Consider the following 49,443-nt stretch of genomic DNA (forward strand, 5'->3'; position numbering starts at 1 on the left):
TTGAACGGAATGGCGTGCGTGCCGTTGGCAATCGAACCGACGCCCGACAGCACCGCGCGATCTGATATGGAGCCCGAACCAATTGCGACGCCGCCGACCACCGATGCGCTCGACAAAGCGCCGAGCGCCACCGCGTTGTCCGCACCAGCCGAAGCACCGTTGCCGCCCGCAAAGCTGCTCGCGCCGCTCGCCGTGGCCGCCACGCCCGCCGCCAGCGCGTTGAGGCCGGTCGCGCCGTCGTTGTTGTAGTTGCCGCCTTGCGTGCCGCCGTCGTTGACGCTGTAGTAGTGCTTGGCGTTGGCCGTCACGACGCTCGCCAGGTTATCCACCGCCTCATCGGTCGCGTAAAGCTGCGAGCCGTTCACGGCATCCGTGCTGCTCGAGCTGATGCGACCCGCTGCCACGTTCGTCACCGTGCGCTCGTGACCGACGCTACCGACACTGACCGTGCTCGTCGGCGAGGTCCCGGCATACGCGTAGGCCGTGCCGTTGATGGTGTCGCCCGCGGTTCCCACGGCGACGGCGGTCGTCGAGCCGCTGCCGAGCGCCACGTCGCCCGCGTTGCCCGCCGTCGCGCCCTGGCCGAGCGCGGTGCCGCCCGCGCCCGAAGCGACGGCTCCGACGCCCGCTGCGAGCGCGTTTGTGCCGGTCGCGCCGTCATTGTTGTAGTTGCCACCCTGCGTGCCGCCGTCGTTGACACTGAAGTAGTGCGTCTTGTCGGCGGCGACGGTGGTCGCGAGCGCGTCGATCGCCTGATTGCTCTGGTACAACTGCGAGCCGTTCACGGCGTCCGTGCTCGTCGCGTTCAGCTGGCCGGCCGCGACGTTCTGGATCTGCCGCTCGGCACCAACTGTGCCGACGCTCACGACGCTCGTCGGATTGGTGCCCGCGAAGCTGTAGACCGTGCCGTTGATCGTCGTGCTCGACGTCGGCGTTGCTGTGCCGGTCTGCGAGCCCGAGCCCAGTGCGACGCTGTTCGCAAACGACGCGCTCGCGCCGGCGCCCAACGCAAGCGCGTCGATTGCCGTGCCGTGCGCGCCTGAGCCGATGGCGATGGACCCGGCGTTGGCTGCGCTCGCATTCGCGCCTTGAGCGATGGACTGCGCGCCGCTCGCGACCGAGCCGCTGCCCACGGCAATCGCATCTGCCTGCGCCGAGTTCGCGGCCTGCCCGATGGCGACCCCGCCCGGCGCCGTCGAATCGACGATCGCGCCGTTGCCCATGCCCACGCCGTTGTCGCCGTTGACCACAGTGGTCGGTCCGACTGCAACCGACTCCGCGCCGACCGCCAGCGAATCCGCAGCCGTCGAGTTCGCGTGGAAGTACATCTGCCCGGTCACTGCAAACGAAGACAACGCGCCGGCCAGCTGGCGGATCGTGACGGCATCGTGCGCCTGCGTACCATCGGCGACATTGGTCAGCTGACGATACGTGTTGCCACTTGCGCTCCCGAACGACACCGCGCCGAGCAACGTCTGGTCCGCCGTGTTGAACGGAATGGCGTGCGTGCCGTTGGCAATCGAACCGACGCCCGACAGCACCGCGCGATCTGATATGGAGCCCGAACCAATTGCGACGCCGCCCACCACCGATGCGCTCGACAAAGCGCCGAGCGCAACCGCGTTGTCCGCGAGCGCCGAAGCACCGTTGCCGCCCGCAAAGCTGCTCGCGCCGCTCGCCGTGGCCGCGACGCCCGCCGCCAGCGCGTTCAGACCGGTCGCGCCGTTGTTGTTGTAGTTGCCGCCTTGCGTGCCGCCGTCATTGACGCTGTAGTAATGCGTCTTGTCGGCGGCGACGGAGGTCGCGAGACTGTCGACAGCCTGGTTCGTCTGATAGAGCTGCGAGCCGTTCACCGCGTCCGTGCTGCTGCCGCTGAGGCTGCCCGCCGCCACGTTCTGGATCTGGCGCTCCGCACCTGGCGCGCCTACGCTCACCACGCTCGTGGGATTGGTGCCGGCAAAGCTGTACACCGTCCCGTTGATCGTCGTGCTCGGGGTGGGCGTCGCGGTACCGGTCTGCGAGCCGGAACCCAGCGCGACATCGTTCGCATTGTTGGCGACCGCGTTCGGGCCAATCGCGACGCTGTCGGTCCCGAGCGCCTGGCTGTCCGTCGCCGTCGAGTTCGCGTGGAAGTACTTGATGCCCGGCGCGCTGCCGCCGCCGGTGATGGCGGTAATGAGATTCTGTACCGAGGTATAGGTGTTGCCGCCGTAGCTGAGGCTGGTGGTGAGCGCTCCGGTCGTAGTGTTGTACGTGGTGCTTCCGCCGAGGCTCGACGCGACGCTGCTGCCGAGGTTCGTCACCTGGCCGCCGATCGTGTTGATAGCGGTATCGGCGGCGAAAAGCTGCGAGCCGTTCACAGCGTCCGTGCTGGAACCATTCACGCGTCCGGCCGCGACGTTGGACAACTGACGCGGCGCCGCCGAGGTGCCCACGCTGACGACGCCGCCGGGCGCACCACCCGCATAGATCACGCTCGTGCCGTTGAGGATGCCGCTCGGGGTGGGCACTGCCGCCGATGTCACAGTCGATCCCTGGCCCAGCGCCACATTGGAACCCGTGACGCCGCTCGTGATGCTCGCGCCCTGGCCGAGCACCGTGGAATTCGCCACGCCGTTGTCGGTGGACTGATTGCCGACCACGAGCGAGGCGGCCCCGCTCGCCGATGCGCCAAAGCCGCCGGCCGCCGCGTTCGCACCGGAAGACACCGGTTGCGTCGACGTGACAGAGGTATTGGACACGAACGGGCCTACGCTGCCGCTCGTCAAACTGTCGACAGCCTGGTTGGTCGCATAAAGTTCGCTGCCGTTCACCGCGTCGGTGCTGGTCGCGCTCACACGGCCCGCGGCGAGATTCGTCAGCGTGCGCTCATTGCCAACCGAGCCGATGCTCACCGTGCTGCTGGGCGTCGCGCCTTGCACTGCGTGCGTGACGCCGCCCACCGTGACGGTCGCTGTGTCGACGGCCGCGGCGGTGGTGCTGCCGGAGCCGAGCGCCACTGCGTTCGCGTTGGTCGCCGACGCGCCGGCGCCCAGCGCAATCGCGCCGCCGAGGTTCGCCACTGCCGTGTCGCCGAGCGCGAGCGCGCTCGCGCCGGTTGCGTTGCTCGCGTTGCCTAGCGCGACGGCGCCCTGGCCGCTCGCCGTGTTGCCGTTGCCTTGCGCGACCGCGCCATTGCCGGTTGCCGTGTTGTCCGCGCCTACTGCAATCGCGCCATTGCCCGTTGCGCTATTCGGATCGCCGATGGCGACGGCGCCGTTGCCGCTGACCGTCTGCGCCTGACCGAGCGCGACAGCGCCGGTGCCGCTCAGCACCTGGGAACTGTGGCCGCCGGCAATCGAGCCGGCGCCTGCCGCGGCGGCGACAGTGTTGGTGTCGCCGATGGCGACCGTCGACGCGGCTTGCGCATTGGATAAACGGCCAATCGCAACGGCTTGAGCAGCACTCGCTGTGGCACCGTTACCCATCGCCACAGCGGCCGTGCCCGCACTTTGAGCACCCGATCCTTCCGCAATGGCGGCCACGCCTGACGCAATAGCCTGATTACCGAAAGCCAGCGCAAAATTGCCGGACGCATTTGAGAAGGGGCCAATAGCAACGGCACTTGTTCCAGTTACATTTGCCTGAATGCCCATTCCGATACCGTAGAGACCGGAAGATTGCACGTCGGTGCCGATGGCAATAGCCGATTCTGCGGCAGCCCCCACACCGGTCGTACGCGCGCCGACGTAAATGGCGTTGAGGGCGGTTGAATAGGCCTGCCAGCCAATCGCCGTCGCGTGGGTTGTGGTCGCTTGGGTCGAAAGTCCTACCGCGGTCGCACCATTGCCGTTGGCCTTGGTGCTGCCACCTAATGCAGTCGAACCGATGCCGGCCGTAGCGTTCTCACCGACGGCGGTCGCATTCCCTCCGTTTGCGTTTGCACTGACGCCAAGCGCTGTGGCGTTGCCGGCAGTTGCCAGCGCACCTGCGCCTAGTGCAGTGGCATTGCCGACCGTTGCCTGCGAACCTTCACCTATAGCGGTCGTGTAGCTGCTCGCTGCCTGGGAAGAGTCGCCAAGTGCGGTGGCGTGGTCTCCGGTTGCTTTCGCCAGGGGACCGACGGCCGTTGAGAGGTTGCCGCTGGAAACCGCGTCGACGCCAATACCAATTGCCGCCGACCCGCTCGCGGTGACGTCCGTACCGATGCCAATTGCCGACGCCGCCGTCGCTCCGGTACCGGCAGCTGTCCGCGCGCCCATGTAAATAGTGTTGGTGTTGGACGCAATCGCCTGGAAGCCGAACGACACGGCGTTGAGTCCCGTACTGCTCGCGCCATACCCGACCGCGGTGGCGCCGCCTCCCGACGCCGAGGACATAAAGCCCACGCAGGTCGTGCTGCCGCTATAAAAGTTATAGGGCGCCGCCGAGCAGCTTGCCTGCGCCTGCGCCTGCGCACCCCATCCGCCCACGCCAATTGCTAGCAGCACTGTCAGCACGCGTGGATTCGCACCGCGGGGCGTAATGGGACCGGATTCGCCCCATTCACCGTTGCGCCCATCGCATACGGAGGCAGCCGCCCCTGACTTCCCCTTCCCGCGCGAGCTGTCCAGCTCCGATGCCGCGACGAAGACGCCCAGCGCCCTGTTCCAGATGGTCCGATATGCCCTGTTCATGCCGTTGTCCCGATGAATAATTGAAATGTGAAATTCATAAGCACGAGCTTGCGCACGCCTCCTGTTGCTTAGGATGCCTATTTATATCGCTTAAAACGTCTCGTGTGGTCGAATTGCTTTAGCGTTGGTGTTTCAGGAAGTCGCTTATGGTTTTGATAACCAACGAATCATCAGTGCGACCGAAGAACACTTCTCGCACAATTAACTCGCATGCATAAAGGAAAAAGCAAGCCTCAACCGGATATCCGGCTTTCGGACAAAGTGACCGCTGAGACAATTGATGGATTGCCGCGTTACGAAGGCCCGAACCGACACGGCACAGCGACAGCAATGGGGCGGCGGACCGCCCATTGGCGGCCTTGATGTTGTGGTATCGCCGAGCGTACGCCCGGACTCTTTCGGACTCGGATACTCATGGTTGCCTGCCCCTGATGCCGCATCATTTCGTTTCGCCCGCGCTTAATGGCGAAATTGTCGTATGCCACGCGCGAGCGCTACTCATTCAAATAAATAAGCACTATGTAAGACGAGGGTCGACCTACTCGTGTTAGATGCGCTGCCTCGCATGAGGCATTGCGTAACAAAAAGAAAGTTGTGTGCTCAAGGGAACTTTCTCACAAGGCTTTTCATTTGTCCACGGAAAGCCTGCGACTATTTCCGGCTATTGCAGGATTTAACAATTGAGAGGGTCGCTGCAATTCCGCCGCGACTTGAGAATGACATCCAATTATGCATGGCGCAATGCTGATAAGCGCCCGGCGTTGCTTTGCACAAGGCCGAAGCCGATACCGCTGGTAAGGTCGCTCGGTCTGTGCGTTTCAGGTCTCGAATGGCCGCTTGTCGTCTAGACAATGAGCGCCCAAGAACGCCGATGTGCGCCGACAGCTTGCGTCGTTGCATATGGACAAAGACTTTGGCGCGACGTGCGCTGATGTCATGGAGACTAGCTCGACGCTTTGCAAGAAGCATCGATGAGAAGTTGATCGATCGCAGCAGATCTTATTGGTGCGCAGACGTTCCCTGGAATGTCCGCTGGATGCGCCGCCCTTGTTATCGGCATTAAAAACCAGGCCGATTGCTCGGATTGTCGACGATTCATGCACTCTTGTCGAACGGCCGCCCTTGGCCGAGGGTGTGTCAAAACGATGATTGACCCCAACCATAACAAGACATTCAGAGCAAAGACCCAAGTTCTCGTGGTGTGCCGTAATTCGGGCTTCGATGCGGGTGTGCGCCTCAATCGCCTGGTGTCAGAAGCGCATCCGTTCAATGCCCAATGCCCGGCACGTTCAGGCTCTTCCGGATCGTCATTGTCGCGCGAGTGATCGCTGGCTGTCGAAGCCGTGGACAGGTTCTCAGCCAGTATCCGCGCTTCGCACGCCACCATACGGCTCCGACCGTCCGCACTCTTGCCTCGGACCGTCGATGCGTCTGAACCATCTTGATCAGCCGAGATTGACGGGCAAATCGTCGTAGCGCCTGAGCTTGTAGAACAGTAGAGAAGCCAACCAGCTGACGACGAAAATGCCAATCACCGCGTAGCCGAGCAAGCCAAAATTGTCCGACGCGGCGCCGACGATGTCCCAGAAGCCACCCTTCAGATCCAGCTTGTCGGCGATCAGTGCCAGCGCTTCGATGCCGCCGATCAACACCGCCACGACCACCGACACGAACGTGATGGTGATGTTGTAGTAGAGCTTGCGAACCGGTTTCGTGAACGCCCAGCCATAGGCGCCGAGCATCAGTACGCCGTCGATAGTATCGATCAGGCACATGCCAGCGGTAAAAAGCGCCGGAAAAATCAGGATCGTCGCGAGCGACATCCCGTCGGCGGCCTGAGCCGCTGAAATACCGAACAACGCGACTTTCGTGGCGGTATCGAAGCCCAGCCCGAACAGGAAGCCGATCGGATACATATGCCAGCTACGCGAGACGAGCCGGAACAGCGGACGAAAGACTCGCGACAGAAAACCGCGCCTGTTGAGCAGCATGTCGAGATCTTCCTCGACCAGGCGCTCGCCGCGTTGGACACGACGGAAAGTCTTCACGACCGATACGAGAATCATCACGTTCACGATTGCCAGCACCAGCAGGAAGCCTGCTGAAACGGAGGTGCTGATTACGCTGCCGATCGCTTTCATGTCTTCGAAGCGTGCTTTCAGCGTAACCGCCGCGAAAGCAACGGCAATCGACAGCGCGATGACGATCGTCGAATGACCTAGCGAAAAGAAAAACCCCACGGCAACCGGCCGTTTTCCACCCTGCATCAGTTTGCGCGTCGTATTGTCGAGCGCAATGACCTGTTCACCGGGATGCCTGCGGGCGTCATCTACCGGGTCACTGGCAAAGGTGGGCTGGCGCGCAGCATTCTGATTCCTATTGAGTTGCATGTGCAACTACAGTCTCTGCGGCTTGACACGCCCACCCTCGTCATCGATCGCCTGGTGCACCGGGAAGTACGTTTCCAGATTGGCGGCGGACAAGCTACTTCGGAATCCTTTTCATCAGCCAGCAATCGGGCACTGGGTTTTTCTTACGGGTTCCACGGCCTGCGGCACCGCTACGCACAAGCTCGTCTCAAGACGCTCTTGAGCATGGACCTGGATCCATTGGACTGCCTGGAGATTTTGTCCCAGGAATTGGGCCACCTCCGCCCTGATATATCACTTGTCTATACAACACGGAGAAAGTCAGATGGCACGGAGAACTGATCGTCCGAAAGGGATGCGCGCGCGTCGCGATCGAAACGGGGTAGTCACCTATTATCTGCTGCGCAAGGACGGTTCAAAACTTGTCCTGGGCCAGAACTTTGAGCTTGCCTGCGCGCAATGGGTTCACGAGCAGCAATCGCGCGTCGCGCTCGCTTGTCCGGCGACTGCCCTCGAACTTCTGCACGGCATTGAACAGTGCTCATTGCCCTTGGCAAGCAGACAAGCCACCGCTCGCCGGCGCAGCGAAATGGATACACTCCGGGCTTTTTTCACCGAACACGGGGACCCCACGCTTGAGGAGATCACGGGCGAGGATGTGTTTCTGCGGTGGTACGGAGACGCGGTTCGTCCAGGCCAACCCGACTCTGCCATCCGGATGTTCAGGTTGGTGTGGAAATCTGCGTCGAAACTCTGGATCGTTAGCACCGGTTGCCCGTGGAATACCTTCGATTTGCGCAAAGCCCAACTGAAGATGGAAGCGGCGGACGTCGTCCGGCACTTCGCATCGACCCCACTGTCGGAATTTCTTGAAGCACTTTTGGGTAAGTCTACTGCGACAACCGGACACTGTGTAGTTGACGGGTACGACCACGCTGAGCGTATGCAAAATGAACTAAAGCATGCTGTGACGCGCGCCGTTCTTATGCTGCGCAAATGCGGACGCGCCGATCTCGTAGCGCCGGTATACCAGCTCAAGATTGGCGAGCTAATTGCGCTGAGTGACTCAGCAATTCTTCCTTTGGCGCGTCCTCCGGGCCTCATTCTACTCAACCATCAACGAAACGAGATTCTCGGCTCAATCAAGGCGAAGGCTAATGCTTCCGTGAGTGATTCTGACACGTCACGGCGACACGACCGAATCGAACCGGCAGAAGGTGTAACGCGCTCTGCGCCACCAAGTGGCTTCGTCGTGGAGGAGCGATGACTGAGCGATTCGTAACCAACGAGGAATTGAAACGACCGCGAGATTCGATGTTCCTGACGAGGGATGAACTGACCCATCTGACCGGACGGCGGCAGCGTGGAAGTCAAGCGCAAGTACTTCGCATGATGGGGATCGAGCACCGAGTCCGACCCGATGGCCATATCATCGTACTCCGCCGGCATGTCGAACAACTATTCGGCGCCGAAATGGGGAACCGAGGCGGCAGGGAACCCATGCCTAATTGGAGCGCTGCATAATGCCGAAGAAGCGAAACCCCGAAAACCGAGGCTTGCCGGAGCGCTGGCGACGAATTCACGGTGCCTATTATTACCGGGTGCCAAACGGGCTGGAAGGTGCATGGGACGGAAAAAAACAATTCCGTCTTGGCAACACCCTGCCGGACGCTTACAAAGTCTGGGCTGATCGACTCTCGACCCTCGACGATGCGAAGACTATTGGCGAACTGCTAGACCGTTATGCGCTCCAAGTGGTTCCGACGAAAGAGATCACGACGCAGGCGCACAACGCCGTGGCGATCAAGCGCCTGCGCGCCGTGCTCGGCGCGATGCCGTTGACTTCAATCAAGCGGCGCCACGTTTATCAATACGTCGATAAACGATCCGCAAAGACCGCGGCGAGGCGCGAGATCGAAGTTCTCTCACACGCATACACGAAGGCCGTCGAGTGGGGTTATCTCGACAGACACCCATTCAAGCGCGAGGTCCGGCTCGAAGGCCAGAAGCCGCGTACGCGTTACATCGAGGATTGGGAGATCGTCGAATGTCTGTCACTAGAGTCGCGCCGGAAGACCGGAAGCGTGCTCGCGATCCAGGCATACATGCGGATCAAGCTGCTGACTGGTCTGCGCCGCGGCGACCTGCTGCGACTGACGATGTCCGACCTGAAAGACGATGGCATTCATGTCACGCCCGGCAAGACCGAAAACACGACCGGCAAGCGGCTGATTTATGAATGGACGGACGAGTTGCGCGAAGCGATCACGCTCGCGAAATCGGTGCGGCCCGTGTTGATCGCACCCTGGCTATTCTGTAATCGACGCGGCGACTGCTACTTCAACGACGACGGACGCGCCGGCGGATGGGACACGATGTGGCGCAACTTCATGGTGCGCGTGCTCGAAGAAACGAAGGTCAAAGAGCACTTCAGCGAGCACGACCTCCGCGCGAAATGCGCCAGCGATGCCGAGACGCTCGAACACGCGCAAGCACTTCTCGCCCACGCGGACGGAAAGGTGACAGAAAGGATTTATCGACGGAAACCGGAGCGTGTGAAGCCGCTTCGTTGAAAAATCTATGGCACAGCCCCGACTCTATGGCACAGCGGAAATGCTTGATCGGCTGCAAAGCCTTATAGGGCGGGTGGCGGAGAGACGGGGATTCGAACCCCGGATAGGTTATTAACCTATACACGCTTTCCAGGCGTGCGACTTAAACCGCTCATCCATCTCTCCGGCGGGGAGCCGAATTATAGCAAACTTCGCGCGCTCCGCTACACCCCTTGCGCAAAGGCGTCTACGGATGCCGGATGTAGTCCACCAGCGCCCTCGTATAAGCATCCGGTTTGCGGTCGACGAGGCTCACGCCGATCGCCACCAGAAAGCCTGCGGGCACACCGAACACGCCCGAACTGATCGGCTCGATGCCGAACCATCGCGGCCCCGCGAAGCCCGTCATCTGCGTGAGGAAGGGATACGTCGAGACGATGTAGTAGATGCACACCAGCAGCCCCGCCAGCATGCCGGCCACCGCGCCAAGCCGCGTCGTGCGCTTCCAGAACACGCCCAGCACGAGCACCGGAAACAGGCTCGACGCCGCCAACGAAAACGCCGCGCCCACCAGAAACAGAATGTTGCCCGTATTCAGCGACGCCACATACGACGCAAACAGCGCCACCCCAAGCAGCAGAATCTTCGAAATGGTCACACGCCGCTGACTCGACGCGCCCGGGTCGACCATGTGGTAATACACGTCGTGCGATAGGGCATTTGCAATCGTGAGCAGCAAACCATCCGCAGTGGACAGCGCCGCGGCCAACGCGCCCGCCGCGATGAGACCCGACATCACATATGGCAGTCCCGCAATTTCCGGCGCGGCAAGCACCACCATGTCGGGCTGCATCTGAATCTCGCTCCATCGCACGATGCCGTCGCCGTTCGTGTCCGCGAGACTGATCAGGCTCGGCTCCACCTTGCGCCATTGCGTGAGCCATTGCGGCAAATCGGAAAAGTGATGACCGACGAGGTTCGTCAATATTTCGTACTTGATCAGCACCGCGAGCACCGGCACGGTCACGTAAAACAGCGCGACGAAAAACAGCGTCCAGCCGACGGAGCGTCGCGCCGAAGCAACCGACGTCGTCGTGTTATAGCGCGTCAGAATATGCGGCAAGCTCGCCGTGCCGAGCGACAGGCACAGCAGCAGCGACAGAAAATTGCGCTCATGCATGCGCCGGTCTTCATCGCTGGCTGCGGGAAACGGCTCGTGCATCGGCAGCGGCGCGGCGGCGCGCATCAGCATTTCGTCGCGCTGCTGGGTCCACACGATCTGCGCGGCGGCTGCATCGCGTGGAAACTGCTCGAGCGCTTTCTCGCGCTCCTTGATCTCGCGCAGAGGACCATTGCGGCGACGCAAACTGCTCACTTCCTGCGTGAGCCGCAACTTCTCCGCGACGAACGAATGCGGCAGCATGTCGAGCCGCTGTTGCATCAGCGCAGCACGGCGGCGGTAGTCGTCCCGCACGGTTTGCTCGAGCGGTTCATTGCGCACCTGCTTCTCGAGGCTTTCCATACGCTCCATCAAACGGCCGTAGCTCAATTGCGGCACCCAGCCGAGGCCGTCCTTATGCGCGATCATCGAAACAGGAATCAGGATCGCCGCGATCAGGATGATGTATTGCGCAACCTGGGTCCACGTCACCGCGCGCATGCCGCCGAGAAACGAACACACGAGAATGCCCGCGAGTCCGCAGAAAATGCCGACGGCGAAGTCGACGCCGATAAAGCGCGTCGCAATCAGGCCGACGCCCTGAATCTGCGCAACGAGATAAACGAACGAACAGAGAATCGCCGACAATGCTGCAAGCCCACGCACCGCATTGCTCGAAAAACGCGTGCCGAGGAAATCGGGAATCGTGTAGCGCGCGAGCTTACGCACGTACGGCGCAAGCAGAAACGCGACGAGACAATAGCCGCCGGTCCAGCCCATCAGATAGGCCAGCCCGTCGTAGCCGGTTGCGTAGATGGACCCGGCAAGGCCGATGAACGACGCCGCCGAGAGCCAGTCCGCCGCCGTCGCCATGCCGTTGAACGCGGACGGCACGCGCCGCCCCGCCACATAGTATTCGACGAGATCGGACGTGCGCGACAGTAAGCCGATCACCGCATACACGGCAATCGGCACGAACAGGAACACGTAGCCGATCCACATGCCCGGGCCGGTTGTGCGCTCGATGCGCCACATTACATAGATGAAGAGCAGAAAGCCGAGCGTGTAAAACGCGTATGAGCGGATGAGCCGATTCGTCAGCTTCATCGGCTCAGGTTCCGCGTACGCCGGCATCGGCGGCGGCAGTCGGGCTCGCAGTCGGGCCCTCAGTCACGCTTGCGGTGATAGCGGCATTGGCATCCGCAGCGGCATTGGCGTCGGCCTCCAACGCGCGTTGCAACTGGCGGTCGGCACGCTGCATCGACAGGATGTACACGACGATCAGCGCGAGATAGATCAGGATCGCGCCTTGTGCGCCGAAGTAGAACGGCAACCTGAAGCCGGCAAAACGCAGATGCGCCAGAGCGGGTGCCGCAAGCGGCAACAGGAACGATACAGCGAAGCCAACCGTCATCAACGCCGCGATCAACGCGAGGTTAAACCGCCAGTATTTCTGATGCGCGCGAGCCAGCGCCGCCGACACCGCCGGCGGTTCGGGCGCGGGATTCTGCGTAGCGTGAGAGGAGTGGTGAGGCGCGGCCATGCGCCTATGTATCAAAAAGGCACCGGGCAGGCAATCGGGATTGTCCGCGCGATGGCCGGTCCTCGCACCCGGACAGGAGTGCATCGTTCGATACGCTCCTGTCCTTTCACCTGCATCGCAGAGCCAGTAGAGCTAGTAGACTCAAGCGCACGCTCACAGCGACTCGCCGAGCTGATCGAGAATCGCCGGGTTCTCCAGCGTGGAAACGTCCTGCGTGATCGCCTCGCCCTTTGCAAGCGAACGCAGCAGACGGCGCATGATCTTGCCCGAACGCGTCTTCGGCAAATTCTCGCCGAAGCGGATGTCCTTCGGTTTTGCGATCGGGCCGATTTCCTTGCCGACCCAGTTGCGCAATTCGTTGGCGAGTTTGACTGCCTCCTCGCCTTCCGGACGCGCGCGCTTCAATACGACGAACGCGCATACCGCTTCGCCGGTCGTTGCATCCGGACGCCCCACCACCGCCGCTTCGGCGACGATCGGGTTCGACACCAGCGCCGACTCGATTTCCATCGTGCCGAGACGGTGGCCCGACACATTGAGCACGTCGTCAATGCGGCCCATGATCGTGAAGTAGCCGGTTTCCTTGTCGCGCACGGCGCCGTCGCCGGCGAGATACAGCCTGCCGCCGAGTTCCTCCGGGAAATAGCTCTTCCTGTAGCGATCGGGATCGCCCCACACGTTACGCAACATCGCCGGCCACGGCCGCTTCACGACCAGAATGCCGCCCTGCCCGTTCGGCACGTCCTGGCCGGTTTCGTCGACGACAGCCGCCATGATGCCCGGCAACGGCAGCGTGCACGAACCCGGTACTAAAGGCGTCGCGCCCGGCAACGGCGTGATCATGTGACCGCCGGTTTCAGTCTGCCACCACGTATCGACAATCGGGCAGCGTCCGCCGCCGACGTTCTCGTGATACCACACCCACGCTTCCGGATTAATCGGCTCGCCGACCGTGCCGATGATGCGCAGCGTCGACAGATCGTAGCTTTTCGGATGCACTTTCTGATCAGCTTCCGCGGCCTTGATCAGCGAGCGGATCGCGGTGGGCGCCGTATAGAAGAGCGTGACCTTGTGCTTCGCGATCATGTCCCAGAAGCGGCCCGCGTTCGGATAGGTCGGCACGCCTTCGAACACGACCTGGGTGCCGCCGAGCGTCAGCGGACCGTACGTGATGTAGCTATGACCCGTGACCCAGCCGATGTCGGCCGTACACCAGAACACGTCGGTGGGCTTCCAGTCGAAGGTCCACTTCATGGTCTGCGCGGCCCACAACAGATAGCCGCCAGTGCTGTGCTGCACGCCCTTGGGCTTGCCCGTCGAACCGGATGTATAGAGGATAAAGAGCGGATGCTCGGCGCCGACCCACTCCGGCTCGCATTGATCCGACTCGGCTTGCGTGATGTCGTGCATCCACAGATCGCGGCTTTCGTTCCACGCAATGTTGCCGCCGGTGCGCTTGTAGACGATCACGCTCTTCACTGCGTCGCAGCCGCCCATCGCGAGCGCTTCGTCGGCGATGTTCTTCAACGGCAGCGCCTTGCCGCCGCGCATCTGTTCGTCAGAAGTGATGAGCGCAACCGCGCCCACATCCACGAGGCGCTCGTTGAGCGACTTCGACGAGAAGCCGCCGAACACGACGGAGTGCGTCGCCCCGATCCGCGCGCAAGCCTGCATCGCGACGATGCCCTCGATGGACATCGGCATATAGATCACCACGCGATCGCCCTTCTTCACGCCGCGTTTTTTCAGCGCGTTCGCAAAGCGCGACACACGTTGCAGCAAATCCTGATAGGTGACGTTGGTGACGGTGCCGTCGTCGGCTTCGAAAACGATCGCGACGCGCTCGCCGTTACCCGCTTCCACGTGACGGTCGATGCTGTTGTACGACGCGTTCAACTGGCCGTCTTCGAACCACGTATAGAACGGCGCTTTCGATTCGTCGAGCACCTTCGTGAAGGGCTTGTTCCAGCTTAGCGTCTCGCGAGCGAGGCGCGCCCAGAAGGCTTCGTAATCTCTGTCCGCCTCGGCGGTCAGCGCATGGTAAGCGTCCATGCCGGAGATCGTGGCGCCGGCCGCTGCTTGCGCGGATGGCGGGAAAACACGGCGTTCCTGAAGAACCGATTCAATCGCAGACATCGACAACCCCTTGGTGAAGATGAAACGTAAAACCTGTGCCGGCGCACCGTCGGCGCGCCATGTGATGTTGACACCGCAATCGCAAAAGCCGATGGACGGCGCGCTGTCTCCTGCCCCGCACATCGACCGTTGAAGGTCGCCGTGCCGCGGACCGTTCTGCCTGCGTGCATTCATGCGGCAACGCAACATGAACACATGAGAGGCAACGTCCGCTCTCATGTTCAACCATAAGCGGTGCAACTTACCGGCCACTTACGCGAGCCGCATCGGCTTGCCCGCAAAAACCCTTAGGCGATTCGTACGACGCTTTCAATCACGCTACGCCTGCTGCACTCGCCATGCGCGCATCGACGGCTCGGCTCGTTCCGCTCGTTCGGTTCGTTCTTTACGCTGCGTTGCGGGCCCTAATACAATGCTAACTGAACTAGCCGCCCGGATTCCAGTTTGAATCGCTATGCCCTGCTTCTGATTACTTCGATGCTGCTCGTCGGCAGCAATGTCGGTATCGGTAAATCGATTGTCGAGTTCGTCCCCGTCCCTCTCTTCGCGCTGCTGCGTTTCGTGATCGCAATGGCGGTGCTATGGCCGCTTCTGCGTGTAGCGAAACTGCGTCGCGTGAAGCGCGACGAATGGGTCAATCTGTTTTTGCAGGCGCTTTTCGGCACCTTCGGGTTTACGCTGCTGATGCTAAACGGCGTACAGCGCACGAGTGCGGTGGCCGCGGGGGTCATTACGAGCACGATTCCCGCGGTCGTCGCTCTGCTTTCGTGGCTGATTCTGAACGAGCGGGCGAACGGGCGCGCGCTGGCGTCGATTGCATTGGCAATTGCGGGCGTCGTCGTCATCAATCTCGCGCATGTCGATTCCAGCGCGCGTGGCGAGACTTCGCTCGCCGGCAATCTGATGGTGCTCGGCGCCGCGTGTTGCGAGTCGCTCTATGTCATTCTCTCGCGGCGCCTCACGCAAACGCTTGCACCCATCGACATCTGCGCTTACACGCATCTGTTCGGCCTGTTGTTGATGCTGCCGTTGGGCGCGACCGCGCTCGTCGATTTCGACTATCGCGCGGTGCCGTTCAGCGTGTGGACACTGCTGCTGTGGTACGGGCTGTCCGCGAGCATCTTCTCCTTCTGGCTCTGGATGAAGGGCATTCGCCATGTGCCGGGCAGTCTCGCCGGCGTGTTCAGCGCCGTGCTGCCGGTTGCGGCGGCCCTCTACGGCATCGCGTTTCTGGACGAGCGTCCGACGCTTGCACACGGCGTCGCGCTTGCTTGCGTGATTGCGGGCATTGGACTCGCGAGTCTGAGAGTCAAGCGAGTACCGCCGGTCGCATCGTGAGCCCATATGTTTATAAGCGGGCGGCTGTATCGACGCCGTCATGAGCAGGATCTCACTCACCGATTGACTTGCGCGGGCCGTCGCCATCGGTTCCATTGCGCAGGGCGTCAGCCATCGGCTGCGCTTGCGCGCGTTCTCATGCGCCGATGCTCGCGCCATCCGCCTTGACGCCTGGATGCCTGGACGCCGGGCCACTGCCCGCCGCGCCGCAGCAAATCCGCCTGACGCTGTACAATAGCGCGCGCTGATGCGAGCGCCGCAAGCCCGCTGGCAAGCCAACAGGTGGGCCGGCTTTGTGCCTGCGCCGCGCGGTCTGCGCCTCGCTTTGCGTGCCCGATCCCGCGCGTGATTGCACAGGGGCGGCGCATTTGGTCCACGTTTCATCACCTGCGTTCGATCCGACTCTTGCCTATGTCCGCTCCGCGACCCGACTCCGCGCGTCAACGCCGCCCCATGCGCCCGCTGCCCGTGATCATCTTCATGAGCCGCTGGCTGCAGGTGCCGCTCTATCTGGGGCTGATCGTCGCCCAGGCCGTCTACGTGGTGCTGTTCCTGAAGGAAGTCTGGCATCTGGTCACGGCTTCCATGACGCTCGACGAAACCAACATCATGCTGGTCGTGCTCGGGCTCATCGACGTGGTGATGATCTCGAACCTGCTGATCATGGTGATCATCGGCGGGTATGAAACATTCGTGTCGCGTCTCGGTGTGGAAGGCCATCCGGACGAACCGGAATGGCTCGATCATGTGAACGCCGGTGTGCTGAAGGTGAAGCTCTCGATGGCGCTCATCAGCATCTCGTCGATCCATCTGCTGAAGACGTTCATCAGCCCTGAGCAGAACACGACGCACACGATCATGTGGCAGGTCATCATCCACGTCGCGTTCCTCCTCTCGGCACTGATCATGGCCTTCGTCGACCGGCTGACCACGCACACGCATCCAACCCATTTTCAGGAACCCGCGGATTTGCGGCCGCTGGGTTCCAACGGTTCCACTCCCCTGAAAGCGCACGACTGACCGCACAGCCTGCGAACAGAAAAAAGCGCTGCCGTCCCCACCGAGCTTAGCCATGACCGTCATCAAACAGGAAGATCTGATTCAGAGCATTGCTGATTCGCTGCAATACATCAGCTATTACCATCCGCTCGATTACATCCAGGCCTTGGGCCGCGCGTACGAACTCGAACAGAGCCCGGCCGCGAAAGATGCGATTGCGCAGATCCTCACCAACAGCCGCATGTGCGCGGAAGGCAAGCGTCCGATCTGTCAGGATACGGGCATCGTCACGGTGTTCGTGAAGGTCGGCATGGACGTGCGTTGGGCAAGTGAAAACGGCAGCGCGACGATGAGCGTCACCGACATGATCAACGAAGGCGTGCGCCGCGGTTATCTGAACCCGGACAACGTGCTGCGCGCGTCGATCGTGAGCCCGCCGGAAGGCGCGCGCAAGAATACGAAAGACAACACGCCGGCCGTGATCCACTACGAGATCGTGCCGGGCGATAAGGTCGACGTGCAGGTCGCAGCCAAGGGCGGCGGCTCCGAAAACAAGTCGAAGTTCGCGATGCTGAATCCGTCGGACTCCATCGTCGACTGGATTCTGAAGACCGTACCGACAATGGGCGCGGGCTGGTGCCCGCCGGGCATGCTCGGTATCGGCATCGGCGGCACGGCTGAGAAAGCGATGCTGATGGCGAAGGAATCGCTGATGGACCCCATCGACGTTCAGGATGTGATCGCACGCGGCCCGAAGGACTGGATCGAAGAACTGCGCGTGGAACTGCACGAGAAGGTCAACGCGCTGGGCATCGGCGCGCAGGGTCTTGGCGGCCTCGCCACCGTGCTCGACGTGAAGATCATGGCCGCGCCCACGCACGCTGCGTCGAAGCCGGTCGCGATCATCCCGAACTGCGCGGCCACGCGTCACGCGCATTTCACGCTGGACGGCTCGGGCGTTGCAAAGCTCGAAGCGCCGTCGCTCGACGCATGGCCGAAGGTGCAATGGGAGCCGAACACGGAAACCAGCCAGCGCGTCGATCTGAATACGCTGACGCCGGAACAGGTCGCTTCGTGGAAGCCGGGCCAGACGCTCCTGCTGTCGGGCAAGATGTTGACGGGCCGCGACGCCGCGCACAAGCGCATCGCCGATATGCTGGCCAAGGGCGAGAAGCTGCCGGTCGACTTCACGAACCGCGTGATCTATTACGTGGGCCCGGTCGATCCGGTGCGCGACGAAGCGGTCGGTCCCGCAGGCCCGACCACCGCAACGCGCATGGACAAGTTCACCGAGACCATGCTGTCGCAAACCGGTCTGATTTCGATGATCGGCAAGGCCGAGCGCGGGCCGGTCGCAATCGAGGCGATCAAGAAGCACAAGGCCGCGTATCTGATGGCCGTGGGCGGCGCGGCTTACCTCGTGTCCAAGGCGATCCGCAGCGCGAAGGTGCTCGCATTCGAAGACCTGGGCATGGAAGCGATCTACGAATTCGACGTGCAGGACATGCCGGTTACGGTCGCCGTCGATTCGAACGGCACCTCGGTGCACCAGACCGGTCCGAAGGAATGGCAAGCGAAGATCGGCAAGATTCCGGTCGCGACCGTCTGATTCGCTGCTGACGCGGATCGCGTGTCATCGCGTGTTATGAGAAGCCGGGACCACGGTCCCGGCTTTTTTCATGGATGGCACCTGTTACGCGCATAGGCGGGACCGACATCGAAAGATGTTCTGTTCTCTTGGCTTTTTCAGGTGTGACGTTTATTGTTGTTGGAAATTTGAAGTCCCCCCAAAAGGAAAGATCATGCAAGGCGACAAGAAAGTTATCGAGTATCTCAACGCGCAGTTGAAAAACGAACTCACCGCGATCAACCAGTATTTCCTGCACGCGCGGATGTATAAGCATTGGGGCCTCGAGAAACTCGGCAAGCATGAATACGACGAATCGATCGGCGAAATGAAGCATGCGGACTGGCTGATCGAACGGATCTTCATGCTCGACGGTCTGCCGAATCTGCAAGATCTGCACAAGCTGCTGATCGGCGAGGAAACGAAAGAAATTCTCGAATGCGATTTGAAGCTCGAGCAGATCTCGCAGAGCACCTGCAAGGAAGCCATCGCGTATTGCGAAACAGTTCGCGATTTCATCTCGCGTGAAATCTTCGTGAAGATTCTCGACGACACGGAAGAGCACATCGACTGGCTCGAAACGCAACTCGATCTGATCGACAAGGTCGGCATCCAGAACTACCAGCAAACCGCAATGGGTTCGGTGGAGTCCTAAGCGGCGCGCGTGGCAAGTCCCGGGCGCCGGCGCACGAACCGCTATACGAGATGATCGCGCGGCGCCAGCGATATACTTGCTCGCTTCCTTTTTTACAAATTCGCCTTTACGCCGCGCCGCGTGCCCTGATCGTCTATGTCCGCCGAATCGCCGTCCCTGAATGCATCAGTTGCCTCGTTGAGGGCGGATTCGCGCGCGCCCGTCGGCATTTTCGACTCGGGTCTCGGCGGCCTGTCGGTGTTGCGAGCGGTTCGCGCGCAATTGCCTGACGAGGCGTTGCTGTACGCCGCCGATTCGCTTTACGCGCCATACGGCGAGCGCGACGACGACTTTATCGCCGACCGCACGCTGGCTATCGGCGAATGGCTCGTCAAACAGGGCGCGAAAGCGCTGGTCGTCGCCTGCAACACGGCGACCGCGCAGTCCATCGCGCTGGTTCGCGAGAAACTGCCGATTCCGCTCGTCGGCGTCGAACCGGGCATCAAGCCCGCCGCGCTGCAATCGAAAACCCGTGTGGCCGGCGTGCTTGCCACGCAAGTCACGCTGCGTAGCGCGCGCTTTCAGGCGCTGCTCGAACGCTACGCCGCGGATTGCCGCTTTCTGTGCCAGCCCGGCCACGGGCTCGTCCAGGCTGTCGAGCGCTGCGACGTCGGCTCAGCGGAATTGCAAACGCTGCTGCGCGGCTACCTTCAGCCGATGCTCGACGCCGGCGCCGATACGCTGGTGCTCGGCTGCACTCACTATCCTTTCCTCGACGCTGCGATTCGCGACATCCTCGGCGACCGGCTCGCGCTCATCGACACCAGCGTAGCCATTGCGCGCCAGTTGGAGCGCGTGCTCGAACAACACGGCCTACGCGCGGCGCGGCCAACGGCGGACGCCGCGTTGCCGCGCTTCTATTCCACCGGCGACGGCACGCATCTGCGGCAACTTGTCGCCACGCTGCTGCACATTGACGCCGACGTCGAGCGCGTGCTGATTCCTTCGCGCCGTACGGCGCTGTCCTCGCAACCGGCCTGAAAGCTGCGCGGAACGCCAGTTCCGGGGAACTCCGCTCGCGTTTTTATGCACTTTCAATGCACTCTTGCGTACGGTCGAGCGGACGCTAGTACCGCCGGCTCCTGGTCGAAACCCTTCTAAGAGTCTGGTTTTGTTACAAAAAACCAATTGGGACGCTTGCCAAACGGCTCAAACAAAATGATAATAATTCGCATTAACGTTAGCTATGACGCCCGCCATGATTGTCTGTGTCTGCAAGTCTGTTTCCGACCGAAAGATCCGTGCTTCGATTGCGGAAGGCGTCGACTCGTTCGACGAGCTGCAGTTCGAGCTCGGCGTGGCTTCGTGCTGCGGCAAGTGCGCGGACTCGGTGCGCGACGTCATGATGCAAAGCGGTGTATGCGCGAGCCGTTGCGGCTTCGAGCATCAGCAGCAAGCGATGCCGGTGACGTTTTATGAACGCAAGGCGGCTTAAGAGAGATTCCGGCGCTGGCATATATCAGCACCTGCGCCCTATCGTTTGCCGTGGCTTTACCGTGTTTTCTGGTGCTGATTTCGCGCTGTTTAGTTAAACCCCTGCCGTCAGCAAGCCAGTATCCCTGCCAGCCAGCTACCCGCTCACCCGTCAATGGAACTCGAGATGGAATTGCTGATTGGTTTCGTGACCACATTGTGTATTTCGCTGCTGATCTTTCGAACATGACGATGTTTTGTCAGGCGTGCTGCATCGACAGCGCGCCGCCACGCTAACATGCAGGCTTCGCATACCGCTCCGGCCGGCGCCGCACCGGCTTCATACACCTCAATGAATCCCCGCGTCGTAACCGCGACCGCCCTGGTTGCGGCGGTTCACGTGGCGTTGCTTGCTGTGGTTCTCACATTGCGCCACGACCCCGTGCAGCCAGCGCTCGTGTCGCGCGTGATGACCGCGCAGTTGCTGCCGCCTGCGCCTGTTGCCGCGCCGGTCGCGATGCAATCGGTCGCCCCGCCGCCGCCCACGCCCACGCCGCCGGTTCACAGCAAGCCGAAATTGCAGCCGAAGCCGACGCCGAAGCCGACCCCGGCGCCGCTGCACGAGGCGCCGGCGCCGTCGCCGACCTCCCTGGCAGCCGCCGAACCGACGCCGGCCGCGCCGCCCACTCCGGCGGCACCGCCCGCGCCGGCCCCGGCCGCGCCCGCCATCGGGCGTCAGACGATGGATATCGCAGCGCCCAGGAACGTCTCGCACCTCGACTGCAACATCGCCAAGCCCGACTATCCGGCGCTGTCCAGACGCCGCGGTGAAACCGGCACCGCGTATGTAAAGTTCGTGGTTGGCCTGACCGGCAAGCTCGAGAACATCGAATTGAAGAAAAGCAGCGGCTTTAGCCGCCTCGACGACGCGGCGCTCGCTGCCGCGCATGCGAGCGCGTGCAAGCCCTATCTCGAAGACGGTCAGCCCGTTCGGGCCGCGTATACCCAGCCTTACAACTTCAATCTCGAAGATTGAAGCGGATTCTAAAAAAGGAATTGCAATGCAAAACTACGGATTGGCGCACGTGTGGGCGCAAGGGGATTTCGTCACGCGCGGTATCGCGCTCGCGTTGCTGGTGATGTCGGTGATGTCGTGGAGCGTGATCGTCATCAAAGGTTGGAACGTGATGCGATTGAACCGTCTCACGAAGAATGCCGAGCAGGCGTTCTGGCATTCCGACGATCTCGCCGACGGCGTGAAGAAGCTCGGCGCCGGATCGTCGACGCCGCACGACAACCCGTTCCTCGCGCTCGCGCTGTCGGGCCAGGAAGCGGCCGATCACCACCATCAGACGCAGCCTCACTTGCACGACCGCATGGACGTATCCGATTGGGTCACGCGCTGCCTGAAGGACACAATGGACGAAAGCGTCGCGCGTATGCAAAGCGGCCTCGCGATTCTCGCGTCGATCGGCAGCACGGCTCCGTTCGTCGGTCTTTTCGGCACCGTGTGGGGCATTTATCACGCGCTGCTGGCGATTGGCGCGAGCGGCCAGTCGTCGATCGACCAGGTGGCGGGTCCAGTCGGCGAAGCGCTGATCATGACCGCATTTGGTCTATTCGTGGCGATTCCGGCCGTGTTGGGCTACAACGCGCTGACGCGTGCGAACAAGGCCATCGTCGCGAAGCTGAGCCGTTTTGCGCACGGCTTGCACGCATTCTTCGTGACGGGCGCACGCCTGTCGTCGTCCAAACGCGGCGACGGCCTGCGTCTCGCCACTCGCGCCAACTGAAGCGCCCACTGAACGACGAGGCATACAGATGGCAATGAGCCCCTTTGCCGGCGACGATGACGACGGCCTGATGAACGAAATCAACATGACGCCGCTCGTCGACGTCATGTTGGTTCTCCTGATCGTTTTCATGGTGACGATTCCCGTGATCCGTCATGCGGTGAAAATCGATCTGCCGCATGCAAGCAGTCAGAAGGAAGATACGAAGCCCGCTCAAGTCACGGTCGCTGTGGACGCGAACGGCAACGTGCTGTGGAACGACAAGAAAGTGGACGAAGTCGAACTGAGCGCGAAAATTGCAGAGGCCGCGCAGGCGAATCCGCAACCCGAATTGCATCTCGATGCGGATCGTAAAGTGCCTTACGAAAAGGTCGCGCAGGTGATGTCGGCGGCGCAGGCTGGCGGCTTGACGAAAATCGGCTTCGTTACGCAGCCGAAAGCCAGGTGACGGTTCTGTGCCTGGCATGCGGTATCGCCGGAAGTGAAGAAAAGCGCCTAAAACAAGGGCTAAAAGTAAAAGGCCTTCATCGTCTGATGAAGGCCTTTTTTGTGCGCGCTCGGCGCCTTCGGGCGGCGGGATCACTTGCCATCGGTCGAAGACTGTTGACTCTGATCACCGCATGCGACAGCCGTGCTCGACACGGACAGCGCGGTCAGCCCTATCAGGCCGGCTATGATAGCGGCCATGAGTTTTCGCATAAGAGACTCCTTAGCGAAGGGATTTCAATATAGCCCCATGAGCTCGCCCATACAAGCAAACGGCCATTGAAAGTACTCATGACAGGCCGCGCTTCAATGCTAAAAGCGATGCCGCGAAGCGCGCGATCTGCTAGGACGCCGCAGCGACCGTCGCGCGCGCCGCGGTGGGCTGCTGGCGCGCCGGGGGTGCTTCGGGCGCCGGGCATTCACGCATGATGTGCTTACCTTCATCGGGATCGAGCATCTCGACGAGATAGTCGACGAAAGCACGTACGGCCGGCACCATTCCTTGTCGCGACACGAACACCGCATACAACTGCGGCATCGGAAAAGTCCAGCCCGGCATCACCGGCGACAATTGACCCGCGCGCAACGCGGCGCCATACATCATCTCTGGCAGCGCGGCAATACCCACACCGGCGAGCACCGCTTCGCGAATCGTCGACAGATCAGCGGTGACGAGGCGCGGCTCGTGTTCATGCGCGTGACGTGTGCCGTCCGGCGCGATCAGGTTGTAGACGTGCCGTCCGTCGCCCGTCGGCACGTCGAGCGTTTCGAAGCGCGACAGGTCGCCCGGCTCGAGCGGCGGCGCGTTCTGCTGCAACAGACTCGGCGCGCCAACCAGCATCTGCTGCGTGCGCCATAGCGGCCGCACCACGATGTTGGCGTTTTCCGGCGGATCCGAACGCACGCGCAACGCGACGTCGATCGAGTCTTCGAACAGATCCACCACGCGGTTGGTCACTCGCATCACCACGCGCACTTCCGGATAGCGATGCATGAACTCCGGCAGGATCGTCGAGAGGATGGTCTGCGAAACCGTGACGGGCACACTCACGCGCACCGTGCCGCGCGGCGACGAACGCAATTGCTGCACGACGTTGACGGCCGCCTGCGCCTCGCTCAACATCGCCTGACAATGCTGGTAGAAAAGTTGGCCGGCCTCGGTCAGCGCCAGCTTGCGTGTCGAGCGCTGCAATAGCCTCACGCCGAGCGACGCTTCCAGTTCCGTCAAGCGGCGCGACAGACGCGACTTGGAGATACCCAGCACCCGTTCGGCGGCGGAAAAACCGCCATGTTCGACGACCTGCGAGAAATACATCAGGTCATTCAGATTGTGTGAATCGATCTTCATCTCATCGTTCCAGTAATAGAACAATCCATTGCGTGTCGGCCGCTGGCACCCGGAAAAACGGTCCCTATAATATCTCCATGTTTCAAAAATAACGCTATTCCCCATTTTTCGAGGTGACATTTGATGACCGCGACACGCACGATCGAACGCACGTATCCCGCCGTTCGCACGATTGAAGGTGGCGGTTTCGTCGTCCACCGCCCGTTCCCCACTCGCCTGCTGATGGACTTCGATCCGTTCCTGTTGCTCGACGAAATGGGCCCGGTCGACTACGCGCCGGGCGAGGCCAAGGGCGCGCCCGACCACCCGCATCGCGGCTTCGAGACCGTCACGTATGTGCTCGAAGGCCAGTTCGGTCACAAGGATTCGGCGGGCCACTCCGGCACACTGCACGCCGGCGACGTGCAATGGATGACTGCGGGCGCGGGCGTCGTACATAGCGAGATGCCGGACCCGTCGTTCATACGGACGGGCGGACGCGTGCATGGCTTGCAACTGTGGGTGAATCTGCCGCGTCGCGACAAGATGATCGCGCCGCGTTATCAGGAGATGCCGTCGTCGGAGATTCCGGTGGCGACCTCGGCCGACGGCAAGGTTCGCGTGAAGGTGATCGCCGGTGAGGCGCTCGGCGTGAAAGCCGCCGTCGAAACGCGCACGCCCATTGTGTATCAGCACTTTTCGTTGCAGCCGGGCGCGACGATCCGCCAGCCGGTGCCCGCCGACTATCGCGTGTTCGCGTATGGACTGTCGGGCACAGGCTTTTACGGCGAAGGCGACGCACGCCAGCACATCGACGCGCGCAAGATGGTCGTGTTCAACGACGACGGCGACTCGGTCACGCTCACGGCTGGCGCCGAACCGCTCGAGGTGCTGCTGCTAGGCGGCGTGCCGTTAAAGGAACCGGTGGTGCGCTATGGCCCGTTCGTGATGAACACGGAAGAAGAAATCCGCCAGGCGGTCGTCGATTACCAGGCCGGACGCATGGGCACGATCACGCACTGAGCGAGCGCTAAGAGACCGCTGAACAAGCGTGTCGCGCGACAGACGTCGTTAGCCCGCTTGCGCCATCCGACGCCGCTGCCGACCCGCAAACGCGGCGCGCGTCTCGCGGCGCAAATGCCGCTGACTTCGTTCACAATAGCGATTCCTGCCGCGCCCTCGTCTTGACGCTATGAGCCGTTGCGCGCGGCGATTTCCGTCCCTGCTCAGGAGCGCGCATGGCAGAAACCACCGTTATCGCCCATATCGGTTCGACGAATTACCAGGTCCATTTCGACGACGGCAAGCACACATGGCTCGCTGACGAACCGGAATCGCTAGGCGGCGGCGATCGCGGCCCGGCTCCTGTCTCGTTGCTGCTGTCGAGCCTCGGCGCGTGCACGTCGGTTACGCTGAAAATGTACGCGCAGCGCAAAGATTGGCCGCTCGAAGAAGTGCATGTGACCCTTGGCATCGAAATCGGCGAAGAAGGCTCGACTATCGACCGCAAAATCACGCTGCACGGCGAATTGTCGGACGAGCAGCGGGAACGACTCTTGCAAATCGCCAATGCATGCCCAGTTCATAAAATCCTCACGCGCTCGATCACGATCCGCTCGGGTTTGACCGCCGCGTAGCGTGGCGAACGGTCCGGCAAGCGAGAGCACCTGACCCGGCCACGCCGTTGCAACGCTTTCATAGGATGCTGTCGTCTTGAATTTCGAACACCTTATCCAGATCAACGACCCGTTGAATCCGTTTGTCGACTCGATGACCCGCGAGCAGTTGTGGGAAGGGCTCGTGTTGCGCGCCGAACAGCCGCAACTGTTCGTGATGGGACTCGACAGTTGCACGATTCTTTCGCGCGAAGGCAATACGCTCGAGCGAGAACTGCACTACGGCCAGGCCACGGTCCGCGACCGCGTGACGCTCCACGAAAGCCAGAGCGTGCGCTACGACATCCTGCCGACGGCGGACTACGTAGGCGGCTCGCTGACGATGACCATCGAGCAGCCGGATGAATTGCAACTGTTCTTGCGCTTCGAATACGCGACTACGCTGCCGGTCTCCAACGACCAGGACGCGGTGCAGACGCAGGAGATCGTCAAGTCCGCTTATCGCGAGAACGACATCGATACCGTGCGGCTGATTCGTCAGTACGTGCAGGCGAAGCAGGAGCCGGGTTCGCTGCACTGAGCTTTTCTGGTCACAGCCCCTGCCGCCCGAAAGGACACAAATCGGGCGGTGCGGATCAGCTGCGCGCAACGCGGCTACGGCCCTACCTCACCGCATTGCCTCCTCGCCCGCGCCGCTCCCTCGTCTATCGAAAGCGCGATCCGATGAATTTCTACTTCTTGTAAATAGGAATGGTTATCATTTAGAATTCATCCATCGAATCAAGCAACAGCAAGGACGAATGACCGATACCACTCGCCCCTCCACGCTTAGCCTGCGCCGCCCGGCCGCCGCGTTGACCAGCCGCCCGAAACCAGCGGCGGCAACGGCAACGACCACCGCAAAGCCGGCTGTGCACCGTGCGAACGGCTCCGGCGAAACGGCCGAACGCGTGGTGCGCAGTGACGCCTTGCTGCAAGGACATAGTCACGTCAGCATCGTGCATAACGGCGAGACGTATCAATTGCGCGCCACGCGTTTGGGCAAGCTGATCCTGACCAAGTAACGACGAACGAGATTTCAGTACCGGGTATTGTGGGGACCACCTCCCAGAGAGGTGTTGGGCATTAGCCAGCCACGACGGCTTGCACGTGAGAACTAGACCCCTTCGTGCAGACACCAAGCCAGCCGTCGCAGCCAGCCAGGCCGCTTTTTTCGTTCCCCCGATGATGCGCACAGGCCATGCCGTGTACCGTCGTCATGCAAATGAAAAAGCCGTGGAGATGATGCCATCTCCACGGCTTCTGTTTTTGTGTCGGGCGGTTTGGGGCAAGAGAGTGCCCGCACATTCGCCGAACGCGCGTCTACTTCGACGCCCAACCCCAGAACATCAGCCACCATGCGCTATCGACCACGGCGAGCGCGGCGGCAAACCAGAGCATTGCGAGGCCGCGTTGAACGAAGCGCTCGCTGTAGCGCCGCGTGACGAGCCACGCGAGCCATGCGCTCCACAGATTGGCGATCGCCAGAATCGCGATGCGCAGATCCGAAGCCCACCACAGCGGCACGTGCTCGGCGCGCAACAGCGACAGCGTGGTGGCCGACAGGCCAAGGAACACGCCCGCACCGGCAATCGGAATCAGCGCTTGCGTCAGGTGATGCAGACGTACGGTGCTGAAGCGCCCGAGCATACGCGTCGCGCCTGCCATCAACACGAGTAGCGCGGTGCCGTAGACAAGCGCCGTCGCGAGGATATAGCCGATCACCATCGTGCCGTCGAGCCACGAGAACACGTCGTTCTGTTCAGGGTAATGTGTGAACAGGAACCAGGGCGCGTTGGTGTCGAGCGGCCAGGTGATGTCGTGATCGACGAGCCACGTGGCAAAGAACATCTTCAAGTCGATGAACCAGCGCGACGCTGTCCAGTGGAATGCGCCGATCGCGATGCCGAGCAGGCCGTACAGGATGAGCGCGGTGTCCCACACGTTCGCCTGCTTGTCGCCGAGTTGCACGACTTCCGACGACGGCGCGCGCCACGTCAACGCGATCGCGTCGCGGTGGCCGCTGCAACGGCCGCACATATGGCAGTCGGACGCGCCCTTCATGTTGCGCAACGGCACGAGCGGCGCGCAATTGATCGGAATCACGCGATGCCCATGCTCGCCGTTTTTGTACGAGCGGCGCCAAGCGTCTTCATCGACTTTGTAGTGGAACGGCGCGAGGCGCGCCAGAAGCGAAAAGACCCCGTTCACGGGACAGAGGTACTTGCACCAGACGCGCTTTTCTCGCCCGTACAGCAGACCGATGACAATGGCCGCCAACGTCGAGCCGCCGAGCACCAGCAGCACCGCTTTCGGATACTGATAGACGCTCACCATCTGACCGTAGATAGTCGTGATGCCGAACGCGACGAAGGGCCAACCGCCCCAGCGCATCCAGTGCGGAATCGCCTTGCCGCGGCCGTGCTTGCTCGCAAATTCCGCAAGCGCGCCTTCGGGACACAGTACGCCGCACCAGACGCGGCCGAGCATCACCATCGACAGCAGAACGAACGGCCACCAGATGCCCCAGAACACGAACTGCGCGGCAAGCGTCAGGTTGTTCCACAAATGCGCGCTATCGTCCGGCAGCGGCATCACCGCCGGAACGATGATCAGCAACGCATACACCGTCACCACGACCCATTGAATGCCGCGGATCACCGAACCGTGGCGCTGCATCCACTGCCCGGCCGCGGCGAGACGCCCCGGACGGGTCATCACCGTACTCATGCTGCGCGTCCTGCTGTTTGCTGTGCCGGCTTGCGGTTCGCGCGGCGCAGCAGCAGATAGACGACCGCCCAGTACACCGCGTACGCAATCAGGTTCATCAGCGCCGGGTGCGCGCGATACCCGGTGAGCGTCGCGACCAGCGAGCCGAAGGTGCTGGAATCGTCGAGGATGCCCGACGTATTCCACATCTGGTCGACGATGGTCGGCAGGAATTCTTTGTCGATCAGCTTATCGACGCCCGTCTGAAAGAGCCCCGCGCCGAGAAACAGCAGCATGATTTCGGTGACGCGGAAAAAGAGCCGCCACGAGAAGAACTTGCCGCCCAGTTGCAGCACGTAGAACGTCAGCAACGCGAGCGCGAGGCCGATTAGGACCGCGAGCATCTGACTGCTGTCCACGTGACCCGACTGGCCGAAGCCGAGGCCGTACAGGAAGATCACCGTCTCGCTGCCTTCGCGCGCGATCGCCAATGCAACCAGCACTGCCACGCCCCACCAGTTCGAATCGCGCTGACTCTTTTGCAGTGACCGCTCCATGTCGCGCTTGAGCGAGCGGCCGTGCTGCTTCATCCACAGCACCATCTGCACGATCAGCACGCAGGCGACCAGCACCATCGCGGTCTGAAAATAATCCTGTGCGTCGCCTGAGAGCACCTCGGTGAACCCGACCAGCGCGGCGCCGAGCGCCACCGCGGCTATCAGGCCCGCCACGACGCCGCCCCACAGATACGGCAAACCGCGGCGCGCATCGTCGTCGCCATTTTTCAGCCACGCGTACAGGATGCCGACGACCAGCAACGCCTCGACACTTTCCCGCCACACGATGAATAGAATCTGACCCATCAGGCACTCCCTTCGGCTCTGCAACTGCTCTTGCGAGCGCGAGCGGCCCGAGGCCTTCGCGCCCGCCTGAAAAACCACTGCTACTTCGCGACGATCACGCCCTGCGCCTGCTGGTGGAAATCGTCGAAAAACTTGTACTCGCCGGGCTCGAGCGGAGCAATCACGACGAACGAATCCGCGCCTGGGGCAAGGACTTTTTCCTTACGCAACTGGACGCTTTCGAACTCGGCCGCGCCCTTGCCGGTATTGCGCACCTCGATCTTGATACGCTGCCCCGCCGGCACTTCGATGCGCGCGGGAGTCAGCTTGCCGTCGTTCATTTCGAGCTTGAAGGTGGGCAGATCGGCTGCATGCGCCGCAGCCGCCAGCACAATCGACGACGCAAGGACCGCGATCTTTCGGTTGATTCTCATGGCGTTCCCAGAAAACGCGGCGCGAGGCATGGAGTCCGCGCGCCACCTGCTGCATTCACCCACTTGTCATACGTTGCCCGCATACTGCGATGCGACGACTGGAGGCGATCGTGGAGATCAGTACCCGCCCTTCTTGCCGATGCCGGCGAACGTGAAGTCGTATTCGAGCGTGATCGGCTTGAACCACGGACCGACGCCGGTTTCCTTGTCGACGTGACGGCCAAACGCCATGTGGCCGGTTTGCATCGGCGCTTCGACGATCAGCTTCAGGTGATACTTGCCGGGGCCTTGCAATTTGACGTTGTCGCCGTAGTGCGGGCCGTCGTTGGCGACCATCGCCATCATGTCGCCCTTTTGCGTCTCTTTCGAACCGGCTTTCGTCAGTTCGTAACGCACTTGCAGATACGGCATCCAGTCGCCTTCCGCAAAGCCGGTCGGGTTGTTCTTGACTGCGTGGATGTCCGCTTCGAGGTGGATGTCCGAATCCGACGCCTTACGCATCATCCCTTCCGGCTCCATCGTGATCGGTTGCAGATACACTGCGCCGATTTCCATGCCGCCTTGGATTTGCTGCTTGCCGATCGGGTATTCCGCGGCCGTTGCCGAAAGTGCTGCCACGGCAGCCGCCGCTGCGACGCCGCCGCGCACGAATGAAGAAATCCGCATTGAAACTCCTTGTTTTTATCTGACTCGATTCGATCCATTGGAACAGTGCATCGGGCGACACACCGAAGCAGATCGCATAGATGAACGTTAATGCGAACCATTCTCAATATTGGTCAAGTTTAACATCGTTCGTCTGTCGGAACAAATACGAACGCACGCAAAGCCTTATGGCAACAGGGTCTTAAGGGTGTCTTAAGGAATGAGGCGTGGGGATGAAACGCAGACAGGCAGCGTTTTGTCTGGAAAAACGAAGACGCGGCACATTGCCGCGCCTTACGTTGGAGCCGATTGGTTCACTGCATTTCCCGCCGTTTTACTCGACGCCCGATACGTGATCGCCGACGTTCGCCCCAAAGACGCGCTGCCGCAGCAGCGCCAGTTGGTCGCGCGTTTGCGCGGCCTTTTCGAATTCGAGGTTTTTCGCGTGCTCCATCATCTGCTTTTCAAGGCGCTTGAGTTCCTTGGCGAGTTGCTTCTCGGTCATGTCCTCGAATTTCGCGCGCGTTTGCTGTTCCTTCAGTTCGGCGCGGGCGTCGTCCACGTTGTAGACGCCGTCGATAATGTCGCGGATGCGCTTCACCACGCCGCGCGGCGTAATACCGCGTTCCAGGTTGAAGGCAATCTGCTTGGTACGCCGCCGGTCGGTTTCGTCAATCGCGCGGCGCATTGAATCCGTCACCTTGTCCGCATAGAGGATGGCCTTGCCGTTCACGTTACGCGCCGCCCGGCCGATGGTCTGAATCAGCGAGCGCTCGGCACGCAGAAAGCCTTCCTTGTCCGCATCGAGAATCGCGACCAGCGACACTTCCGGAATATCCAGACCTTCCCGCAGCAGGTTGATGCCGACGAGCACGTCGAACGTGCCGAGCCGCAAGTCGCGGATGATCTCGACACGCTCGACCGTATCGATGTCGCTATGCAGATAGCGCACCTTGACGCCGTGGTCGGCAAGAAACTCCGTCAACTGCTCGGCCATGCGCTTGGTCAGCACGGTCACCAGCACGCGATCGCCAGCCTTCACGCGCTCGTTGATCTCGGCGAGTACGTCGTCGACCTGGCTGCGCGCGGGGCGCACCTCGATTTCCGGGTCAACGAGCCCGGTCGGACGCACCAGTTGCTCCGCGACCTGCCCCGAGGTCTTCTTTTCGTAGTCCGCCGGCGTGGCCGACACGAACACGACCTGGCGCATCTTGCGCTCGAACTCGTTGAACTTCAGCGGCCGGTTGTCGAGCGCGGAAGGCAGACGGAAACCGTAGTCCACAAGGTTTTCCTTGCGCGCCCGGTCGCCGTTGTACATGCCGTTCAACTGGCCGATCAGCACGTGTGATTCGTCGAGCAGCATGATCGCGTCCGACGGCAAGTAATCGACCAGCGTGGGCGGCGGCTCGCCAGGCGCCGCGCCCGAAAAGTGCCGCGAGTAATTTTCAATGCCCTTGCAGAAACCGAGCTCCTGCAGCATTTCCAGATCGAAGCGCGTGCGCTGTTCGAGCCGTTGCGCTTCGACGAGCTTGCCTCCGCTATAGAAGAATTCCAGCCGTTCGCGCAGTTCGGCCTTGATGGTTTCGACCGCGCGCACGACGGTGTCGCGCGGCGTCACATAGTGCGACGACGGGTAGACAGTGAAACGCGGAATTTTCTGACGCACCCGCCCGGTGAGCGGATCGAAGAGTTGCAGCGTTTCCACTTCGTCGTCGAACAATTCGACGCGCACCGCCATTTCCGCATGCTCGGCCGGGAAAATGTCGATCGTGTCGCCTCGCACGCGGAACGAGCCGCGCTGGAAGTCCGCTTCGTTGCGGTTGTACTGCATTGCGATCAGCCGCGCGATGATGTCGCGCTGGCCGAGCTTGTCGCCCGTGCGCAGCGTGAGAATCATCTTGTGGTACTCGGATGGATTACCGATACCGTAAATCGCTGACACGGTCGCCACGATCACCACGTCGCGCCGCTCCATCAGGCTCTTGGTGGCTGACAGGCGCATTTGCTCGATGTGCTCGTTGATCGACGAGTCTTTCTCGATGAACAGGTCGCGCTGCGGCACATACGCTTCCGGCTGATAGTAGTCGTAGTACGAAACGAAGTACTCGACCGCGTTGCGCGGAAAGAATTCGCGGAATTCCGAGTAAAGCTGCGCGGCGAGCGTCTTGTTCGGCGCGAACACGATGGCCGGCCGGCCGAGTCGCGCGATCGTGTTGGCCATTGTGAAAGTCTTGCCCGACCCGGTCACGCCGAGCAGCGTCTGGAACGCGAGGCCGTCCTCGACGCCTTCGACAAGCGTCTCGATCGCCGTCGGCTGGTCGCCGGCGGGCGGATAGGGCTGGTAAAGCTGGAACGGCGAGCCTTCGAAGCGGACGAATCGGGATTCGTCGAGCGTGTCGTCGGCTTCGGTCAAATGTTGTTCGGGCATGGGGCGGCAATGGCCTTGGGCAAAAAACTATTCTAACGGGTTGCGTCAAAATGGACCGACGACGGACTGAGCGGATCTGCGTAGGCTGGCCGCGCTGCAGCAGGCTGTCGGCTTCCGGCATTTAGCGGCGCCTTGCCTATTTTTCAAGCAAATAAGCTCGCGAAATGGGCGTTGTCGTCCGAAAAACGTTCGCAGATTCGTTACAATGCCAAGTTGCGCTCGCTTGCCGCTGTTCGCGTTCTTCATCACCCGGCGTTTGCGTTTTGCATCAAACGCTGCCGGCGCGGTCGCGCATGCTCGTAGCCGCCCTCTTTTCACTACTGCTGCCCACCCACCATGTCTCTGTTCTCCGCCGTCGAACTTGCTCCCCGCGACCCGATTCTGGGCCTGAACGAAGCCTTCAACGCCGATACGCGTCCCACCAAGGTCAACCTCGGTGTTGGCGTGTATTTCAACGAAGAAGGCAAGATTCCGCTGCTACGCGCCGTGCGCGATGCGGAAAAGGCGCGTGTCGAGGCGGCGCTGCCGCGCGGCTATCTGCCGATCGAAGGCATCGCCGCGTACGATGCAGCCGTGCAAAAGCTGCTGCTCGGCAACGATTCGCCGCTGATCGCCGCGGGCCGCGTCGTGACGGCGCAAGCACTGGGCGGTACGGGCGCTCTGAAGATCGGCGCGGACTTCCTGAAGCGTCTGAACGCCAACTCCAAGGTCGCAATCAGCGATCCGAGCTGGGAAAACCACCGCGCGCTCTTCGAAGCCGCGGGCTTCGAAGTGGTGTCGTATCCGTATTACGACGCGCACACTCACGGCGTCAATTTCGACGGCATGTTGAGCGCGCTGAACAGCTACGCAGCAGGCACGGTTGTCGTGCTGCACGCATGCTGCCATAACCCGACCGGCGTCGATCTGACCGTCGATCAGTGGAAGCAGATCGTCGAGGTCGTCAAGGCGCGCGATCTGGTGCCGTTCCTCGACATCGCCTATCAGGGCTTTGGCGACAACATCGAAGCGGACGCTGCTGCCGTGCGCCTTTTCGCGGCCTCGGAACTGAACGTGTTCGTGTCGTCGTCGTTCTCGAAGTCGTTCTCGCTGTATGGCGAGCGTATCGGCGCGCTGTCGATCATCACTGGCAGCAAGGAAGAAGCCATTCGGGTGCTGTCGCAACTCAAGCGCGTCATTCGCACGAACTACTCGAATCCGCCGACGCATGGCGGTTCGGTGGTGGCCGCGGTGCTCGCGTCGCCGGAACTGCGCGCCACCTGGGAAACGGAACTGGCGCAAATGCGCGACCGTATCCGCGCAATGCGCAATGGCCTCGTCGAACGCCTGAAGGCAAGCGGCGTGGATCGCGACTTCAGCTTTGTGAATGCGCAGCGCGGCATGTTCTCTTACTCGGGCCTGACCGCGCCGCAAGTGGATCGTCTGCGCGAAGAGTTTGGCATCTATGCAGTCGGCACCGGTCGCATTTGCGTCGCTGCGTTGAATATGCGCAACCTCGACGTGGTGGCCAACGCGATCGCGCACGTGTTGAAGTAAAGCGTTGTGCAAGGCGCGCGGTGACGTGCGCTTTCGTTAAAGCTGAATGTGGAACGGCGCCTCATCAAAAAGGCGCCGTTTTTGTTTGGGGCGTTGGTTTTGTTTGGGACGTTGGTTTTCTTTGCGGCGCAGTTTTCGTTTGCCGACACCCCTTGGCAACTGATCGTTCAGCGCGAGTCGCGATGAATGTCATGGGTGACGAAACCCGCGTCGTTATCCGGCATGGCAAGCCAATCCGGCTGCGAAAGCGAATGGCGGATATCTTCGAGACCGCTTTGCCAGTGCTCGCGCATGGTCGAAAGGCCAAACTGGAAGTCCTTATAGTGCCCTTCGTATTCCTTGTGCCGGTAGATGAGATGGACGACGTTGTAGCGCTTCGAGCACGACAGATCTTCGGCGAGCTTGCACCACGGATCGTCGCGCTGGTCGGGAGACACCCGGTCCAACACCTCGCGCAGCACATGCCGGAAACGTTGCGAGCGTTGCAGCATGTCGGTCACGAGACGAGTGCGACTTGAATACTGAATGTCTTTCATGCGCCCCTGCACGTCGGTAATGCTGTCGGGCACCGGCCCAATCGCGCTCCACAGATCGACCTGAAACGCGAGCGTGTCGCGGCGCGGCGTGGTCTGCACCACCTCGTAAAGCGGCGTATTCGACATCAGACCGCCGTCCCAGTAATACTGGCCGTCGATTTCCACAGCTGCGAAGCCGGGAGGCAAAGCACCGGACGCCATGAAGTGCTCAGCCCTCAGCGTGATATGCGTGTTGTCGAAGTACGCGAAATTCCCCGTTCCGCAATTGACGGCGCCCACGGACACGCGCATCTCGCGCGAGTTGATGCGGTCGAAGTCGCACAGACTCTCCAATGTCGCTTTAAGCGGCGCGGTGTCGTAGTAGCTGGCCGCTTGGGGCGGCCCTGAGACTGTCGGCAAAGGCGGCGGAAAGCGCGGCACGAAGAAGCCCTTTTGCCCCTCGACGAGCGCACCGATTGCCTGCGTCGCCGTAAAAGCTTTCCGCACGGCGTCGCTCGAATTGAAGAACGCGTGTTCGATAAACGCCGGCAACGGCAGACCGAATGCCGGCTGACAGATGGTCTCCCAGAATTGCAGCAGCCGTTCGACGCGCTTTTCCGGCGGATTACCGGCAATGATCGCCGTGTTCAACGCGCCGATAGAAATGCCCGCTAGCCAGTCGGGTTCGATGCCGGCTTCATGAAGCCCCTGAAAAACGCCGGCCTGGTATGCGCCCAACGCGCCGCCGCCTTGCAACGTGAGCGCGATCGTTTCGTAGTCCGGCAATTGCACACGCCTGCCGCGAGCCATGGCCGACGCCGCGCCGGCGCCTGCACCTTCCTCGTCGCCAGCCGCACCGAGACGCGCCCGTTTGAGATTGCGTTGCGCCATGCGCACCTCCTTATTGCATGTACCAGCCGTGGCTCACGATGAAGGATTGCCCTGTGAGTGCCGCCGTTGGGAAGGTGGAGAGGAACAGGACGGTTTGGGCGACGTCTTCGACGGTGGTGAAAATGCCGTCGACAGTACCGCCGAGCATGACGCGCTTGACCACGTCTTCTTCGCTGATATTCAGTTCCTTGGCCTGCTCCGGAATCTGCTTGTCGACGAGCGGTGTACGCACGAAGCCCGGACACACGACATGCGAACGCACATTGTGCTTTGCGCCTTCCTTGGCGAGCACGCGAGCGAGCCCGAGCAGCGCATGCTTGGCCGTCACGTACGCGGACTTGAGCGGCGACGCCTCGTGCGAATGAACCGAGCCCATGTAGATGACGATGCCGCCGCGATCGTCTTTGTACATGTGCTTGAGCGCCGCCTTGGTGGTCAGGAACGCACCGTCCACGTGAATAGCCTGCATCTTCTTCCAGTCTGAAAACGAGTAGTTTTCAATCGGGTTGACGATCTGAATGCCGGCATTCGAAATGAGGATGTCCATCGAGCCGAGTTCCGCCGCTACTTTGTCGATGCCCTGGTTGACGGCGTCTTCGTTCGTGACGTCCATCGCGATGCCGATCGCCTTGCCGCCGCCCTTCGTGATCTCTTCAGCGACGGCGTTCGCCCCGTCCAGGTTCAGGTCGGCAATCGCGACAGCCGCGCCCGCGGCCGAAAGGGTCAACGCAATCTGCTTGCCGATGCCGCTCGCGGCGCCGGTGACCACCGCGACCTTGCCATTCAGATTTGTGTTCAGTGACGACATCCAGAACCTCCATGCAGTTGATAAGCAATGAGACCACGAGCCGCGCGCAGCGAGAAGTCAGCCGAACGGCATAGGCGCTCTCCTATACCTTTCGGCCGAATGTTGCACTGCGGCCAATGCTGCTATTGTGCATGAACCATGTGGAATCGATCGGTAAAAAGCACGCCCCGGCTTATCTATTTAAACTAGGCGTTTCGGCAGAATTCCGGTCGCTTCACTATCGAGGAGAATTGCATGAATTATCGGCGTCTAGGCCGCTCGGGCTTGCAGGTCAGCGAGTTGTCCATCGGCTCCTGGGTCACGTACGGCAATCAGGTCGATCATCGAGCGGCGCGTGAATCGCTTGCGGCCGCGCGCGATGCGGGCGTCAACTTCTTTGACAACGCCGAGGTGTACGCCGGCGGCAAGTCAGAAGAAATCATGGGTCAGGCGCTCAAGGAACTGGCGTGGCCACGCGTAAGCTACGTCGTGTCGACCAAGTTCTTCTGGGGCCTGGAAGAAGCGCCCAATCAGTACCACACGCTGAACCGCAAATATCTGCTGAACGCAATCGATTCATCGCTCAAACGTCTGCAACTCGACTATGTCGATCTGGTGTTCTGCCATCGTCCGGACCCGAACACGCCCGTCGAGGAAACCGTATGGGCAATGAGCGACATGATCACGCGCGGCAAGGCGCTGTACTGGGGCACGTCCGAATGGAGCGCCGACGAAATCCGCGCCGCTTACGAAGTTGCGGAGCGGCATCATCTGCATAAGCCGGTCATGGAACAGCCGCAGTACAACCTGTTTCACCGCAAGCGCGTGGAGCAGGAATACAAGCGTCTCTACGAGGATATCGGTCTTGGGCTGACCACCTGGAGCCCGCTCGCGTCCGGACTGCTCACTGGCAAGTATCGCGACGGCGTACCGGCGGACAGCCGCGCGCAGTTGCAGGGCTACGACTGGCTGCGCAAACAGGTTACCGACGCAGGCAAGAACAATGTAGTCGGCAAGCTCGGCGAAGTGGCCGACGAACTGGGCTGCACGGTCGGCCAGCTCGCGATTGCATGGATTCTCAAGAATCCGCATGTCAGCACGGTGATTACAGGCGCATCGCGCGTCGAGCAAATTGGCGAGAACATGAAATCCGCCGAAGTCGCCGAGCGGATTACGCCCGAGGTCAAGGAGCGGATCGAAGGCATTATCGGCGACGTGTACGACTAAACGCGGCTGCGTAGGACGTCTGTATGCGGCCACAGCAGAATCGTGGCCGCGCAGTGAGCCGCGCATTCCGACAACGCGCACGTAACGCCGCAGCGACTCACTGCGCGGCGCGGCGCGCGGCGTCGCGTACAATACGCGACCGCGCTGCACATCGGCGCTCAGTGCCGTCGTGCCGTGCAATGCATCCGCATCGCCGATTCCAGCGTGGAACGGCGCGCCCTCTTTCAGCGTTTCCTCATATGCTCAGCTACCGCCACGCCTTTCATGCAGGCAATCACGCCGACGTTCTCAAACACGCGGTCTTGTTGCAGCTATTGCGCTACCTCGGTCAGAAGGACAAAGCCTACTGGTATATCGACACGCATGCCGGCGCGGGCGTCTATTCGCTGAAGGAAGGCTATGCGGTCAAGACCGGCGAGTTTCAGACGGGCATTGCGAAACTGTGGGAGCGCAACGATCTGCCACCGCTCTTCTCCGACTATGTCGACGAGGTCGCCGCACTCAACTCGGACGGCCAGTTGCGCTTCTATCCCGGCTCGCCGTATATCGCCTGGCGGCAGATGCGCGAGCAGGACCGGATGCGTCTGTTCGAACTGCATACCACTGAAATCGACGTACTGCGCCACAATTTCCGCGATGCGGGCCGTCGCGCGATGCTGTACGCGGGCGACGGCTTCGACGGCATTCTCGCGTTGCTTCCGCCGGCGCCGCGCCGCGCGCTGGTGCTGCTCGATCCATCATATGAGGACAAGCGCGACTACACGCGCACGCTTCGTTGCGTCGAAGAAAGCCTGAAGCGCTTTCCGACCGGCACGTACGCGGTTTGGTATCCGCAGGTGAGGCGACCGGAATCGCAGCGCTTCCCGGAGCAGCTGAAAAAACTGCAGGAGCGCAACTGGCTGCACGTCAGCCTGACCGTGAGCAATCCGCCGACGGACGGATTTGGACTGTTCGGCAGCGGCATGTTTGTCCTGAATCCGCCGTACACGCTGCCGAAATTGCTCAAGGATCAGATGCCCTGGCTGGTGAAGGCGCTCGGCGAGGACAAGGCCGCGCAATTCAAGGTCGAATACCGCGGCGATTGATTCCCGGCGAGGAAACGCGCGCCGAACGTCCACCGTCACCGCGTGTTACTTCAGTTGCGCCGCGGCCTTGCGGGCGAAATCGTTGGTATAGGTCGCGTTCAGGTCGATCTTTTTCGGATCGAGCCGGCTGTCGAACGACGCCAGCGCGCGCAGCGAAGTCGCCGGACCGTCCGTGGGCATCAGGCCGTCGGGCGAATACGCGTCGCGCACGTTGTGGAACGCCTCTACATAGAGTGCGGAGTCGTTGAGCAGATATGCCGGCGGCACCATCTTCAGCAGATCGGCATCACTCGCGGTTTGCAGCCAATGATCGGCGCGCACAATGGCATTGGCGAGCGCCTGCGTGGTCTTTGGATATTTCTGGATGAAGCTCTCCGGTGCATACAGCGTTGCTGCGGGCATCGTTCCACCGAACACCTCCTGCGTGCCTTTCACAGTGCGCGTGTCCACGAGCACCTTGATTGCGCCGCTGCGCGTGAGCTTCGTCATCATGGGGTCGACGTTGGAAAGCGCGTCGATCTGACCGTTGCCGACCGCCGCAAGCACCGTTGCGCCGCTGCCCACACCGATCGCCGCAATGTCGCTTCGCTGCACGCCTGCCTTGCGTAAGGCGACCGTCAGCACGAGATCGGTCGATGATCCCGGCGCGCTCACGCCGACCTTCGCGCCTTTGAAGTCCGCGAGCGTCTTTATCTTGTCTGCCTTCGAGGTCAACACCGCGACCACGATCTGCGGCGCGCGGCCCATGAGCGCAAAGGCCCGGTAATGCTGTCCCTTCGCCTGCATGAAGAGCGTGTGCTCGAACGCACCGGCGCCGACATCCGCGCTGCCGCCCACCACCGCTTCCAGTGCTTTTGAGCCACCCGCGAAATCCTCGAGCGTGACATCGAGGCCCTCGTCCTTGAAATAGCCCAACTGCTGCGCCGTCAGCACGGGCAAATAGTAAAGACCGGGCAGACCGCCGACGGCCATCGTCAGCGTCGGCTTTTCAGGGGTGTCTTTGGCGAACGCCACGCCGTGCAATGCGGCAACGGCCAACAGCGCGGCGCAAACACCGGCAGCACGCCGCATCCAATGATTGGGCATTTGACGTCTCCTTTTGTGCGTTCTAGTTCGATTGGGTTGCCGAGCCGCCAGCTGCAGGCTGGCTTTGCGCGAGAGACCGCCTGAAGATTGTCGTCGCCCGGCTGGAGGCGCGCCATGCGCCCAAACCCGAATGACCGGACGCGCGCGGATTCACGGCTCGGCGTGCCAGCACACGTCGAGCAAAAGTTGCAGGCGGGATCTGCGCGAGTGCGCTATTGCGGATGCGGCGCCGGCCGGGGCCTAAGCCTGGGCTGCGGCTGCGGACTGACACCACCACCGCCGCCGACGGGCAACTGAATATACGGCGCGACGACGATCGGTACTGACGAGTTTGGCGCCAGTTCGGTCGGCGTCGCTATCGGTTGCGCTTCGACGATGGGCTGCCGTGACAGCGGTGCTGTTTGCAGGACGGTTCCGCTCTGCCCGTCGCTGATACCGCTCTGCGAGTCGAGAATCACCGGTTTGCGGCTATTGCTGGACGCGGCAGATGCGCTCGACGCGGCGCAAGCCGTGATCAATGAAACTGTAATGGCAGCCAGAGCGGGTTTGAAGGAGCGGATCGAAGACATAGGGCGGACCGGTTGAATCGGGAAGGATCGATTGCGCTGAAAACGCCTCACCTTACCGTGACGCGGGTTTCGCGGCTAGTCGATATTCGCCATCTTCAGTTTCTTGGCGCCCAGATGTGACAAAGCCCCGGAAAGACGGGGCTTACACTTACTTAACAGCTACTGCAAACTGCGCCGCACGGGCCGCGCTCATGCGCCGCCTGTGAAACTTACAGCGAATAGCCGTTGGTTTCGAGCGAGCGGATGCGCTGTTCGAGCTGGACGATGTCCGACGACGAGGCCAGATAGGCTTCACGGCGGTCGCGCTCGGCAGTTTCGAACCAGGCGCTCAGCTTTTCAAGGACGTATGCAAACATGATGTTCTCCAAGGATCAGATTGAATCCCCGGTGGATTGCGCATCAGGGATTTCCCGTAAAAGGGTTAACCCGGATTATAAGCCGATAGTGCAACCGCGCTAGTGAAATGCTCGCATGGAGTGCATTCCGATTTGGAATGAAGCACCGACATAGTGCATTGAGGTCATTGATTTTATTGCGCTCCGTGATTTGTTGAGGAGACACCGCAATCCCAATCCGCGTTCAGCGCACTTTTTAGGTGCATCTTCCCACCGGTTGCGACGCCGCCGCTGCCAGTCATACGTCCCTTCGTTGCGGCAATTACATTGCAGGCAGCGCTCTCTTCCCCAGCAGCCGCGTCGGCGAGTCGCTCGATGATCGGGCAATCCGGGCGGTCGTCACCGTGACAATGGTTAGCGAGGTGCGCCAACGTGTCGCGCATGTCGGTGAGTTCGGCGATGCGTCGGTTCAGATCGGCCACATGGTCCAGCGCGATGGCTTTCACTTCCGCACTGGCGCGCGAGCGGTCGTGCCACAGCGCCAGCAGCCGCCGAATGTCTTCGACCAGAAAACCGAGCCGGCGCGCCTGGCGAATGAATCTCAGAGAATGCACCTCTTGCGGACCGTAGACACGATAACCGGCGCTGGTTCGAGCCTTTGCTGCAAGCAAGCCGACGCTTTCGTAATAGCGAATCATTTTCGCCGTGACGCCCGACGCGCGGGCCGCTTCACCAATGTTCATCACCGTTCCCCACTGTTTGCGTCGATCGTACACCTTCCCACGGTGGGAAGGTCAGCCACTTAAGTCGGGTTGGGAAGGCATAATTCAACTATCGCAACCGTCGTTTCCCGAGGCAATTCCGATGAAAACTGATTTCCATGTTGAAGGCATGAGCTGCCAGCATTGCGTGGCGGCAGTCACCAACGCTATTCGCGAACACGACGAAGACGCGCAAGTGAAGGTGGATCTCGCGTCGGGCCATGTGGCGGTTGAATCGACGCAGTCTGTCGAGATGCTGACGGCCGCCATCGACGAGGCCGGCTATACGGTCAAAGGCGTCTCGTCCGACCCGGCCAGCGGCCCAACCGGCGGCGCTTTGCGCTAGGCGGGACGCAATCATGTTCAAAGTCGCCGTTATAGGGGCTTCGGGCCTGCTCGGTCGCGCTATCGTCGACGAACTCGCGGCTCAACCGGCGTGGCAAGTCGTCGGTACCGCGTTCAGCCGGCCTGGGCCGAACACCGTCGCGCTCGATGTCCGCGATCCTCGGGAAATCGAGCAGTTTGTCGAGCGCGAAGCGCCCGATGCGCTCGTGGTTGCCGCCGCCGAGCGCCGGCCGGACGTGTGCGAGCGTCAGCCCGAGCTTGCGCGGGCGCTCAACGTCGACGCCGTGCGCGCGATCGCCGCCGCCGCACACCGGCGCGGCGCATGGACGCTATCCATTTCCACCGATTACGTTTTCGACGGCACTCATCCGCCCTATCGGCCGGATTCCGCGCCGGCGCCGCTCAACGCATACGGGCGCAGCAAACTGGACGGCGAACACGCGTTGACCGGGACGACCGACCTCGGCTGCGTGCTGCGCTTGCCGCTGCTGTATGGGCCAATTGTCGATTCGGCGGAATCTGCCGTGACAAGTCTTGTTCCGGCGATTGCCGCATCGGCTTCGGCGCAAGGCAAAGCGGTCAACATGGATGCATGGGCCATTCGTTACCCGACCTTCACGCCGGACGTCGCGTACGTGATCCGGCAGATGCTGGCGCGTCATGCCGAAGGCGACGCGATCCGCGGCATCGTGCAATGGTCGGGCGACGAGCCAATGACCAAGTACGAGATTGCCCTGCGCTTGGCGCAAGCGCTGCAACTCGATGCGCGGTTGACGCCGCAGCACACGCCGACCGATGCGACGCCCCGCCCCCATAATTGCCATCTCGCGTCGGACCGGCTCGAACAGCTTGGCATCGGCCGCCGCACCCCGTTCGATACGGCGATACGCCAGGTATTGGCCGCTTTTCCGTGGCGCGGCGACACGCCGGCCTGACGAGCAGATAGCGGATAGCCCGGCTGAACGGCGGCAAGCCGGCATCAATGGAAATCACGGCTGGCGGTGGCCAGATCGCCGAGCCATTCACTTAGATCTTCCAGGCGATGGGCGACCAGATGGACGACCTCGCCTTTATGCTTCCGCCTTGCCTTGCCAGCCTGATTCGTGGGCGCCGTGTTATCGCCCTGATTGCCGCCGGTAGCGACGCCGTCGTCGCGCTGCAAGACCCCGTAGACCGCGAGCAGTGAAGAGCCCAGCAACGCCTTGCGCTGCTTTTCCACCAGCGACGGCCAGACGATCACATTGATCGAACCAGTTTCGTCTTCAATCGAAACGAAGATCGTGCCGTTCGCGGTGCCCGGCCGCTGCCGCACGGTGACGATGCCGCACGCCCGCGCGAGCGTGCCGTGCTGACATGCGGCGAGATCTGCCGCCGTGCGAAAACGCTGCTTCGCGAGACGCGCGCGCAACAGCGCAAGCGGATGACGATTGAGCGTGAGACCGAGGCTCGCATAATCGTCGACGATTTCGCGAGCCTCCGCTGCCTGCGGCAACATGAGCGGCGCTTCGGCAATCGGCGCATCGCGCAGCAGTTTCGGCACGACGTGTTGCGCGGTCACCGCCCACCATGCTTCGCGCCGATGGCCCGCGATACTCACGAGCGCATTCGCCGCGGCGAGTGCTTCGAGATCGCGCCGCGTGAGTGCGGCGCGGCGCGCAAGATCGTCGACATCGGTAAAGGGCGCCTCGCGGCGAGCCGCCATGATGCGCTCGGCAGCAACCTGCGCGAGTCCCTTGATCAGATGCATGCCGATGCGCACGGCGGGGCCGCGCGCGCCATACGTGCTGGCCGGTTGAAATACGCGCGCGGTCAATCGTTTTGCGGCGCGCCCGATCGTCCGGCTGACCGTCAGGCGGCGTAGCGAAAGTTCGCGTAATTGCTGCGCGGATAATACGGCTTGCTGACGATGCAAACAGGTTTCGCTCGATACGATCCGCTGTCCTTCATGATCGCGTTGTTCGAAGGTCGACTCCCAGTCGCTCAGCGTTACGTCGGGCGGCAACACCTTGACGCCGTGACGCTTCGCATCCTGCACGAGTTGCGACGGCGAATAGAAGCCCAACGGCTGGCTATTGAGCAAGCCGGCCAGAAAAGCCGCCGGCTCATAGCGCTTTAACCATGCGCTCAGATAGACGAGCAGTGCGAAGCTCGCTGCATGACTTTCCGGAAAACCATACTCGCCGAAACCTTCAATCTGCTGGCAGATACGGTCGATAAATTCCGGCTCGTAGCCGCGCGCCGACATACGGTCGCTCAAGTCCTTCTGATACTTCGCGAGGTTGCCGGTACGCCGCCAGGCCGCCATCGCGCGCCGCAACTGGTCGGCCTGCTCGCCGGTGTATTTCGCCGCGACCATCGCCAGATGCATGACCTGCTCCTGGAAAATCGGCACGCCAAGCGTGCGCTCCAGCACAGGCCGCAGTTCGTCCTTCGCGTAGTCGATTGGCTCGAGGCCCTGCTTGCGACGCAAATACGGATGCACCATGCCGCCCTGAATCGGCCCCGGCCGCACGATTGCGACTTCGATCACGAGATCGTAGTACTTGTTCGGCTTCAGGCGCGGCAGCATGCTTTGCTGCGCACGCGATTCGATCTGGAATACGCCGACCGTGTCCGCATGGCCGCACATTTCGTAGACGGCGCGGTCCTCGCGCGGAATGTCCTGCACACGGAACTGCGGAAAGCCGCGCCTTAGCGCGACGAATTCTAGCGCGCGCCGAATAGCTGACAACATGCCTAGCGCGAGCACGTCGACCTTCAGCAGCTTGAGCGCGTCGATATCGTCTTTATCCCATTCGATCACGCTACGGTCTTTCATCGTCGCGTTTTCAATCGGCACGAGCCGCGAGAGCTTGTCTTTGGCAATCACAAAGCCGCCGACGTGTTGCGACAGATGACGCGGGAAAAGACGCAGTTCCTTCGTGAGACGGATCAGATTCTGCGTGATGTGGGAGTTAGCATCGAAGCCTGCTTCCGCCAGATATCCGGCGACCGCTTCCGAACCATCCCACCATTGCTGCGATTTGCTGATCCGCTCGATCAACGACGCCTCCAGACCCAGCGCCTTGCCGACGTCCTTCAATGCGCTGCGCACATGGTATGTAATCAGCGACGCAGTCAGCGCCGCGCGATGACGCCCGTACTTCGCATAAATGTACTGGATCACCTCTTCGCGGCGCTGATGCTCGAAGTCGACGTCTATATCAGGCGGTTCGTTACGCGCTCGCGAGATGAAGCGCTCGATCAGCATGTTCATGTGCACCGGGTCGATTTCCGTCACATGCAGGCAGTAACAAACAATCGAATTCGCCGCCGATCCGCGGCCCTGGCAAAGAATGTTTCTGGAGCGCGCGAAACTCACGATATCGTGCACCGTCAGAAAATACTTTTCATATTTCAGATCGGCGATCAGACCCAGTTCCTTTTCGATCTGATCGATGCGCTTCAGGTCCATGCCGTTCGGCCAGCGCTCCGTTGCACCAGCCATGACGAGCTTGCGCAGATAACCCGATGGCGATTCGCCGGCGGGCACCAGTTCTTCGGGATACTCATACTTGAGCTCGTCGAGCGAAAAGCGGCACAGCGCGGCGATAGTCAGCGTTTCTTCGAGCGTATCGCGTGGATAAAGCTTGCTGAGACGTACGCGCGTGCGCATATGCCGTTCGGCATTTGCTTCGAGTGCATGGCCGCATGCCGACAGCGGCGTGTTGAGGCCGATTGCAGTCATGGTGTCCTGCAAAGGCTTGCGCGACCGCGTGTGCATTAGAACGCCGCCCGCCGCAACCAGCGGCAAACCGCTTGCTTTTGAAATCATTCGCAAGGCATCGATCTGGAGATCGTCGCTGCCGGTTTGCCACAGTTCAAGCGCGATCCACGACCGGTTCCCGGCGAACGAGGCGAGCCAATGCGCGCAATGCAGCGTGTGCGAGAGCGTGGCCGTGCGCTGCGGCACGAGAATCAGCATGCAATCAGGCAGGGTTCGCAGATGCTCGAGATGAGGCAAGGAATCGGTAAAATCGGACGGGCTTAGCCGATAACTGCCTTTCTCCGCGCGCGAGCGGGCCAGCGTGATCAGTTCGGAAAGGTTGCCGTAGCCGTTGCGATTGGTTGCAAGCGCAATCAGGGTGCAGAAAGGCTCGCCGGATGCATCCGTCAGATTCAGTTCGCTGCCGATGATCAGATGAGGAAGCGGTTTCAAAACCTCATTTTCTTCGGCCTCATGTTGCACCGCTGCGTCTAACGTTTCTTTTGTCAGCGGGTCTGATTGTGACGCTTGCGCTGCTTTCAGCTTTTCCTCAAGTTCTTTGCGTTGACGATCCTGCTCATCCTTGATTTCCTTTAACGCCGTATGAGCGCGCACGACGCCCGCCAACGAACATTCGTCGGTAATGGCGAGTGCGCTGTAGCCGTGGGACATGGCCCGTTCGACGAGTTCATGCGGATGTGAGGCGCCACGCAGGAACGAGAAATTGGTCAGGCAATGCAACTCCGCATACGCCGGCAAGTTCGACGCGGGCGCCTGCTGTGGGTGCAATGGAAATACAGTTGGGGATGCGGAAACTGTCATGATGCTCAGCCGAACAAACCCTGCAAATACCACTCGCCACTAATACGTTCGCGGTACACCCAGAACATATGGCCGCGGTCGTCGGCTGCGACGTAGTAATCGCGCTCGACAAGATCGCCGTCCCACCACCCTGCTTCGATCCGTTCGGTACGCGTGAGCATTTTCAGCGGCCGGCGATAGATCGGGCGCTGGTCGCGCATCATCAGACGCAATGGCTTATCGAGCATCCAGATAGGCCGAGGCTGCGAAGGCAATACGCTGTCAGGCAGATTCAGCGATGCCTGTGCTTGTTGCGGTGTTGAAGCAGTGGTGGGTTTTGCGTTGGCCGATGCAGATGAGTGCGGGGTTGGCTCGGTTCCGGTTCCGGTTCCGGTTTCGGTTTCGGTTTCGACCGCGTTTGCGGTGTGCATTTCTTCCGCTGAGGCGTTTCGCAACTCATCGGTAAGCCAGGTTTTATCCGCTTTGATTCTGCGCTGGCCTTTCGCCTGCGAACGTTTCCTGCGTGAGAACGCTTGCGCCTGGTACGCCTCGACACGCATTGCCCGCTCGGGACGGTGATCGTCCTGCACCGACATCTGCAGCACGTTCTCCGGTCCCAACCGGGCGCTCAAGCGTTCGAGCAGACGCGCGATTGATTCACCGTCGGATTCGGGCATCGGAAACAACGTGTCCGATTGACCGGCATACTCGGCGATCTGATCCGCAATGAGCTTCAATTCAATGACGGGCGCGGCGAGAACGGTCTGATTCAATTTTTCTCGCAACAGCCAGATGAGATGCTCGGCATCACGCGACGGTATGGCCCACGCAACGTTTAGGCTCGATGTCTTCGGCGCGTGACGGGACGCCAATTCATGCTCGAGTAGCAACGTATAGCCGCTGAGCGCCGCATGATGCGCACTCAGCCAGCCGGCCAGTTGCACAATCAGCCGGCGCGCGGCGAACAGGAGCGCATCGGCGTTATCGACGCGCGACGGCAATTCCAGTTGTGCATGAAACGACGCCGGCGCGCGAAACGATTCGCGCGGATCAGGGCGCGTGCCATAGGCCTGCGCCAGCAGATCCAGAATGCCACTGCCAAAACGCCGTACCACGCCCGATCTTGGCAATTGCCGCAAATCAGCAAGGCTCACGCATCCGACATGCACGAACGCATCGCGATGAGTCTGCGCAACCGGCAGCAACGACACGGGCAAACGGTCAAGTACGCGCGCGAGTGAAGTCTCCTTCACTACATGCCAGCGACGCCCCTGCCGATTGGCGCGTGCCTGCGCCAATAGCCACGCGCCCCACGCCGTCGGCGCACAGGCGATGCGCGCGGTGTAGCCGAATTCGGCGACCGTGGCCGACACTCGCGACAACAAGGTTCGCAAGCCACCGAACAATCTCAAGCCGGAGCCGACTTCCAGCAGCAAGGTGTGCGCGTCGGCCAGCGAAACCTTCGGCGTGTAGGCCAGCAAGGCAAGCGCGATAGCTTCAAATGCCTGAATTTCGCGGGCGGGATCGGCGGTAAGCAGTTTGAGTCCCGGCGCCAATGCCAGTGCGTACGAACGCGAATGACCGGGTTGAACGCCGGCACGCAACGCATCGGCATCTGGCATCAGAATATGGGCGTGGTCGGCCAGCGCATAACAGTGCGCGTCGGCGATGTTTCCCACATCGCACGACGGGTTAGCGTCATGATGCGGCTCACACCGATTCTGCTTCGCGGACGAACCATCCGGGAGCGATGTCAGCGGCTTTACCGCTTCCAGCGACAAGAGAGGCAATGCGACGGCGATCCACAACATGTTGAGTCTCTAATCCTTGATGGCTGCCTGCTCCGCTCTCCGGCAGCAAAGCGCCTTGCAGAGGCAAAACGAGACGAAGAGGCTCGGCGAGCGGCGGCCCGCGACGCTTGAAGATGTCAATCGACAGACCAATTTCCTGCAGCCACTGACGACGGTTGATCGCCTCCGCATTAGCCGGTAGAAGCGGTTCGCAGATCATGCGCAATGGCGCTGGCGACGACTGCGTGGCGGCTTCAACGGGGCGGATCAAAAATGCCAGTGAGGTGGATTCTTGAGCCGCGACCTGCAAGCGCCTGACTTTATCGGCGCGCGCATTCGACAACCACACCAGAACCGCGCCGATGCCATCCTGCTTCAATGCCTGAGTGGCGGCCCAGAGCGCCTTGTCTTCGTTCGAGCGCACCCACAGGACGCGCTCGGCATCGACGCCCCAAGCCTTCAATGCTGCGGCGCATGGCTGATAAGGAGGCGCCACGAGCATCACATGTCGCCCTGCTTGCTTTGTAAGATGACGAAGCGCGTGGGCCAGCAAGCGCATTTCACCAACGCCACAATGTTCGACCAGCAACTCGGTCACACTACCAGCCGGCCAGCCTCGTCCGGGCAATGCGAGATCCAAGGCGGCATAGCCGCTCGGCACCACGCGCAAGTCCGCCTCGGCAAGCTCGTTGCCCTGCCACATTTGTCGCCGCAATTGCGACGACAGCGGAGTTATTGCAAGCTGAATCGCTGCTGCCATAGACACGCTCATTCAATAGGAAATTCTTCGCCTGCCCGCTTCCAGGCAAATGGCGATGACGAGCTTTCACTGTATATTTATACAGTATTTTGGGCGTGGTGTTAAGGCGGGGTGAGACAGGAATGAGAGGGTGAAGGATGGGGAAGCGTTGAGACTGTAGTTTGAATTGGTTACGAGTACAGGGTTCTTTTGCCACCTTTAGCGCGCCTGGTAGCAGGAGAAATCTACGCCGCGCCGCACGTGGCGCTCGCCGCGCACGAACGCGTGGTACCCGGTGTCGATGACGGTGAGAACCGGCGCGCTGACATGGCAGATCGATCCGCTGATGGACGATCAGGAACTGGACTCGCGGCAGTCGACCGGCGCGGTGTACTGGGAAGGTGCGGCGCGGGTGAGCCGCGATGGC

General features: G+C 61.5%; 39 protein-coding genes, 1 tRNA gene and 3 pseudogenes. 22 read left to right on the forward strand and 21 right to left on the reverse strand.

What is annotated here, in order from left to right; translation table 11 throughout:
• Together F759_RS0129555 and F759_RS38920 are read right to left on the reverse strand one after the other, a co-directional pair.
• On the reverse strand, positions 1–4,655 hold a 4,655-nt coding region (locus F759_RS0129555; RefSeq protein ID WP_027803037.1), incomplete at its 3' end, for an ESPR-type extended signal peptide-containing protein.
• Positions 4,656–6,100: 1,445 nt separating this feature from the next.
• Positions 6,101–6,961, reverse strand: a pseudogene (locus tag F759_RS38920) (HoxN/HupN/NixA family nickel/cobalt transporter); the annotation flags it as partial.
• A 388-nt stretch (positions 6,962–7,349) separates the two neighbouring features.
• Between F759_RS38920 and F759_RS0129570 the strand changes: the two are divergent.
• The 3 genes from F759_RS0129570 to F759_RS0129580 are packed head-to-tail and all read left to right on the forward strand — an operon-like array spanning position 7,350 to position 9,597.
• Positions 7,350–8,291: a hypothetical protein gene (locus F759_RS0129570; protein WP_152530736.1), complete on the forward strand. Its 942-nt coding sequence runs from the start codon at positions 7,350–7,352 to the stop codon at positions 8,289–8,291.
• 47 nt (positions 8,292–8,338) lie between these two features.
• The gene (locus F759_RS38930) at positions 8,339–8,548 is read left to right on the forward strand and encodes a DUF4224 domain-containing protein (RefSeq protein ID WP_036025547.1); all 210 of its coding nucleotides are present in this window, start codon (positions 8,339–8,341) and stop codon (positions 8,546–8,548) included.
• Between the two features lie 32 nt (positions 8,549–8,580).
• Positions 8,581–9,597: a tyrosine-type recombinase/integrase gene (locus tag F759_RS0129580; RefSeq protein WP_244438945.1), complete on the forward strand. Its 1,017-nt coding sequence runs from the start codon at positions 8,581–8,583 to the stop codon at positions 9,595–9,597.
• 74 nt (positions 9,598–9,671) lie between these two features.
• Here F759_RS0129580 and F759_RS0129585 read toward each other — a convergent pair.
• The 4 genes from F759_RS0129585 to acs form a co-directional block, all read right to left on the reverse strand.
• Positions 9,672–9,762 (reverse strand) — tRNA-Ser (locus tag F759_RS0129585).
• A 61-nt stretch (positions 9,763–9,823) separates the two neighbouring features.
• Positions 9,824–11,842 (reverse strand): sodium:solute symporter family protein, encoded by a 2,019-nt coding sequence (locus F759_RS0129590; protein ID WP_027803040.1) that lies wholly within the window; start codon positions 11,840–11,842, stop codon positions 9,824–9,826.
• Positions 11,843–11,846: 4 nt separating this feature from the next.
• A complete protein-coding gene (locus F759_RS0129595) occupies positions 11,847–12,278 on the reverse strand; it encodes a DUF4212 domain-containing protein (protein WP_027803041.1) in 432 nt (143 codons plus the stop codon).
• A gap of 153 nt (positions 12,279–12,431) precedes the next feature.
• Positions 12,432–14,414, reverse strand: coding sequence for an acetate--CoA ligase (acs, locus tag F759_RS0129600; RefSeq protein WP_027803042.1), 1,983 nt, complete (start codon positions 14,412–14,414; stop codon positions 12,432–12,434).
• A 444-nt stretch (positions 14,415–14,858) separates the two neighbouring features.
• Between acs and F759_RS0129605 the strand changes: the two genes are divergently transcribed.
• From F759_RS0129605 to F759_RS0129645, 9 genes are all read left to right on the forward strand, one after another.
• A complete protein-coding gene (locus F759_RS0129605; RefSeq protein WP_027803043.1) occupies positions 14,859–15,752 on the forward strand; it encodes a DMT family transporter in 894 nt (297 codons plus the stop codon).
• 453 nt (positions 15,753–16,205) lie between these two features.
• Entirely contained in the window at positions 16,206–16,772 is a 567-nt protein-coding gene (locus tag F759_RS0129610; RefSeq protein WP_027803044.1) for a TIGR00645 family protein, read from the forward strand.
• Between the two features lie 52 nt (positions 16,773–16,824).
• Entirely contained in the window at positions 16,825–18,360 is a 1,536-nt protein-coding gene (locus F759_RS0129615; RefSeq protein WP_027803045.1) for a fumarate hydratase, read from the forward strand.
• Between the two features lie 193 nt (positions 18,361–18,553).
• On the forward strand, positions 18,554–19,033 hold the full coding sequence (bfr, locus tag F759_RS0129620; protein WP_027803046.1) for a bacterioferritin: 480 nt from the start codon (positions 18,554–18,556) through the stop codon (positions 19,031–19,033).
• Positions 19,034–19,168: 135 nt separating this feature from the next.
• On the forward strand, positions 19,169–20,053 hold the full coding sequence (gene murI / locus F759_RS0129625; RefSeq protein WP_027803047.1) for a glutamate racemase: 885 nt from the start codon (positions 19,169–19,171) through the stop codon (positions 20,051–20,053).
• Between the two features lie 217 nt (positions 20,054–20,270).
• On the forward strand, positions 20,271–20,507 hold the full coding sequence (locus tag F759_RS0129630) for a (2Fe-2S)-binding protein (protein WP_027803048.1): 237 nt from the start codon (positions 20,271–20,273) through the stop codon (positions 20,505–20,507).
• A gap of 276 nt (positions 20,508–20,783) precedes the next feature.
• Positions 20,784–21,521, forward strand: coding sequence for an energy transducer TonB (locus F759_RS0129635; RefSeq protein ID WP_027803049.1), 738 nt, complete (start codon positions 20,784–20,786; stop codon positions 21,519–21,521).
• A 25-nt stretch (positions 21,522–21,546) separates the two neighbouring features.
• Entirely contained in the window at positions 21,547–22,278 is a 732-nt protein-coding gene (locus tag F759_RS0129640) for a MotA/TolQ/ExbB proton channel family protein (RefSeq protein ID WP_027779251.1), read from the forward strand.
• Between the two features lie 28 nt (positions 22,279–22,306).
• Positions 22,307–22,726 carry an ExbD/TolR family protein gene (locus F759_RS0129645; RefSeq protein WP_027803050.1) on the forward strand — a complete coding sequence of 140 codons (420 nt, stop codon included), beginning with the start codon at positions 22,307–22,309 and terminating at the stop codon, positions 22,724–22,726.
• 381 nt (positions 22,727–23,107) lie between these two features.
• Here F759_RS0129645 and F759_RS0129655 read toward each other — a convergent pair whose 3' ends face one another.
• The gene (locus F759_RS0129655) at positions 23,108–24,112 is read right to left on the reverse strand and encodes a LysR family transcriptional regulator (RefSeq protein WP_027803051.1); all 1,005 of its coding nucleotides are present in this window, start codon (positions 24,110–24,112) and stop codon (positions 23,108–23,110) included.
• Between the two features lie 123 nt (positions 24,113–24,235).
• On the opposite strand from F759_RS0129655, the gene F759_RS0129660 reads away from it, so the two are divergent.
• The 4 genes from F759_RS0129660 (at position 24,236) to hemP (ending at position 26,771) form a co-directional block, all read left to right on the forward strand.
• Positions 24,236–25,114: a pirin family protein gene (locus F759_RS0129660; RefSeq protein ID WP_027803052.1), complete on the forward strand. Its 879-nt coding sequence runs from the start codon at positions 24,236–24,238 to the stop codon at positions 25,112–25,114.
• Positions 25,115–25,329: 215 nt separating this feature from the next.
• A complete protein-coding gene (locus tag F759_RS0129665; RefSeq protein ID WP_027803053.1) occupies positions 25,330–25,728 on the forward strand; it encodes an OsmC family protein in 399 nt (132 codons plus the stop codon).
• A 76-nt stretch (positions 25,729–25,804) separates the two neighbouring features.
• Positions 25,805–26,287, forward strand: coding sequence for an SRPBCC family protein (locus F759_RS0129670; protein WP_015002198.1), 483 nt, complete (start codon positions 25,805–25,807; stop codon positions 26,285–26,287).
• Between the two features lie 220 nt (positions 26,288–26,507).
• Positions 26,508–26,771 (forward strand): hemin uptake protein HemP, encoded by a 264-nt coding sequence (hemP, locus tag F759_RS0129675; RefSeq protein ID WP_027803054.1) that lies wholly within the window; start codon positions 26,508–26,510, stop codon positions 26,769–26,771.
• Between the two features lie 298 nt (positions 26,772–27,069).
• Here the strand turns inward: hemP and F759_RS0129680 are convergent, their stop codons facing one another.
• From F759_RS0129680 to uvrB, 5 genes are all read right to left on the reverse strand, one after another.
• A complete protein-coding gene (locus F759_RS0129680) occupies positions 27,070–28,476 on the reverse strand; it encodes a 4Fe-4S binding protein (protein WP_027803055.1) in 1,407 nt (468 codons plus the stop codon).
• Positions 28,473–29,318 (reverse strand): FTR1 family iron permease, encoded by an 846-nt coding sequence (locus F759_RS0129685; RefSeq protein ID WP_027803056.1) that lies wholly within the window; start codon positions 29,316–29,318, stop codon positions 28,473–28,475. Before F759_RS0129685 ends, F759_RS0129680 begins: the two co-directional genes overlap by 4 nt.
• Before the next feature lie 80 nt (positions 29,319–29,398).
• Positions 29,399–29,731, reverse strand: a complete 333-nt coding sequence (locus tag F759_RS0129690) for a cupredoxin domain-containing protein (protein ID WP_027803057.1) — start codon at positions 29,729–29,731, stop codon at positions 29,399–29,401.
• 117 nt (positions 29,732–29,848) lie between these two features.
• The gene (locus F759_RS0129695) at positions 29,849–30,397 is read right to left on the reverse strand and encodes an iron transporter (protein WP_027803058.1); all 549 of its coding nucleotides are present in this window, start codon (positions 30,395–30,397) and stop codon (positions 29,849–29,851) included.
• A 313-nt stretch (positions 30,398–30,710) separates the two neighbouring features.
• On the reverse strand, positions 30,711–32,804 hold the full coding sequence (gene uvrB / locus F759_RS0129700; protein WP_027803059.1) for an excinuclease ABC subunit UvrB: 2,094 nt from the start codon (positions 32,802–32,804) through the stop codon (positions 30,711–30,713).
• A 336-nt stretch (positions 32,805–33,140) separates the two neighbouring features.
• Between uvrB and F759_RS0129710 the strand changes: the two genes are divergently transcribed.
• Positions 33,141–34,340: an amino acid aminotransferase gene (locus tag F759_RS0129710; RefSeq protein WP_027803060.1), complete on the forward strand. Its 1,200-nt coding sequence runs from the start codon at positions 33,141–33,143 to the stop codon at positions 34,338–34,340.
• A 167-nt stretch (positions 34,341–34,507) separates the two neighbouring features.
• Here the strand turns inward: F759_RS0129710 and F759_RS0129720 are convergent, their stop codons facing one another.
• Positions 34,508–35,746: a DUF3734 domain-containing protein gene (locus F759_RS0129720; protein WP_027803061.1), complete on the reverse strand. Its 1,239-nt coding sequence runs from the start codon at positions 35,744–35,746 to the stop codon at positions 34,508–34,510.
• 10 nt (positions 35,747–35,756) lie between these two features.
• On the reverse strand, positions 35,757–36,554 hold the full coding sequence (locus F759_RS0129725) for a 3-hydroxybutyrate dehydrogenase (protein ID WP_027803062.1): 798 nt from the start codon (positions 36,552–36,554) through the stop codon (positions 35,757–35,759).
• Between the two features lie 234 nt (positions 36,555–36,788).
• Here F759_RS0129725 and F759_RS0129730 point away from each other — a divergent pair, with 234 nt between their 5' ends.
• Both F759_RS0129730 and F759_RS0129735 read left to right on the forward strand, forming a co-directional pair.
• Entirely contained in the window at positions 36,789–37,760 is a 972-nt protein-coding gene (locus tag F759_RS0129730; protein WP_027803063.1) for a potassium channel beta subunit family protein, read from the forward strand.
• Between the two features lie 239 nt (positions 37,761–37,999).
• On the forward strand, positions 38,000–38,845 hold the full coding sequence (locus F759_RS0129735) for a 23S rRNA (adenine(2030)-N(6))-methyltransferase RlmJ (RefSeq protein WP_027803064.1): 846 nt from the start codon (positions 38,000–38,002) through the stop codon (positions 38,843–38,845).
• Positions 38,846–38,890: 45 nt separating this feature from the next.
• Here the strand turns inward: F759_RS0129735 and F759_RS0129740 are convergent, their stop codons facing one another.
• The 4 genes and pseudogenes from F759_RS0129740 to cueR all read right to left on the reverse strand — a co-directional run.
• The gene (locus F759_RS0129740; RefSeq protein WP_027803065.1) at positions 38,891–39,931 is read right to left on the reverse strand and encodes an ABC transporter substrate-binding protein; all 1,041 of its coding nucleotides are present in this window, start codon (positions 39,929–39,931) and stop codon (positions 38,891–38,893) included.
• A 212-nt stretch (positions 39,932–40,143) separates the two neighbouring features.
• Positions 40,144–40,500 (reverse strand): hypothetical protein, encoded by a 357-nt coding sequence (locus F759_RS0129745; RefSeq protein WP_027803066.1) that lies wholly within the window; start codon positions 40,498–40,500, stop codon positions 40,144–40,146.
• A 209-nt stretch (positions 40,501–40,709) separates the two neighbouring features.
• Positions 40,710–40,856, reverse strand: coding sequence for a DUF3563 family protein (locus F759_RS41455; protein ID WP_084534385.1), 147 nt, complete (start codon positions 40,854–40,856; stop codon positions 40,710–40,712).
• A 338-nt stretch (positions 40,857–41,194) separates the two neighbouring features.
• A pseudogene (cueR, locus tag F759_RS38935) lies at positions 41,195–41,578 on the reverse strand (Cu(I)-responsive transcriptional regulator); the annotation flags it as partial.
• A 121-nt stretch (positions 41,579–41,699) separates the two neighbouring features.
• Here cueR and F759_RS0129760 point away from each other — a divergent pair.
• Both F759_RS0129760 and F759_RS0129765 read left to right on the forward strand, forming a co-directional pair.
• Positions 41,700–41,942 carry a heavy-metal-associated domain-containing protein gene (locus F759_RS0129760; protein WP_027803067.1) on the forward strand — a complete coding sequence of 81 codons (243 nt, stop codon included), beginning with the start codon at positions 41,700–41,702 and terminating at the stop codon, positions 41,940–41,942.
• Between the two features lie 13 nt (positions 41,943–41,955).
• The gene (locus tag F759_RS0129765) at positions 41,956–42,876 is read left to right on the forward strand and encodes a dTDP-4-dehydrorhamnose reductase family protein (protein WP_027803068.1); all 921 of its coding nucleotides are present in this window, start codon (positions 41,956–41,958) and stop codon (positions 42,874–42,876) included.
• 44 nt (positions 42,877–42,920) lie between these two features.
• Here F759_RS0129765 and F759_RS0129770 read toward each other — a convergent pair whose 3' ends face one another.
• The 3 genes from F759_RS0129770 to imuA are packed head-to-tail and all read right to left on the reverse strand — an operon-like array spanning position 42,921 to position 49,037.
• Positions 42,921–46,508: an error-prone DNA polymerase gene (locus F759_RS0129770; protein WP_051377499.1), complete on the reverse strand. Its 3,588-nt coding sequence runs from the start codon at positions 46,506–46,508 to the stop codon at positions 42,921–42,923.
• A gap of 5 nt (positions 46,509–46,513) precedes the next feature.
• Positions 46,514–48,298, reverse strand: coding sequence for a Y-family DNA polymerase (locus tag F759_RS0129775; RefSeq protein WP_036025539.1), 1,785 nt, complete (start codon positions 48,296–48,298; stop codon positions 46,514–46,516).
• On the reverse strand, positions 48,198–49,037 hold the full coding sequence (imuA, locus tag F759_RS0129780) for a translesion DNA synthesis-associated protein ImuA (protein ID WP_027803071.1): 840 nt from the start codon (positions 49,035–49,037) through the stop codon (positions 48,198–48,200). The genes F759_RS0129775 and imuA overlap by 101 nt, the downstream gene beginning before the upstream one ends.
• Before the next feature lie 226 nt (positions 49,038–49,263).
• On the opposite strand from imuA, the pseudogene F759_RS41460 reads away from it, so the two are divergent.
• Positions 49,264–49,443, forward strand: a pseudogene (locus F759_RS41460) (lipocalin family protein); the annotation flags it as partial.

The organism is Paraburkholderia dilworthii (assembly GCF_000472525.1).
Classification (GTDB): domain Bacteria; phylum Pseudomonadota; class Gammaproteobacteria; order Burkholderiales; family Burkholderiaceae; genus Paraburkholderia; species Paraburkholderia dilworthii.

What these genes read in the sequence shown, in the direction of transcription:
- F759_RS0129570 (WP_152530736.1), top strand. Translation starts at nt 7,350, where the DNA reads ATGGCACGGAGAACTGATCGTCCGAAAGGGATGCGCGCGCGTCGCGAT.
- F759_RS38930 (WP_036025547.1), top strand. Translation starts at nt 8,339, where the DNA reads ATGTTCCTGACGAGGGATGAACTGACCCATCTGACCGGACGGCGGCAG.
- F759_RS0129590 (WP_027803040.1), bottom strand. Translation starts at nt 11,842, where the DNA reads ATGAAGCTGACGAATCGGCTCATCCGCTCATACGCGTTTTACACGCTC.
- F759_RS0129595 (WP_027803041.1), bottom strand. Translation starts at nt 12,278, where the DNA reads ATGGCCGCGCCTCACCACTCCTCTCACGCTACGCAGAATCCCGCGCCC.
- acs (WP_027803042.1), bottom strand. Translation starts at nt 14,414, where the DNA reads ATGTCTGCGATTGAATCGGTTCTTCAGGAACGCCGTGTTTTCCCGCCA.
- F759_RS0129610 (WP_027803044.1), top strand. Translation starts at nt 16,206, where the DNA reads ATGCGCCCGCTGCCCGTGATCATCTTCATGAGCCGCTGGCTGCAGGTG.
- F759_RS0129615 (WP_027803045.1), top strand. Translation starts at nt 16,825, where the DNA reads ATGACCGTCATCAAACAGGAAGATCTGATTCAGAGCATTGCTGATTCG.
- bfr (WP_027803046.1), top strand. Translation starts at nt 18,554, where the DNA reads ATGCAAGGCGACAAGAAAGTTATCGAGTATCTCAACGCGCAGTTGAAA.
- murI (WP_027803047.1), top strand. Translation starts at nt 19,169, where the DNA reads ATGTCCGCCGAATCGCCGTCCCTGAATGCATCAGTTGCCTCGTTGAGG.
- F759_RS0129630 (WP_027803048.1), top strand. Translation starts at nt 20,271, where the DNA reads ATGATTGTCTGTGTCTGCAAGTCTGTTTCCGACCGAAAGATCCGTGCT.
- F759_RS0129635 (WP_027803049.1), top strand. Translation starts at nt 20,784, where the DNA reads ATGCAGGCTTCGCATACCGCTCCGGCCGGCGCCGCACCGGCTTCATAC.
- F759_RS0129640 (WP_027779251.1), top strand. Translation starts at nt 21,547, where the DNA reads ATGCAAAACTACGGATTGGCGCACGTGTGGGCGCAAGGGGATTTCGTC.
- F759_RS0129645 (WP_027803050.1), top strand. Translation starts at nt 22,307, where the DNA reads ATGGCAATGAGCCCCTTTGCCGGCGACGATGACGACGGCCTGATGAAC.
- F759_RS0129655 (WP_027803051.1), bottom strand. Translation starts at nt 24,112, where the DNA reads ATGAAGATCGATTCACACAATCTGAATGACCTGATGTATTTCTCGCAG.
- F759_RS0129660 (WP_027803052.1), top strand. Translation starts at nt 24,236, where the DNA reads ATGACCGCGACACGCACGATCGAACGCACGTATCCCGCCGTTCGCACG.
- F759_RS0129665 (WP_027803053.1), top strand. Translation starts at nt 25,330, where the DNA reads ATGGCAGAAACCACCGTTATCGCCCATATCGGTTCGACGAATTACCAG.
- hemP (WP_027803054.1), top strand. Translation starts at nt 26,508, where the DNA reads ATGACCGATACCACTCGCCCCTCCACGCTTAGCCTGCGCCGCCCGGCC.
- F759_RS0129680 (WP_027803055.1), bottom strand. Translation starts at nt 28,476, where the DNA reads ATGAGTACGGTGATGACCCGTCCGGGGCGTCTCGCCGCGGCCGGGCAG.
- F759_RS0129685 (WP_027803056.1), bottom strand. Translation starts at nt 29,318, where the DNA reads ATGGGTCAGATTCTATTCATCGTGTGGCGGGAAAGTGTCGAGGCGTTG.
- F759_RS0129690 (WP_027803057.1), bottom strand. Translation starts at nt 29,731, where the DNA reads ATGAGAATCAACCGAAAGATCGCGGTCCTTGCGTCGTCGATTGTGCTG.
- F759_RS0129695 (WP_027803058.1), bottom strand. Translation starts at nt 30,397, where the DNA reads ATGCGGATTTCTTCATTCGTGCGCGGCGGCGTCGCAGCGGCGGCTGCC.
- uvrB (WP_027803059.1), bottom strand. Translation starts at nt 32,804, where the DNA reads ATGCCCGAACAACATTTGACCGAAGCCGACGACACGCTCGACGAATCC.
- F759_RS0129710 (WP_027803060.1), top strand. Translation starts at nt 33,141, where the DNA reads ATGTCTCTGTTCTCCGCCGTCGAACTTGCTCCCCGCGACCCGATTCTG.
- F759_RS0129720 (WP_027803061.1), bottom strand. Translation starts at nt 35,746, where the DNA reads ATGGCGCAACGCAATCTCAAACGGGCGCGTCTCGGTGCGGCTGGCGAC.
- F759_RS0129725 (WP_027803062.1), bottom strand. Translation starts at nt 36,554, where the DNA reads ATGTCGTCACTGAACACAAATCTGAATGGCAAGGTCGCGGTGGTCACC.
- F759_RS0129730 (WP_027803063.1), top strand. Translation starts at nt 36,789, where the DNA reads ATGAATTATCGGCGTCTAGGCCGCTCGGGCTTGCAGGTCAGCGAGTTG.
- F759_RS0129735 (WP_027803064.1), top strand. Translation starts at nt 38,000, where the DNA reads ATGCTCAGCTACCGCCACGCCTTTCATGCAGGCAATCACGCCGACGTT.
- F759_RS0129740 (WP_027803065.1), bottom strand. Translation starts at nt 39,931, where the DNA reads ATGCCCAATCATTGGATGCGGCGTGCTGCCGGTGTTTGCGCCGCGCTG.
- F759_RS0129745 (WP_027803066.1), bottom strand. Translation starts at nt 40,500, where the DNA reads ATGTCTTCGATCCGCTCCTTCAAACCCGCTCTGGCTGCCATTACAGTT.
- F759_RS41455 (WP_084534385.1), bottom strand. Translation starts at nt 40,856, where the DNA reads ATGTTTGCATACGTCCTTGAAAAGCTGAGCGCCTGGTTCGAAACTGCC.
- F759_RS0129760 (WP_027803067.1), top strand. Translation starts at nt 41,700, where the DNA reads ATGAAAACTGATTTCCATGTTGAAGGCATGAGCTGCCAGCATTGCGTG.
- F759_RS0129765 (WP_027803068.1), top strand. Translation starts at nt 41,956, where the DNA reads ATGTTCAAAGTCGCCGTTATAGGGGCTTCGGGCCTGCTCGGTCGCGCT.
- F759_RS0129770 (WP_051377499.1), bottom strand. Translation starts at nt 46,508, where the DNA reads ATGACAGTTTCCGCATCCCCAACTGTATTTCCATTGCACCCACAGCAG.
- F759_RS0129775 (WP_036025539.1), bottom strand. Translation starts at nt 48,298, where the DNA reads ATGTTGTGGATCGCCGTCGCATTGCCTCTCTTGTCGCTGGAAGCGGTA.
- imuA (WP_027803071.1), bottom strand. Translation starts at nt 49,037, where the DNA reads ATGGCAGCAGCGATTCAGCTTGCAATAACTCCGCTGTCGTCGCAATTG.